The organism is Peterkaempfera bronchialis (genome assembly GCF_003258605.2).
GTDB classification, from domain to species: Bacteria; Actinomycetota; Actinomycetes; order Streptomycetales; family Streptomycetaceae; genus Peterkaempfera; species Peterkaempfera bronchialis.
Map to the genome: position 1 here is coordinate 5,296,069 of NZ_CP031264.1, position 57,671 is coordinate 5,353,739.

General features: G+C 71.0%; 42 protein-coding genes and 3 pseudogenes (1 of these 45 running past the window's edge). 28 read left to right on the forward strand and 17 right to left on the reverse strand.

The window, feature by feature from the left end; all coding sequences use genetic code 11:
* From C7M71_RS30795 to C7M71_RS23470, 6 genes are all read left to right on the forward strand, one after another.
* Positions 1-932, forward strand: the 3' portion of a protein-coding gene (locus tag C7M71_RS30795) for a hypothetical protein (RefSeq protein WP_162824338.1). The gene continues 454 nt to the left of window position 1, outside the view; only the last 932 of its 1,386 coding nucleotides appear in the window; its start codon lies off the left edge, out of view; it ends in the stop codon at positions 930-932.
* Between the two features lie 231 nt (positions 933-1,163).
* The gene (gene gap / locus C7M71_RS23450; protein ID WP_111490280.1) at positions 1,164-2,168 is read left to right on the forward strand and encodes a type I glyceraldehyde-3-phosphate dehydrogenase; all 1,005 of its coding nucleotides are present in this window, start codon (positions 1,164-1,166) and stop codon (positions 2,166-2,168) included.
* A 178-nt stretch (positions 2,169-2,346) separates the two neighbouring features.
* Positions 2,347-3,552: a phosphoglycerate kinase gene (locus tag C7M71_RS23455; RefSeq protein WP_111490281.1), complete on the forward strand. Its 1,206-nt coding sequence runs from the start codon at positions 2,347-2,349 to the stop codon at positions 3,550-3,552.
* Positions 3,553-3,558: 6 nt separating this feature from the next.
* Positions 3,559-4,350: a triose-phosphate isomerase gene (gene tpiA / locus C7M71_RS23460; protein ID WP_111490282.1), complete on the forward strand. Its 792-nt coding sequence runs from the start codon at positions 3,559-3,561 to the stop codon at positions 4,348-4,350.
* A gap of 99 nt (positions 4,351-4,449) precedes the next feature.
* Positions 4,450-4,683 carry a preprotein translocase subunit SecG gene (gene secG, locus C7M71_RS23465; RefSeq protein ID WP_111490283.1) on the forward strand — a complete coding sequence of 78 codons (234 nt, stop codon included), beginning with the start codon at positions 4,450-4,452 and terminating at the stop codon, positions 4,681-4,683.
* Positions 4,684-4,968: 285 nt separating this feature from the next.
* Positions 4,969-5,256, forward strand: coding sequence for an RNA polymerase-binding protein RbpA (locus tag C7M71_RS23470; RefSeq protein WP_229759216.1), 288 nt, complete (start codon positions 4,969-4,971; stop codon positions 5,254-5,256).
* A gap of 122 nt (positions 5,257-5,378) precedes the next feature.
* On the opposite strand, the gene C7M71_RS23475 is transcribed toward C7M71_RS23470, so the two are convergent.
* Positions 5,379-6,674, reverse strand: coding sequence for a pyridoxal phosphate-dependent aminotransferase (locus tag C7M71_RS23475; protein WP_111490284.1), 1,296 nt, complete (start codon positions 6,672-6,674; stop codon positions 5,379-5,381).
* A gap of 337 nt (positions 6,675-7,011) precedes the next feature.
* Between C7M71_RS23475 and pgi the strand changes: the two genes are divergently transcribed.
* Positions 7,012-8,670, forward strand: coding sequence for a glucose-6-phosphate isomerase (gene pgi, locus C7M71_RS23480; RefSeq protein WP_111490285.1), 1,659 nt, complete (start codon positions 7,012-7,014; stop codon positions 8,668-8,670).
* A gap of 78 nt (positions 8,671-8,748) precedes the next feature.
* Here the strand turns inward: pgi and pgl are convergent, their stop codons facing one another.
* The 5 genes from pgl to tkt form a co-directional block, all read right to left on the reverse strand.
* The gene (gene pgl / locus C7M71_RS23485) at positions 8,749-9,534 is read right to left on the reverse strand and encodes a 6-phosphogluconolactonase (RefSeq protein ID WP_111490286.1); all 786 of its coding nucleotides are present in this window, start codon (positions 9,532-9,534) and stop codon (positions 8,749-8,751) included.
* Positions 9,531-10,655: a glucose-6-phosphate dehydrogenase assembly protein OpcA gene (opcA, locus tag C7M71_RS23490; protein ID WP_111490287.1), complete on the reverse strand. Its 1,125-nt coding sequence runs from the start codon at positions 10,653-10,655 to the stop codon at positions 9,531-9,533. The genes pgl and opcA overlap by 4 nt, the downstream gene beginning before the upstream one ends.
* Positions 10,652-12,199 carry a glucose-6-phosphate dehydrogenase gene (zwf, locus tag C7M71_RS23495; RefSeq protein WP_111490288.1) on the reverse strand — a complete coding sequence of 516 codons (1,548 nt, stop codon included), beginning with the start codon at positions 12,197-12,199 and terminating at the stop codon, positions 10,652-10,654. Before zwf ends, opcA begins: the two co-directional genes overlap by 4 nt.
* 66 nt (positions 12,200-12,265) lie before the next feature.
* Complete coding sequence (tal, locus tag C7M71_RS23500) at positions 12,266-13,411, reverse strand: transaldolase (RefSeq protein ID WP_111490289.1); 1,146 nt, start codon at positions 13,409-13,411, stop codon at positions 12,266-12,268.
* Between the two features lie 128 nt (positions 13,412-13,539).
* A complete protein-coding gene (tkt, locus tag C7M71_RS23505; protein ID WP_111490290.1) occupies positions 13,540-15,639 on the reverse strand; it encodes a transketolase in 2,100 nt (699 codons plus the stop codon).
* A gap of 484 nt (positions 15,640-16,123) precedes the next feature.
* On the opposite strand from tkt, the gene C7M71_RS23510 reads away from it, so the two are divergent.
* Positions 16,124-17,071: a heme o synthase gene (locus C7M71_RS23510; protein WP_407675936.1), complete on the forward strand. Its 948-nt coding sequence runs from the start codon at positions 16,124-16,126 to the stop codon at positions 17,069-17,071.
* A gap of 165 nt (positions 17,072-17,236) precedes the next feature.
* Positions 17,237-17,587: a hypothetical protein gene (locus C7M71_RS23515; protein WP_111490291.1), complete on the forward strand. Its 351-nt coding sequence runs from the start codon at positions 17,237-17,239 to the stop codon at positions 17,585-17,587.
* Positions 17,588-17,631: 44 nt separating this feature from the next.
* Here C7M71_RS23515 and C7M71_RS23520 read toward each other — a convergent pair whose 3' ends face one another.
* Both C7M71_RS23520 and C7M71_RS23525 read right to left on the reverse strand, forming a co-directional pair.
* Positions 17,632-18,660: a COX15/CtaA family protein gene (locus C7M71_RS23520; protein ID WP_407675937.1), complete on the reverse strand. Its 1,029-nt coding sequence runs from the start codon at positions 18,658-18,660 to the stop codon at positions 17,632-17,634.
* Between the two features lie 55 nt (positions 18,661-18,715).
* Positions 18,716-20,959: a HelD family protein gene (locus tag C7M71_RS23525; protein ID WP_111490292.1), complete on the reverse strand. Its 2,244-nt coding sequence runs from the start codon at positions 20,957-20,959 to the stop codon at positions 18,716-18,718.
* 268 nt (positions 20,960-21,227) lie between these two features.
* Here C7M71_RS23525 and C7M71_RS23530 point away from each other — a divergent pair, with 268 nt between their 5' ends.
* The gene (locus C7M71_RS23530) at positions 21,228-21,875 is read left to right on the forward strand and encodes an LAETG motif-containing sortase-dependent surface protein (RefSeq protein ID WP_229758872.1); all 648 of its coding nucleotides are present in this window, start codon (positions 21,228-21,230) and stop codon (positions 21,873-21,875) included.
* Positions 21,876-21,960: 85 nt separating this feature from the next.
* On the opposite strand, the gene C7M71_RS23535 is transcribed toward C7M71_RS23530, so the two are convergent.
* From C7M71_RS23535 to C7M71_RS32100, 3 genes and pseudogenes are all read right to left on the reverse strand, one after another.
* Positions 21,961-22,770, reverse strand: a complete 810-nt coding sequence (locus C7M71_RS23535) for an ABC transporter permease (RefSeq protein WP_111490294.1) — start codon at positions 22,768-22,770, stop codon at positions 21,961-21,963.
* Positions 22,767-23,708 carry an ABC transporter ATP-binding protein gene (locus tag C7M71_RS23540; RefSeq protein ID WP_111490295.1) on the reverse strand — a complete coding sequence of 314 codons (942 nt, stop codon included), beginning with the start codon at positions 23,706-23,708 and terminating at the stop codon, positions 22,767-22,769. Before C7M71_RS23540 ends, C7M71_RS23535 begins: the two co-directional genes overlap by 4 nt.
* 224 nt (positions 23,709-23,932) lie before the next feature.
* Positions 23,933-24,259, reverse strand: a pseudogene (locus C7M71_RS32100) (AAC(3) family N-acetyltransferase); the annotation flags it as partial.
* Between the two features lie 170 nt (positions 24,260-24,429).
* On the opposite strand from C7M71_RS32100, the gene C7M71_RS23550 reads away from it, so the two are divergent.
* From C7M71_RS23550 to C7M71_RS23585, 8 genes are all read left to right on the forward strand, one after another.
* A complete protein-coding gene (locus C7M71_RS23550; RefSeq protein ID WP_111490297.1) occupies positions 24,430-25,299 on the forward strand; it encodes a helix-turn-helix transcriptional regulator in 870 nt (289 codons plus the stop codon).
* Positions 25,296-26,708: a Fe-S cluster assembly protein SufB gene (gene sufB, locus C7M71_RS23555; protein ID WP_111490298.1), complete on the forward strand. Its 1,413-nt coding sequence runs from the start codon at positions 25,296-25,298 to the stop codon at positions 26,706-26,708. Before C7M71_RS23550 ends, sufB begins: the two co-directional genes overlap by 4 nt.
* Before the next feature lie 159 nt (positions 26,709-26,867).
* On the forward strand, positions 26,868-28,100 hold the full coding sequence (gene sufD, locus C7M71_RS23560; protein WP_111490299.1) for a Fe-S cluster assembly protein SufD: 1,233 nt from the start codon (positions 26,868-26,870) through the stop codon (positions 28,098-28,100).
* A complete protein-coding gene (locus C7M71_RS23565) occupies positions 28,097-28,444 on the forward strand; it encodes a non-heme iron oxygenase ferredoxin subunit (RefSeq protein ID WP_111490300.1) in 348 nt (115 codons plus the stop codon). Before sufD ends, C7M71_RS23565 begins: the two co-directional genes overlap by 4 nt.
* Positions 28,445-28,450: 6 nt before the next feature.
* Positions 28,451-29,215 (forward strand): Fe-S cluster assembly ATPase SufC, encoded by a 765-nt coding sequence (gene sufC, locus C7M71_RS23570; protein WP_111490301.1) that lies wholly within the window; start codon positions 28,451-28,453, stop codon positions 29,213-29,215.
* A gap of 29 nt (positions 29,216-29,244) precedes the next feature.
* On the forward strand, positions 29,245-30,498 hold the full coding sequence (locus tag C7M71_RS23575) for a cysteine desulfurase (RefSeq protein WP_111490306.1): 1,254 nt from the start codon (positions 29,245-29,247) through the stop codon (positions 30,496-30,498).
* 21 nt (positions 30,499-30,519) lie between these two features.
* A complete protein-coding gene (sufU, locus tag C7M71_RS23580) occupies positions 30,520-30,963 on the forward strand; it encodes a Fe-S cluster assembly sulfur transfer protein SufU (RefSeq protein WP_111490302.1) in 444 nt (147 codons plus the stop codon).
* A gap of 18 nt (positions 30,964-30,981) precedes the next feature.
* On the forward strand, positions 30,982-31,383 hold the full coding sequence (locus C7M71_RS23585) for a metal-sulfur cluster assembly factor (RefSeq protein ID WP_111490303.1): 402 nt from the start codon (positions 30,982-30,984) through the stop codon (positions 31,381-31,383).
* Positions 31,384-31,488: 105 nt separating this feature from the next.
* Here C7M71_RS23585 and C7M71_RS23590 read toward each other — a convergent pair whose 3' ends face one another.
* Positions 31,489-32,775, reverse strand: a complete 1,287-nt coding sequence (locus tag C7M71_RS23590) for an MFS transporter (protein WP_162824339.1) — start codon at positions 32,773-32,775, stop codon at positions 31,489-31,491.
* A gap of 560 nt (positions 32,776-33,335) precedes the next feature.
* Here C7M71_RS23590 and C7M71_RS23595 point away from each other — a divergent pair.
* Both C7M71_RS23595 and C7M71_RS23600 read left to right on the forward strand, forming a co-directional pair.
* Positions 33,336-34,769: an alkaline phosphatase family protein gene (locus C7M71_RS23595; RefSeq protein ID WP_111490630.1), complete on the forward strand. Its 1,434-nt coding sequence runs from the start codon at positions 33,336-33,338 to the stop codon at positions 34,767-34,769.
* A gap of 164 nt (positions 34,770-34,933) precedes the next feature.
* Positions 34,934-36,640 (forward strand): hypothetical protein, encoded by a 1,707-nt coding sequence (locus C7M71_RS23600; protein WP_229758873.1) that lies wholly within the window; start codon positions 34,934-34,936, stop codon positions 36,638-36,640.
* Between the two features lie 197 nt (positions 36,641-36,837).
* On the opposite strand, the gene C7M71_RS23605 is transcribed toward C7M71_RS23600, so the two are convergent.
* Positions 36,838-37,266: a VOC family protein gene (locus tag C7M71_RS23605; protein ID WP_111490631.1), complete on the reverse strand. Its 429-nt coding sequence runs from the start codon at positions 37,264-37,266 to the stop codon at positions 36,838-36,840.
* A gap of 261 nt (positions 37,267-37,527) precedes the next feature.
* Here C7M71_RS23605 and C7M71_RS23610 point away from each other — a divergent pair, with 261 nt between their 5' ends.
* From C7M71_RS23610 to C7M71_RS23635, 6 genes and pseudogenes are all read left to right on the forward strand, one after another.
* Entirely contained in the window at positions 37,528-38,577 is a 1,050-nt protein-coding gene (locus C7M71_RS23610; RefSeq protein WP_111490632.1) for a hypothetical protein, read from the forward strand.
* A gap of 562 nt (positions 38,578-39,139) precedes the next feature.
* On the forward strand, positions 39,140-40,285 hold the full coding sequence (locus tag C7M71_RS23615; RefSeq protein WP_265737702.1) for a DUF4190 domain-containing protein: 1,146 nt from the start codon (positions 39,140-39,142) through the stop codon (positions 40,283-40,285).
* Between the two features lie 381 nt (positions 40,286-40,666).
* Positions 40,667-40,757: pseudogene (locus tag C7M71_RS32985) on the forward strand (hypothetical protein); the annotation flags it as partial.
* 81 nt (positions 40,758-40,838) lie between these two features.
* Positions 40,839-41,375: pseudogene (locus tag C7M71_RS23625) on the forward strand (replication initiator); the annotation flags it as partial.
* Complete coding sequence (locus tag C7M71_RS23630) at positions 41,375-41,602, forward strand: helix-turn-helix domain-containing protein (RefSeq protein ID WP_111490634.1); 228 nt, start codon at positions 41,375-41,377, stop codon at positions 41,600-41,602. The pseudogene C7M71_RS23625 and the gene C7M71_RS23630, both read left to right, overlap by 1 nt.
* A complete protein-coding gene (locus C7M71_RS23635) occupies positions 41,602-42,885 on the forward strand; it encodes a tyrosine-type recombinase/integrase (RefSeq protein WP_111490635.1) in 1,284 nt (427 codons plus the stop codon). Before C7M71_RS23630 ends, C7M71_RS23635 begins: the two co-directional genes overlap by 1 nt.
* An 88-nt stretch (positions 42,886-42,973) precedes the next feature.
* On the opposite strand, the gene C7M71_RS23640 is transcribed toward C7M71_RS23635, so the two are convergent.
* The 3 genes from C7M71_RS23640 to C7M71_RS23650 form a co-directional block, all read right to left on the reverse strand.
* On the reverse strand, positions 42,974-43,468 hold the full coding sequence (locus C7M71_RS23640) for an SMI1/KNR4 family protein (RefSeq protein WP_111490636.1): 495 nt from the start codon (positions 43,466-43,468) through the stop codon (positions 42,974-42,976).
* On the reverse strand, positions 43,465-50,121 hold the full coding sequence (locus tag C7M71_RS32740; protein ID WP_111490637.1) for an HNH/ENDO VII family nuclease: 6,657 nt from the start codon (positions 50,119-50,121) through the stop codon (positions 43,465-43,467). Before C7M71_RS32740 ends, C7M71_RS23640 begins: the two co-directional genes overlap by 4 nt.
* Positions 50,122-50,695: 574 nt before the next feature.
* The gene (locus C7M71_RS23650) at positions 50,696-55,063 is read right to left on the reverse strand and encodes a LamG domain-containing protein (RefSeq protein WP_111490638.1); all 4,368 of its coding nucleotides are present in this window, start codon (positions 55,061-55,063) and stop codon (positions 50,696-50,698) included.
* A gap of 374 nt (positions 55,064-55,437) precedes the next feature.
* Here C7M71_RS23650 and C7M71_RS23655 point away from each other — a divergent pair, with 374 nt between their 5' ends.
* Together C7M71_RS23655 and C7M71_RS23660 are read left to right on the forward strand one after the other, a co-directional pair.
* Positions 55,438-56,046: an ArsR/SmtB family transcription factor gene (locus C7M71_RS23655; protein WP_111490639.1), complete on the forward strand. Its 609-nt coding sequence runs from the start codon at positions 55,438-55,440 to the stop codon at positions 56,044-56,046.
* A complete protein-coding gene (locus tag C7M71_RS23660) occupies positions 56,043-57,347 on the forward strand; it encodes an MFS transporter (protein WP_111490640.1) in 1,305 nt (434 codons plus the stop codon). Before C7M71_RS23655 ends, C7M71_RS23660 begins: the two co-directional genes overlap by 4 nt.
* 60 nt (positions 57,348-57,407) lie before the next feature.
* On the opposite strand, the gene C7M71_RS23665 is transcribed toward C7M71_RS23660, so the two are convergent.
* Positions 57,408-57,626 carry a DUF397 domain-containing protein gene (locus tag C7M71_RS23665; RefSeq protein WP_111490641.1) on the reverse strand — a complete coding sequence of 73 codons (219 nt, stop codon included), beginning with the start codon at positions 57,624-57,626 and terminating at the stop codon, positions 57,408-57,410.
* Positions 57,627-57,671: the final 45 nt, after the last annotated feature.

The window sequence follows — 57,671 nt, forward strand, 5'->3', positions numbered from 1 at the left end:
TCGCAGCGGCGACCTCGGGCGGCCGTACGACGGGCGGCAGCGGCAGTGGCGGCGGAGGCTCCGGGGGCGGCGTGCTGGTCGGCATGGTCGCCGTGCTGGCGGTGGTCGGCGGCGGGCTGCTGCTGGTGCGCCGCACCGCGCGGCGGCAGCAGCGGCGGCGGCAGCAGGCCGAGTTGGAGCAGGTGCGGTCCGCCGTGGACGAGGACATCACCGCCTATGGCGAGAGCCTCGACCGGCTGGACTTCACCCCCACCGGCCCCGACGCCACCCCCGAGGCGCTGGACGACTACCGCAGCGCGCTGGACGCCTATGAGCGCGCCAAGCAGGCCCAGGCGACGGCCGCCCGGCCGGAGGACATGCAGGCGGTGGCCGAGGCACTGGAGGAGGGCCGCTTCGCGCTGGCCCGGCTGGACGCCCGCCGGGCCGGCCGGGCGCTGCCCGAGCGCCGGCCGCCCTGCTTCTTCGACCCCCGGCACGGGCCCTCGGTGCGGGACGCCGAGTGGGCCCCGCCGGGCGGGGCGGTCCGCGCGGTCCCGGTCTGCGCGGCCGACGCCACCCGGCTCGCCGACGGCCTGGAGCCGGCGGTGCGCACCGTCCCCACGGCCGCCGGCCGGGTGCCGTACTGGGACGCGGGTCCGGCCTACGCCCCGTGGACGGTCGGCTACTTCGGCGGCTACGGGTCGATGCTGCTGCCCGGCCTGCTGGTGGGCACCATGCTCGGCAGCAGTCTGGGCCCCTGGGGCTACGGCGGCTGGTACGGGCCCGGCGGCTGGGGCGGCCCCGGCGGCGACGGCTTCTCGGGCGGCTTCGACGACGGCGGCTCGGGTGGCGGCTCGGGTGGCGGCATGGGCGACGGCATGGGTGGCGGTGGCGACTTCGGCGGCGGGTTCGGCGGCGGGTTCGGAGGCGGCGACGGCGGCGGCGGCTTCTGAGCCGCGCCACACCCGGCCGCATACGGTGCGTGCTCGAACGAGCAGCCGGGCAGGGCCCGTACGGCCCCCGGGGAGGCGGGCCCACGGTCCCCGAAGCACTGCCGTACGGGGCCGCCGCGCCGCCCGTGTGTGCTGCCGGACACCCGGGCGAGGTAGGGTCGTACTCGGTCGGGGACATCCCAATCCACCCCGTCGGCTTAGCGTCCGGCGTACCTCAGAGGAGATCGGTTCGTGACGATCCGGGTAGGCATCAACGGGTTCGGCCGCATCGGCCGCAACTTCTTCCGTGCGGCTCTGGCCCAGGGCGCGGACATCGAGATCGTCGGTGTCAACGACCTGACCGACAACGCGACCCTGGCGCACCTGCTCAAGTACGACACCATTCTGGGCCGCCTCAACGCCGAGGTCACCCACTCCGGCGACTCCATCACCGTCGGTGGCAAGACCTTCAAGGCCATCGCCGAGCGCGACCCGGCCGCCCTCCCGTGGGGCGAGCTCGGCGCGGACATCGTGATCGAGTCGACCGGTATCTTCACCAAGGCCGAGGCGGCGAAGAAGCACGTCGCGGCCGGTGCGAAGAAGGTCATCATCTCGGCGCCCGCCTCCGACGAGGACATCACCATCGTGATGGGCGTCAACGAGGACAAGTACGACGCCGCCAAGCACACCATCATCTCCAACGCCTCGTGCACCACCAACTGTGTGGCGCCGATGGCCAAGGTGCTGCTGGAGAACTTCGGCATCGTCAAGGGCCTGATGACCACGGTCCACGCGTACACCAACGACCAGGTCATCCTGGACTTCCCGCACAAGGACCTGCGCCGCGCCCGCGCCGCCGCGCAGAACATCATCCCGACCTCCACCGGTGCCGCCAAGGCGACCGCGCTGGTCATCCCCGAGCTCAAGGGCAAGCTGGACGGCATCGCCATGCGCGTCCCGGTCCCGACCGGCTCGGTCACCGACCTCGTGGTCACCCTGGAGCGCGACGTCACCAAGGACGAGGTCAACGCCGCCTTCCAGAAGGCCGCCGAGGGCCAGCTCAAGGGCATCCTGTCCTACAGCACCGACCCGATCGTCTCCTCGGACATCGTCAACTGGCCGGCGTCGTGCACCTTCGACTCGCCGCTGACGATGGCCCAGGGCAACCAGGTCAAGGTCGTCGGCTGGTACGACAACGAGTGGGGCTACTCCAACCGCCTCGTCGACCTGACCACCTTCATCGGTGGCCGGCTCTGACGCTCGCGGGCTGACGTGATGTGAGGGACAGGGTCCGGACGGGTGCGCTGATGCGCCGGTCCGGACCCTGTCCCCTGTCCCGCCCGTGCCGCGCGCGGGCGCACCCTCAGCGCGTTGCCCACCCGGCGGCCCGCCGCAGCGCCGCCGACCCGCTCCACCGTCATCAGGAGACCCCACCGTGAAGACCATCGACGACCTGGACGTCGCCGGCCAGCGGGTGTTCGTCCGCGCCGACCTCAACGTCCCGCTCTCCGGTGCGACCATCACCGACGACGGCCGCATCCGCGCGGTCGCCCCGACCATCGCCAAGCTGGCGCAGTCCGGCGCCAAGGTGATCGTCGCCTCCCACCTGGGCCGCCCCAAGGGCGCCCCGGACCCGCAGTTCTCGCTCGCCCCCGTCGCCCGCCGGCTCGCCGAGATCCTCGGCCGCGATGTCGCCTTCGCCGCGGACACCGTGGGCGAGGACGCGCAGGCCACCGTCGCCGCACTGGGCGACGGCCAGGTCGCGCTGCTGGAGAACCTGCGCTTCAACCCGGGCGAGACCAGCAAGGACGACGCCGAGCGCGGCGCCTTCGCCGACGCCCTGGCCGCGCTGGCCGACCTGTACGTCGGCGACGGCTTCGGCGCGGTGCACCGCAAGCACGCCTCGGTCTACGACCTCCCGGCCCGGCTGCCGCACGCGGCCGGCCAGCTGATCGCCACCGAGGTCGGTGTGCTCAAGCGGCTCACCGAGGACGTCGCCCGCCCGTACGCGGTGGTCCTCGGCGGCTCCAAGGTCTCCGACAAGCTCGGCGTGATCGAGAACCTGCTGGGCAAGGCCGACCGCATCCTGATCGGCGGCGGCATGGTCTTCACCTTCCTCAAGGCCAAGGGCTACGAGGTGGGCTCCAGCCTGCTCCAGGAGGACCAGATCCCGGTCGTCCAGGACTACCTGGAGCGGGCCGAGAAGGCCGGTGTGGAGTTTGTGCTCCCGGTGGACGTCGCCGTCTCCGGGTCCTTCCCGGACGTCAAGACCGGCGCCCCGGTCGAGGACTTCGAGGTCGTCGCCGCCGACGCCATGCCGGACGGCAAGCTGGGCCTGGACATCGGCCCGGAGAGCGGCCGGCTCTTCGCCGCCAAGCTCGCCGACGCCGCCACCGTCTTCTGGAACGGGCCGATGGGCGTCTTCGAGCACCCGGCCTTCGCCGAGGGCACCAAGGCGGTGGCGCAGGGCCTGCTGGACAGCTCCGCCTTCACCGTGGTCGGCGGCGGCGACTCCGCAGCTGCCGTCCGCACCCTGGGCTTCGACGAGGCGAAGTTCGGACACATTTCGACGGGTGGCGGCGCCTCCCTCGAATACCTTGAGGGCAAGACGCTCCCCGGCCTCGCCGCACTGGAGGACTGAACCGATATGAGCGAGACGACTCGCACCCCGCTGATGGCGGGCAACTGGAAGATGAACCTCAACCACCTTGAGGCCATCGCCCACGTCCAGAAGCTCGCCTTCGCACTCACCGACAAGGACTACGACGCGGTCGAGGTCGCGGTGCTGCCGCCCTTCACCGACCTGCGCTCGGTGCAGACGCTGGTCGACGGCGACAAGCTGCGGATCCGGTACGGCGCGCAGGACATCTCCGCGCATGACTCCGGCGCCTACACCGGCGAGGTCTCCGGACCGATGCTGTCCAAGCTGAAGTGCACCTACACCGCGATCGGCCACTCCGAGCGCCGCCAGTACCACGGCGAGACCGAGGAGATCGTCAACGCCAAGGTCAAGGCCGCCTTCCGCAACGGCATCGTGCCGATCCTCTGCGTCGGCGAGGGCCTGGACGTCCGCAAGGCCGGCAACCAGGTCTCCCACACCCTGGCCCAGGTCGACGGCGCGCTGGCCGAGGTGCCGGCCGCCGACGCCGAGCGCATCGTGATCGCGTACGAGCCGGTGTGGGCCATCGGCACCGGCGAGGTCGCCACCCCGGAGGACGCCCAGGAGGTGTGCGGTGCGATCCGCGCCCGGCTGGCCGAGCTCTACGACGCCGATCTGGCGAGCCGGGTCCGCATCCTCTACGGCGGCTCGGTGAAGTCCTCCAACGCGGCGGGCATCATGGCCAAGCCCGATGTGGACGGTGCGCTGATCGGCGGGGCCGCGCTGGACCCCGAGGAGTTCGTCAAGATCGTGCGCTATCGCGAGCAGGCGGTAGGCTGACGGCCCTCCGCTGTCATACCCTGGCCATGACACTGTGATGGGGCCGGACCGCAGAGGCGGTCCGGCCCCGTCCACCGGAACGAGAGAGTTGGTCCCGCCGTGATCCTCGGGTTCTCGATCGCGCTGATCGTTTTCAGCCTGCTGATGATCCTGCTTGTGCTGCTGCACAAGGGGAAGGGCGGCGGTCTGTCCGACATGTTCGGCGGCGGCATGTCCTCCGCCATCGGCGGCTCCTCGGTCGCCGAACGCAACCTGGACCGCATCACCATCGTGCTGGGCCTCTGCTGGTTCGCCTGCATCGTGGTGCTGTCGCTGCTGCTGAAGTTCAAGTAGCACCCGCGCCGACTCCGGCTGAAAACTGACGGTCCCTCGTCCGGCCGCCTATCCTGGTGGGACGCCTGCTCCCGCCCGGAGGCCCCGAAATCCCCGGAGGCGGTGCGGACGTCCCGCCCGCATCTCCGTACACTGGGACGACTTCACCGCCGTCCGGTGACCGCCCGCTTCGTGTACGGGCCTGTGGTGCGGGGGACGGCCGAGAACGCATCGCACCATCACGCAGGGAGTCAGACCGTGGCAAGTGGCAACGCCATCCGTGGCAGCAGGGTCGGGGCCGGGCCGATGGGTGAGGCGGAGCGCGGCGAGTCCGCCCCGCGCATCCGCATCTCCTTCTGGTGCGCCAACCAGCACGAGACGCGACCCAGCTTCGCCTCCGACGCGGCGGTCCCGGAGACCTGGGACTGCCCCCGCTGCGGCTTCCCCGCCGGCCAGGACCAGGACAACCCCCCGGCTCCGCCGCGCACCGAGCCGTACAAGACCCACCTCGCCTATGTCCGGGAGCGGCGCAGCGACGCCGACGGCGAGGCGATCCTCGCCGAGGCGCTCGCCAAGCTGCGCGGCGAGATCTGAGCAGCAGACCCGCAGCACAGCACAACCCGCAGCACCACAGGCGCCACGGGGGAGCACCGGCCGCATTCCCTCACCATGTGCCCGGTACCTCCCCGTGGCGCCCTGCTCTGTTCCCGGCCCGCTCAGCCGTAGCGGTAGCCGGGCGGCGGCGGCACCGCCCCCATCGGCAGCGGCGGAAGGGCGATCTGCTGCACCGCGATCTGGGGCACCGCGACCTGCGGCACCGCCCCGGGCGGCAGCGCGGGCAGCCCCTGCGGCACCGGCGGCGGCAGCGGCGAGGTCGGCCAGCCCGGGGTCGCGCCCGCGCCGTACAGCACCGCCAGCAGGCCCGACACCAGCCGCTGCTGGTCGTGCACCGGGCGCACCACCAGCCGCAGGAACCGGCTGCTCATCCCCAGCTTGTTGCCGCACTCGCGGATGAAGACGCCGTGGTCGGCGAAGAGCGCATCGCGCAGCAGCGCGCCGTCCACCCCCTCCGGCAGCCTGGTCAGCAGGAAGTTGGCCTGTGACGGCAGTACCCCGAGGCCCGGTACCGCCTGGAGGTTGCGGAACATCTCCTGCCGGTCGCGGGCGACGATCCGCAGGCTCTCGCGGTACTCCGCCAGATGGTCGCGGAGCAGGAAGACCATCGCCTCCGCGAAGGAGTTGAGGTTCCATCGGGGCAGCGCGCCCCGGATCCGCCCGGCCAGCGCGGGGTTGGCCACCAGGTAGCCGAAGCGGACCCCGTGCAGGCCGAAGTTCTTGCCGAGGCTCTTCAGCACCACCACATTGGGCCGCAGCACGGCCTGGTCGGCGACCGAGGGGTCCGGCTCGGCGTCGGTGAAGTCGATGAACGACTCGTCCACCACCACCAGGTCCAGATCGGCCAGGCTGTCCAGCAGCCGCAGCACCTCGCTCTTGGCGAGGTAGTTGCCGTCCGGGTTGTTGGGGTTGCAGAGCACGGCGGCGCGGGAGCCGCGCTGCCGGATGAAGGCGGCATAGGCGTCGACGTCCAGCTTGAAGCCGTCCTCCTCGCGCAGCGGGAACATGTCGACCCGCTTGCCGGTCTCCATCGGCTGGTCGGTCCAGCGGCCGAAGGTGGGGACCGGCACGGCCACGCTCTCCCGCAGCAGCAGATGGTCGATCCAGGTGATCAGCTCGGTGGAGCCGTTGCCCATCGCGACGGTCTGCGGGTTGAGGCCGAGCGCCCCGCATGCCTCGGCGGTGATGGTGGCGCTGTCGCTCGGGTAGTAGGTGAGGATGTCGACCATGCCCTGGCGCAGCTGCTCCAGCATCTCCGGGCTGGGGAAGTAGGGGTTGCACGGGATGCAGAAGTCGACCAGGTCGGCACGCCTGCCGCGCAGCGCGCGTTGCAGCGAGAACCAGGACGGGCTGTGCGCCGGCTGGTGCAGCAGCGAGGTGTCGAGAGCCTGGGCCATGTCCGGGGTTCTCCTCCCGGGTGGGGGCTTCCCGCACCCGTCGGCGGCAACGGCGGGTCCCCGGGACGGGAGCGTGCCCGGAGCCCCGTGGTCTCTACGCGGTGGCCCCGGCGCCGGTTCAGCGGCCTCCGGAGGCGGGCACGGCAGGGCCCGGTTGGGCCACGCCCGGCCGGGCAGGCGGCTCCTGACGGAGCGGGATCGATTACTTTGTTCCTGTAGTCAGCAGGCCCACCGGGCTGACCAGCGACGACGGTGTCGCTGGCCGAGCAGCCCCGGCCCGCGCCCCGCTCCGGCCCGCCCCTGCGCGGTGGAGTCGATGACGAGGAGAAGTGGACGGATGTCCGACAAGCACACGCACGGCGGTACCCGGCTGGACCAGACACCCGAGTGGGCGGCGCTGGCCAAGCACCGCGAGGAGCTGGGGGACGCGCAGCTGCGCGGGCTCTTCGCGGACGACCCCGGGCGAGCCGAGCGGTACACGGTCCAGGTCGGCGACCTGTACCTGGACTACGCCAAGCACCTGGTGACCGACGAGACGCTGCAACTGCTGCGCGAACTCGCCCGGGCGCGCGGGGTGGCCGAGCTGCGGGACGCCATGTTCCGCGGCGAGAAGATCAACAACACCGAGGACCGCGCGGTGCTGCACACCGCGCTGCGCGCCCCCCGCGATGCCGTGATCGAGGTGGACGGCGCGAATGTCGTCCCCGCCGTGCACGCCGTGCTGGACCGGATGGCCGCCTTCGCCGACAGCGTCCGCTCCGGTCTCTGGGCCGGTCAGACCGGACGGCGGATCAGGAACATCGTCAATATCGGCATCGGCGGCTCCGACCTCGGCCCGGCCATGGCCTATGAGGTGCTGCGGCCCTGGACCGACCGCTCCCTGACGTTCCGTTTCGTCTCCAATGTGGACGGCGCCGACCTGCATGAGGCGGTCCGCGACCTGGACCCGGCGGAGACCCTCTTCATCGTCTCCTCCAAGACCTTCACCACCATCGAGACCATCACCAACGCCACCGCCGCCCGCCAGTGGCTGCTGGACGGCCTGGGCGGCGCCGAGTCGGCGGTGGCCAAGCACTTCGTGGCGGTCTCCACCAATGCCGCCGAGGTGGCGAAGTTCGGCATCGACACCACCAATATGTTCGAGTTCTGGGACTGGGTGGGCGGTCGCTACTCCTATGACTCCGCGATCGGCCTCTCCCTGATGATCGCCATCGGCCCGGAGCGGTTCCGCGAGATGCTGGCCGGCTTCCATCTGGTCGACGAGCACTTCCGCACCGCCCCGCCGGAGGCCAACGCGCCGCTGCTGCTGGGCCTGCTGGGCGTCTGGTACGGGCAGTTCTTCGACGCCCAGTCGCACGCCGTGCTGCCGTACAGCCACTATCTCTCCCGCTTCACCGCCTACCTCCAGCAGCTGGACATGGAGTCCAACGGCAAGTCGGTGGACCGCGCGGGCCGCCCGGTGGACTGGCAGACCGGCCCGGTGGTCTGGGGCACCCCCGGCACCAACGGCCAGCACGCCTACTACCAGCTGCTGCACCAGGGCACCAAGACCATCCCGGTGGACTTCATCGGCTTCGCCCGCCCGGTCGCCGAGCTGGGCGACCTGGCCGGGCAGCACGACCTGCTGATGGCCAACCTCTTCGCCCAGGGCCAGGCCCTCGCCTTCGGCAAGACCGCCGAGGAGGTCGCCGCCGAGGGCGTCCCCGCCGAGCAGGTGCCGCACCGCACCTTCCGGGGCAACCACCCCTCCACCACCATCCTGGCCGCCGAGCTGAGCCCGTCCGTCCTGGGCCAGCTGATCGCCCTCTATGAGCACAAGGTGTTCGTCCAGGGCGCGATCTGGGGCATCGACTCCTTCGACCAGTGGGGCGTGGAGCTGGGCAAGGTGCTCGCCCGGCGCATCGAGCCCGCCCTCACCGAGGGCGCCGACGTCCCCGGTCTGGACGCCTCCACCGCCGCCCTGGTGGGCCGCTACCGCACCCTCCGGGGCCGCTGACCCGGCCAGGACACGCCGACGGCCCCGCACCCCCACGCTCGGGGGTGCGGAGCCGTCGGCGCTGTCGCGGTGCCGGGCCTAGGCGGACGCCGGCGGGTACAGCTCCGGCGGGATGTCGGCCGCCGCCGCACGGTCCAGCAGCCACAGGGTGCGGGCCCGCCCGTACGCGCCGGAGGCGGGCGCCTGGAGCTCACCCGGACCGGACAGCGCCAGGGCCACCGCCTCGGCCTTGTCCTCGCCCGCCGCCAGCAGCCAGACCTCGCGCGCCGCCCTGATCGCCGGGAGGGTGAGCGAGATCCGGGTGGGCGGCGGCTTGGGCGAGCCATGCACCCCCACCACGGTCCGCTCGGTCTCCCGCACCGCCGGGTGCTCCGGGAAGAGCGACGCGACGTGGGTGTCCGGGCCGAGGCCCAGCAGCAGCACATCGAACGAGGGGACCTCGGCGTGGTCCTCCGGCCCGGCGGCCTTGGCCAGCTCCACCGCGTACTGCTCCGCCGCAGCCTCGGCATCGGCCCCGGCGGGCCCGTCCGAGGCCGGCATGGCATGCACCCGGGACGGGTCCACCGGCACCCGGTCCAGCAGCGCCTCCCGAGCCTGGACGACATTGCGCTCGGGGTCGCCCTCCGGCAGGAACCGCTCGTCGCCCCACCACAGGTCCAGCCGCGCCCAGTCCACCGCGTCCCGCGCCGGGGAGGCGGCGATGGCGGCGAGCAGCGCATTGCCGTTGCGACCGCCGGTCAGCACCACCGAGGCGGTGGACCGGGCGGACTGCACATCCACGATCCGGGTGATCAGCCGGGCCGCCGCGGCCTCGGCCATCAGCTCCTTGTCCCGGTGCACCACGATCTGCGGCGGCAGGGTCATGACCCGCTCCGCTTCTCCGGACGGGTGGTGCGCTTGGCGGAGGCCGTCTTCCCGGCCGTGCCGGGCACCTTGGCGGTCACCCGGCGGCGGGAGGCGGTCTCGGCGGCGCTGGTGCCCGCCTTGGACTCCTTGGCCGTCTTGGCCGCCTTGGCCGGAGCGCCTGCGTCCTCCGCCTCCGCCGCCGCCGAAGTCCCGGGCACCACCAGCTTGTCCACGCCGGTGCGCACCGCGGAGGCGTAGATGTCGTCCGGGTCCAGCCGGCGCAGCTCCTCCGCGATCAGGTCGGCGGTCTCCCGCCGCTTGAGCGCGACCTGCCGGTCCGGCTGGTTCGGCATCGACAGGGTGGCCATCAGCCCGTCGGCGCGGTCCAGCACCACATCGCCACCGTCGGTGCGCAGCCGAACGGCGGTGAGGCCGGGGCCGTTGCTGACCACCCGCTCCACCGGGATCTTCAGCCGGTTGGCGAGCCACATCCCCAGCAGCTCCACGCTGGGGTTGTAGGACTCGCCCTCCACCACCGCGAAGGTGATCCACGCCCGGCGCTGGTCCAGCGCGGCGGCCAGCATGCTGCGCCAGGGGGTGATCCGGGTCCAGGCCAGGTCGGTGTCGCCGGGGGTGTACGAGGAGGCGCGCACGCCGAGCGCCTCCACCGGGGACTCGGCGGTGAGGGCGTCGGTGATCCGGCGCTGCGCCAGGGCGCCCAGCGGGTCCTCCGCCGGGCTCTCCGGTGCGTTCTCCGGCCACCAGACCACCACCGGGGCGTCCGGCAGCAGCAGCGGCAGCACCACGGACTGGGGCTGGTTGGCCAGCTCGCCGTGCAGCCGCAGCACCACGATCTCCCCGGTGCCGGCCTCGGAGCCGACCCGGATCTCGGCGTCCAGCCGCGCCTCGGCGCGGGCCCGGGGCGAGCGGCCGGGCCGCTTGATGACGGCCAGGATCCGGGAGGGGTGCTCCCGGCTGGCCTCACTGGCGGCCTTGAGCGCGTCGTAGGCGCTGCCCTCGTCGGTCACGATCACCAGCGTGAGGACCATGCCGATGGCGGCTGCCCCGATGGAGTGGCGGGCGTCCGTCAGGGCCGTGATGATCTTGCTTGAGGTGGTGTCCGTCAGGTCGGTGTTCATGGCCGCCGCCAGCTCCGTCCGTCTCGTGCGAGCATCTCGTCCGCCTCGGCCGGGCCCCAGGTACCCGACTGGTAGCGGGCCGGCTTGCCGTGCTTCTCCCAGTAGTCCTCGATCGGGTCGAGGATCTTCCAGGAGAGCTCGACCTCCTGGGTACGGGGGAAGAGGTTGGCGTCGCCGAGCAGCACATCCAGGATCAGCCGCTCGTACGCCTCGGGGCTGGACTCGGTGAAGGACTCGCCGTAGGCGAAGTCCATGGTGACGTCCCGGACCTCCATCGCGGTGCCGGGCACCTTGGAGCCGAACCGCACCGTGACGCCCTCGTCCGGCTGCACCCGGATGACCAGGGCGTTCTCGCCCAGTTCCTCGGTGGCATAGGAGTCGAACGGCAGATAGGGGGCGCGCTGGAAGACCACCGCGATCTCGGTGACCCGGCGGCCCAGCCGCTTGCCGGTGCGCAGATAGAACGGCACCCCGGCCCAGCGGCGGGTGGTGACCTCCAGCTTGACCGCGGCGTAGGTGTCGGTGGTGGACGCGGGGTCGATGCCCTCCTCCTCCAGGTAGCCGATCACCTCCTCGCCGCCCTGCCAGCCGTGCGTGTACTGCCCGCGCACGGTGTGCCTGCCCAGGTCGTCGGGGATCTTGACCGCGCCCAGGACCTTGATCTTCTCCGCCACCAGGGCGTCCGCGTCGAAGGAGCCGGGCTCCTCCATGGCGGTCAGCGCCAGCAGTTGGAGCAGGTGGTTCTGGATGACGTCGCGGGCGGAGCCGATGCCGTCGTAGTACCCGGCCCGGCCGCCGATACCGATGTCCTCGGCCATGGTGATCTGCACATGGTCGACATACGACCGGTTCCAGATCGGCTCGAACATGGTGTTGGCGAACCGCAGCGCCAGGATGTTCTGGACCGTCTCCTTGCCCAGGTAGTGGTCGATCCGGAAGACCTCGTTGGGCTGGAAGACCCCGTGCACGATCCGGTTGAGCTCCTGGGCGCTGGCCAGGTCGTGGCCGAAGGGCTTCTCGATCACCGCCCGGCGCCAGGCGCCCTCCGGCGGGTCGGCCAGCCCGTGCTTCTTCAGCTGCTCCACCACATTGGGGAAGAACTTCGGCGGCACCGAGAGGTAGAAGGCGAAGTTGCCCCCGGTGCCCTGCACCTTGTCGAGGTCTTCGATGGTCTTGCGCAGCGTGTCGAACGCCTGGTCGTCATGGAACTCGCCGGGGACGAACCGCATCCCCTTGGCGAGCTGCTGCCAGACCTCCTCCCGGAACGGCGTCCGGGCGTGCTGCTTGACGGCGTCATGGACGACGGCGGCGAAGTCCTCGTCCGCCCAGTCGCGGCGGGCGAAGCCCACCAGCGAGAAGCCCGGCGGCAGCAGACCCCGGTTTGCGAGGTCGTACACGGCCGGCATCAGCTTCTTGCGCGACAGGTCGCCCGTGACGCCGAAGATCACCAGACCGGACGGCCCCGCGATGCGGGGCAGCCGCCGGTCTGCGGGATCCCGCAGCGGGTTGTGCTGCGGGGGCGAAGCTTTCTCTGACTTGCTCACTGGTGGCCCCGATTCGTCAGACGGCAGTGGTCGATCAGACGGCAGTGCTCGACTGGCCGCGACCGGTCACTTGCCCGTCTTCTGCGCGAAGTCCTGGAGGGAAGCGGTGACGGTGTCGAGCAGCTCGATCCAGGACGCCTCGAACTTCTCCACGCCCTCGTCCTCCAGCACCTGGACGACGTCGTCGTAGTCGACCCCGGCCGCGGCGATGGCATCCATGTCGGCCTGGGCCTGGGCGTAGCCGCCGGTGATGGTGTCACCGGTGATCTCGCCGTGGTCGCCGACCGCGTCCAGGGTGGCCTCGGGCATGGTGTTCACGGTGCCGGGGGCGACCAGCTCGGTGACGTACAGGGTGTCCGGCAGGGCCGGGTCCTTGACGCCGGTGGAGGCCCACAGCGGGCGCTGCGGCTTGGCGCCGGCGGCCTCCAGGGCCTTCCAGCGGTCCGACGGCTCGCGTCGGCCGTCGGCGGAGCCGAAGACCTCCTCGTACGCCTGGTAGGCGAGGCGGGCGTTGGCCAGGGCGGCCTTGCTGCGCAGCGCCTTGGCGTCGCCGCCGATCTTGTCCAGCCGCTTGTCGATCTCGGTGTCGACCCGGGAGACGAAGAAGGAGGCCACCGACTCGATGGTGGAGAGGTCGCGGCCGGCCGCCTTGGCCTTCTCCAGACCGGTGAGGAAGGCGTCCATGACGGCCCGGTAGCGCTCCAGCGAGAAGATCAGCGTGACATTGACGCTGACGCCCTCGCCCAGGGTGGCGGCGATGGCGGGCAGCCCGGCCTTGGTGGCCGGGATCTTGATGAAGACGTTGGGGCGGTCCACCAGCCACCACAGCTGGCGGGCCTCGGCGAAGGTGGCCTCGGTCTGGTGGGCCAGCCGGGGGTCGACCTCGATGGAGACCCGGCCGTCGCGGCCGTTGCTGGCGTCGTAGACCGGGCGCAGCACATCGGCGGCCTCGCGGACATCCGCGGTGGTGATCATGCGGATGGCCTCCTCCGTGGTGACGCCGCGCACCGCGAGGTCGCGGAGCTGCTCGTCGTAGGAGTCGTCCTTGCCGCCGATGGCCTTCTGGAAGATGGTCGGGTTGGTGGTGACGCCCACCACGTGCTTGTCGCGCACCAGCTCGGCCAGGTTGCCGGTCTTCAGCCGCTTGCGGCTGAGGTCGTCCAGCCAGATGGCCACGCCTTCGTCGCTGAGGCGCTTGAGTGCGTCGGTCATGATCCTCGTCTTCTTCCTTCGTCGTCTCGCGAGGGGGGTCGCCTCGCGGGATGGGTCGTCTCGGTGGGGCCGGGGCCCGGGCCGCGTACCGGAGATGCGGGCGGGTACGCGGCCCGGGACCCTGCGGTTCAGCGGGTCGCTGCGGTGATCGAGTCGTGGGCGGCGGCGATCACGGCCTCCGCCGTGATGCCGAACTGCTCGAACAGGATCTGGTAGTCGGCAGAGGCGCCGAAGTGCTCCAGCGACACCGTGCGGCCGCTGTCGCCGACGATCTCCCGCCAGCCCAGGGCGATCCCGGCCTCCACCGAGACCCGGGCCTTGATGTCCGGCGGGAGCACCGAGTCGCGGTAGGACTCGTCCTGCTCGTGGAACCACTCGATCGACGGCAGCGAGACCACCCGGGTCGGGATGCCGTCGGCCTCCAGCGCGGCGCGGGCCTTGACGGCCAGCTGGAGCTCGGAGCCGGTGCCGATCAGGATCACCTGGGGTCGGCCGGAGGAGGCGTCCTGGAGGACGTACCCGCCCTTGGCCGCGCCCTCGGCGGAGGCGAACTCGCCGCCCTCCCGGTCGAAGGTCGGCACATTCTGCCGGGTCAGCGCCAGTCCGGTCGGGCCGGGCTTGGAGGCATGGCGCTCCAGCACGGTCCGCCACACCACGGCGGTCTCATTGGCGTCGCCCGGCCGGACCACCGAGAGGCCCGGGATGGCCCGCAGCGCGGCCAGGTGCTCGACCGGCTGGTGGGTGGGGCCGTCCTCGCCCAGGCCGATGGAGTCATGCGTCCACACATAGGTGACCGGCAGCTTCATCAGCGCGGCCAGCCGCACGGCGGGGCGCATGTAGTCGGAGAAGACCAGGAAGGTGCCGCCGAAGATCCGGGTGTTGCCGTGCAGCGCGATGCCGTTCATGGTCGATCCCATGGCGTGCTCGCGGATGCCCCAGTGGATGGTGCGGCCGTACGGGGAGGCGCCGGGCAGCGGGTTGCCCTCGGGGAGGAAGGAGGAGCCCTCCTCGATGGTGGTGAGGTTGGACTCCGCCAGGTCGGCCGAGCCGCCCCACAGCTCCGGCACCACCGGGCCGAGCGCCTTGAGGACGTCGCCGGACGCCTTGCGGGTGGCGACGCCCTTCTCGCTCGCCGGGAAGGACGGGATCGCCTTGTCCCAGCCCTCGGGGAGCCGGCCGGCCTCGATCCGGTCGAACTCGGCGGCGCGCACCGGGTCGCCCTCGCGCCAGGCGGAGAACTGCGCCTCCCACTCGGCGCGCAGCTTGCGGCCCCGGTCCACCACCTCGCGGGAGTGGGCCAGTACGTCGTCGGCGACCTCGAAGTCCTTGGACGGGTCGAAGCCCAGCACCCTCTTGGTGGCGGCGACCTCCTCGGCGCCCAGCGCCGAGCCGTGCGCCTTGCCGGTGTTCTGCGCGTGCGGGGCGGGCCAGGCGATGATGGTCCGCATCGCGATCATCGACGGGCGGCCGGTCTCCTCCTTGGCCGCCTTGAGCGCGTCATGCAGCGCCTGGACGTCGATGTCGCCGTCCTCCTTGGGCTGCACGCGCTGGACGTGCCACCCGTACGCCTCGTAGCGGCGCAGCACATCCTCGGAGAAGGCGGTCTCGGTGTCGCCCTCGATGGAGATGTGGTTGTCGTCGTAGAGCGCCACCAGGTTGCCCAGCTTCTGGTGGCCCGCCAGCGAGGAGACCTCGGCGGAGATGCCCTCCTCCAGGTCGCCGTCGGAGACGATCGCCCAGATGGTGTGGTCGAACGGCGAGGCGCCGGCCGGGGCCTCCGGGTCGAAGAGGCCGCGCTCGTAGCGGGCGGCCATCGCCATGCCCACTGCGTTGCCGATGCCCTGGCCCAGCGGGCCGGTGGTGGTCTCCACCCCGGCGGTGTGGCCGTGCTCGGGGTGCCCGGGGGTCTTGCTGCCCCACTTGCGGAACGACTTCAGGTCCTCCAGGGTCAGGCCGTAGCCGGACAGGAAGAGCTGCGCGTAGAGCGTCAGGCTGGTGTGCCCGGGGGAGAGGACGAAGCGGTCGCGGCCGGTCCACGCCGGGTCGGACGGGTCATGGCGCAGGAAGCGCTGGAAGATCAGGTACGCGGCGGGGGCCAGGCTCATCGCCGTGCCCGGGTGCCCGTTGCCGACCTTCTGCACCGCGTCCATGGCGAGGACCCGTACTGTGTCCACCGCCCGCCTGTCCAGATCGGTCCACTCGAATGCGCTAGTCGGCTTGGTGCTCACCCTGGTTCAGGGCTCCTTCCGTATTTCACTCGACCCGTGATGAGGACCTCGCCGGCCAGTCGCTGCGCTGCGGGTCTGACGTCGCGGCGGTCTGTGTCACGGAGGGCTCATCCCGCTTCTGACTTCGAGCCTACCGTTCGGGCTCCTGCCCACCTCCCGCGCTCGCAGAACCGGGGGTGGGACACATCCATTCCCCATCAACTCCTTTTCCCAGCCTCACCCGGATGCCGCACCCGTCGCCCGCCGGACACCCGGAACCGGGGACACCCGCAGACGGTGACCGGCGGGGAGGGGGAGGGGGAGACGGCGGAGGACGGCGGAGGACGGTGGAGGACGGCGCACCGGGTCGCGGCGGGGAGCGCGCACCCGGACAACACGGGTACCCCCGGCGCGGGCGGTGACTCCGCAGCGTCTAAAGTGGCGTGGTACGCGCACGGCGACCGGGTCTCGAAGTCCGGCGCCGGCGAAGTTTCATAGACCAGGGGTGTCCGTGACCGCCGTCGAATCCCGCCCTGCCGGGGTCGTCGGGGCGACCCCCGGGCACCGGCCGTTCGGGGCCCGTGTCGGGGCCTTTGTCGCGCTGACCAAGCCACGCATCATCGAACTGCTGCTGATCTCCACGGTCCCGGTGATGTTCCTGGCCGAGGGTGGCGTTCCCGACCTGCTGAAGGTGGTGCACGTCGTGTTCGGCGGCTTCCTCTCCGCAGGCGGCGCCAACACGCTCAACATGTACTTCGACCGGGACATCGACGCCCGGATGCACCGCACCGAGCGGCGCCCGCTGGTCACCGGGATGGTCTCGCCGGGCGAGGCCCTGGTGTTCGGCATCGCGCTGGCCATCGTCTCCACCCTCTGGCTGGGCTACTTCGTCAACTGGCTCTCCTCGGGCCTGGCACTGGGCGCCCTGCTCTTCTATGTCTTCGGCTACACGCTGGGCCTGAAGCGCCGCACCTCGCAGAACATCGTCTGGGGCGGCATCGCCGGCTGCATGCCGGTCTTCATCGGCTGGGCGGCGGTGACGGGCAGCCTCTCCTGGGCGGCCGTGGTGCTCTTCCTGGTGATCTTCTTCTGGACGCCGCCGCACTACTGGCCGCTCTCGATGAAGGTCAAGGAGGACTACGCCGCCGTCGGGGTGCCGATGCTCCCGGTGGTCGCCTCCAACGCCGTGGTGGCCAAGCAGATCGTCATCTACTCCTGGGTGATGGTCGCGGTCTCGCTGGCGCTCTGGCCGCTCGGGCACACCGGCTGGCTCTACCCGACCGCCGCGCTGCTGCTGGGCGCCTTCTGGCTGAAGGAGGCGCACGGCCTGTACAACCGGGCCAAGGCGGGCGTGGTGGGTGCCAAGCTCAAGGAGATGCGCCTCTTCCACTGGTCCATCACCTATCTGACGCTGCTCTTCGTCGCGGTCGCGGTGGACCCCTTCCTGCACTGACCGCCTCTCCTGGCGCCTGTACGCGGGCCCTCTCCTGAGACGCACCGGCCCCGCAGTCCGTTCGACGTTCGACGGGCGGCGGGGCCGGATCATGTCCGGGAGCTGTGGGCTGCCGCACACCCGGCGGCCGTCGCCACATCCTCTACCGCTGGGTAGCATGCGGCCATGAGCAGCGAAGAGATCACGGCGGCCCGTGCCGCCTCCCGCGACCAGCGCCGTGCCCGGCGGATCGCCAAGAACATCAGCTCCTTCGCCGGTCGGCACGGCGGCAGCGCCGAGGGCGTGGTGCAGTACGTCGGCCGCAACTCCACCCGCATCGTGCTGGTGGGTGCCGACGGCGCCTGGGGCGACCAGGTGGCCCCCCGCTACGAGGTCGCGCAGCGCGCGGCCGAGCTGGCCGGGCTGAAGCTGCACGACTCCTTCGAGGGCGAGTGGGTCGCCAAGCTGCGGACCTCCTCCTATGAGTGGTCCCGGATGGCGGGTATCCAGCTCGGCGGTGACCGCGCGGCCTCCTGAGGCCGCGACGGGGGACGGCCGCCACGCCCGGCCGCGCGGACCGCTCAGGCGGTGGCGACCAGGCCGGAGGAGCCCTCGGAACCCTCGGTGTCGGGGGTGTCGGGGGTGCCCTCGGTGTCGGGGGCGGGAGCCGTGCCAGCGTACGCGGAGTCCGGCAGCTGCGGGCGGACCCGCAGCGCCAACGGGATGCGCAGCGCCGCGATCCACACCAGTGCGGAGCCCAGCAGATGCGCCCCCACCAGGATCTCCGGGGACCCCGCGAAGAACTGCACAAAGCCGACCACGCCCTGCGCCAGCAGTACCACCAGCAGATCCCGGGCCCGGGCCCGCGCCGCAGTGGGAGCCTTCACCGCCCGCAGCACAAAGACCATCGCCAGCGCCAGCCCCACCGCGATGAAGGCGAAGTCCGCGTGGAACTGGCTCACCCGGTCGTAGTCCAGCGGAATCCTCGGCACCTCGCTGGAGTCACCGGAGTGCTTGCCCGCGCCGGTCACCACGGTGCCGGCCACCACCAGGCAGCCGACCACCGCGACCAGCAGGTACGAGAGCTGGGCGAGCGGCCGGGAGACGGCCGGCTCGGGTGCGCCGTCGCCCTCCCCGGACCGCTCCCACATCACCAGCGCCACCCAGATCAGCGCCATCGAGGAGAGCAGGTGCACGGCCACCGTGTACGGGTTCAGCCCGGTGAGGACGGTGATGCCGCCGATCACCGCGTTGCTCATCACGATCCAGAACTGCGCCCAGCCCAGCCGGGTCAGGCTGCGCCGCCAGGGCCGTGCGCAGCGGGCGGCGATGATCGCCGCGCCCACGGCCGCGCAGAGCACATAGGTCAGCATCCGGTTGCCGAACTCGATCACCCCGTGGATGCCCATCGCCTTCGTCGGCGCCAGGGTGTCCGCGGTGCACCTCGGCCAGGTCGGGCAGCCCAGCCCGGACGAGGTCAGTCGGACGGCGGCGCCGGTCACCACGATGACCACGCTCATCACCAGGGCCGCGAGGCAGGCCACGCGCACGGCCTTCGCCGAGGGCGCCAGCCGCTCGGCGAGGTAGGACAAGGGGGTACGCACCCCCACATCGTAGGTCGGCCCGCCGACGCCCCCGACCCCGGGGGGCGGGGGCCGGGCGCGCTCACCGGACCAGCCGCCCCAGCAGCTCCGGCAGCGGCCCCGGATGCACCACGGTCAGCCGCCGGGTCGCCCTGGTGAGCGCCACATAGAGGTCCTGGCCGCCCTTGGGCGACCCGGCGAGGATGCCCGCCGGGTCCACCACGACCACCGCGTCGAACTCCAGGCCCTTGGCCTCGGCGGTGGAGAGCACCACGGCGGGGGAGTCCAGCGCCTCCGGGGACGCCCCGCGCGCCGCGTCCGGCAGCGCCGCATGGACCGCCTCCCGGCAGCCGGCGGAGACCACCACGCCCAGCCGCCCCTCACCGATCGCGGCCAGCTCCTCCCGTACCAGCGCGGCCAGCCCGGCGCCCGGGTCGTCCTCCGGCACCCGTACCGCCCTCGGCGGATCGCCGCCGTCCCGCACCGGCTCCGGCGGCTGCTGGTCCGGCGCCACCGCGCGCAGCACATCGGCGGCCACCGCCATGATCGACGCCGGGGTGCGGTAGTTCACCAGCAGCCGGGCCTCCCGCCAGCGGCCCCCGACATAGCGGTCGAGCATCTCGCCCCAGGAGCGCGCCCCGGCGGCGCTGCCGGTCTGCGCCAGGTCGCCCACCACCGTCATGGAGCGGGTGGGCACCCGCCGCATCACCGTCCGCCACGCCATCGCCGACAGCTCCTGCGCCTCGTCCACGATCACATGCCCATAGACCCACTCCCGGTCGCGGGCCGCCCGCTGCGCGGTGGAGACGGCCGGCCCGTCCGCCCGGTAGCGGTCCGCCAGCGCCGCCGCGTCCACGGTGCCCTGCTCGGCCAGACCGGTCACCTGGAGCACCCCCTGCGCATAGCGCTCCTCCTCGCGGCGCTCCCGCTCGGCCGCGCGCCGCCGCGCACGCTCCTGGGCGCCGTCGTCGCCCAGCAGCTCCGCCGCCTCGTCCAGCAGCGGCGCGTCGGCGGTGGTCCAGGGGCTGCCCGGCGGACGGGCCAGCAGCTGCCACTCGCCGTCGGTGAACTCGGCCCGGGCGGCTGCCCGGCGCAGCGCGGCCGGGTCCGCGTACAGCTCACCGAGCAGCCGCTGCGGGGTGAGCGGCGGCCAGAGCGCGTCCAGCGCCGCCCGGACGGCGGGTTCGCCCCACAGCTCGCCGGGGCCGAACCGCTCCTCCTCGGCGTCCAGCGGGCGCCCCAGCCGGGCGGCCTGCTCGCGCACCAACTCCACCAGCAGGGCGCGGAGGAACCCGGGTCGGGCAGCGTTGTGCGGGCGGCCCTGCGCGCGGGCCCGGTCGCGGGCGCGTACACAGCTCTCCCGGCTCAGCCGCAGCTCGGCGCCGTCCAGCCCGACGACCAGGTCGCCGTCGGGGACGCGCTGCCGGTCGGCCACCGCGGCGGCCAGCAGCGCGGCCATCCGCAGGTCGCCCTTGACCACCTCGGCCCCGGGCTGCTCCGGCGCGCCGGCCCGCACCCCGGGGTACAGCTCGCCGACGGAGGCCAGCACCACCTCGGTCTCCCCGAGGGCGGGCAGCACCTGCTCGATATAGCGCAGAAAGGTCGCATTGGGGCCGACGACCAGCACCCCGCGCCGCTCCAGCACATCGCGGTGCATATAGAGGAGGTACGCGGCCCGGTGCAGCGCCGCCACCGTCTTGCCGGTGCCGGGGCCGCCCTGGACCACCAGCACGCCCGGCAGCCCGGCCCGGATCACCTGGTCCTGCTCCTGCTGGATGGTGGCCACGATGTCGCCCATCCTGCCGGTGCGACCCCGCCGCACCGCCGTGAGCAGCGCCGCCTCGCCGACCAGGGTGGAGTGGTCGGCGTCGGCCATGGCGTCCGGGTCGAAGACCTCGTCGTCCAGGCCGGTCAGGGTGCGCAGCCGGGTGTACAGGTGGCGGCGGCGCAGCAGCGGGCCGGGGGAGCCGGGGGTGGCGGTGTAGAAGGGGCGGGCGGCGGGCGCCCGCCAGTCGACCAGCAGCGGTTCGAGGTCGTGGTCGCGCAGCCCGATCCGGCCGATGTGCAGGGTGGTGCCGTCGCGGTCGTCGATGCGGCCGAAGCAGAGGCCGTGCTCCACGGCGGAGAGCCGGGCGAGCCGGCGGGCCAACTCGGCGGCGGTGACCTCGCGTTCCACGCGGGCCTGGTGGGTACGGCCGCCGTCCTGCCGCTGGGCCTCGCGCAGCGCTGCGGCTGTCTGCTCCCGGGCGGCGTCCAGCAGGGTGTAGAGGCAGGTGAGGTGGCGCTGCTCGGCGTCCCGGCTGAAGCATCCTTGACTGGAGTCCATTTATCCGATACACTTTCAGTGTCGGGGAATTTCTTGCCAATTGACTGAGAATGGGCAAGTGTAGCGCGCGTAGGCGGCCCCGACCCACCCCCTGGCTCTGTGAGTTGTCAGGCACCTGTAGAGTCGCCCGACATATCCCTGCGTATACGGCATCAGCGCAACGCAGGGGCCATGAACGCTCGGAGGGAAAGAACCAATGACGCGTCAGGGGCGGGTCCGGGGCGGGGTCATAGCCACGGCCGCAGCAACTGCACTTCTCGGATCGGGTGTGCTGGCGGGATCCGCCTCCGCGCACACTCCCGACTGGACGGTCGACTGCTCGACCGTCCACATCAACCTCACTCAGTACAACCAGCGGGTCACCAACACGGTCACCGTCAAGGTCGACGGCGAGGCCGTGCTGGGCCCGGCCAACTTCGGCAAGGACTTCCTTCAGGACCTGAAGCTCGCCGAGCACAGCAAGGAACTCGACGTCGAGCTGATCGTGGTGGCCGGCGACGGCAAGCAGTTCTCCAAGGACGAGCACAAGACCGCTCCGGTCTGCCCGGGCCACGAGACGCCGCCGCCCACGAGCCCCGAGCCCTCCAGCCCGGCGCCGTCCAGCCCGGAGGAGTCCTCCCCGGCGCCGAGCAGCCCCGAGGAGACCTCCCCGGCGCCGTCGTCGCCCGGTGAGGTCTCCCCGACCACCGGCAGCCCGGTCCCGAGCAGCCCGGAGTCGGACAGCCCGGAGCCCTCCGTCTCGGACGCCTCCAGCGCGCCCGCCGTGCTGCCCACGGCGTCGCCGTCGTCCCCCGGCCTGGCCGAGACCGGTGCCTCCAGCTCCACCCCGATCATCGCCGGGGTGGCCGCCGTCGTGGTGGCCGCCGGCGGTGCGCTGCTCTTCATGTCGCGCCGGCGCCGGGGTACCCGGAGCTGACGTAGCGACTCAGCAGTACGCGAAGGGGCCCAGAACCGACTGGTTCCGGGCCCCTTCCCGCGTTGACGCCGCCGCGCGCGGCGGGCTACTCCCAGCGGAAGAAGCGGGCCGCCGCGGCCAGCCCCAGCACCGCCCAGACCGCCAGGACCCCCAGGTCGCCCCAGGGCAGTGCGGCACCGTGCTGGAGCACGGCACGCAGCCCGTCCGAGAGCGCGCTGATCGGCAGCAGCTCCAGCACCCCGCGCACGGCGGACGGAAACTTCTCCAGCGGCACCACCACACCGCCGCCCAGCAGCAGCAGGATGAAGACCAGGTTGGCCCCGGCCAGAGTGGCCTCGGCCCGCAGCGTCCCGGCCATCAGCAGACCCAGCCCGGAGAAGGCCGCCGTACCCAGCACCAGCAGCGCCGCCACCGAGAACGGGTCGCCGTGCGGCGACCAGCCCAGCGCCAGCGCGATCACCGACAGCAGCGCCACCTGGAGCACCTCGGTCACCAGCACACAGCCGGTCTTGGCGGCGAGCAGCGCCCAGCGCGGCAGCGGGGAGGCGCCCAGCCGCTTGAGTACGCCGTAGCGGCGTTCAAAGCCGGTGGCGATGGCCTGCCCGGTGAAGGCGGTCGACATCACGGCCAGCGCCAGCAGGCCCGGCGCCAGGAAGTCCACCCGCTTGCCGGGCCCGCTGGTCGCCACCACGTCCACGGCGCTGAAGAGCACCAGCAGCACGGTCGGGATCACCACGGTGAGCAGCAGCTGCTCGCCGTTGCGCAGCAGCATCCGGGTCTCCAGCACGGTCTGCGCCAGCAGCATCCGGCCGACCGGGGCGGCCCCGGGCGCGGGGGCGTAGCGGCCCGCCGAGGTACCGGCGGGCGAGGTCTCGGGCGCGGAGGAGGTGGTCATGAACGCAGGTCCCGTCCGGTCAGGTCGAGGAAGACGTCTTCGAGGGTCCGCCGCTCCACGGCCAGCCGGTCCGGCAGCACCCCGACCTGGGCGCACCAGGCGGCGACGGTGGCCAGCAGCTGCGGGTCCAGCGGGCCCTGCACCCGGTACTCGCCCGGCGCGAGCTCGGCGGCGGCGGTGCCGTCCGGCAGCACCTTGAGCAGCGCGCCCAGGTCCAGCCCCGGGCGCCCGCCGAACCGCAGCGCCTCCTGCCGGGGCTGCTGCTCCGCGCCGCCCCGGCGGAGCTGCTCGGGGCTGCCCTGGGCGATGACCCGGCCGCCGTCCACGATCGCCACGTCGTCGGCCAGCTCCTCGGCCTCGTCCATGGCGTGGGTGGTGAGGACCACGGTGACGCCGTCGGCGCGCAGATCGCGGACCAGGTCCCAGGTGGCGCGGCGGGCCTGCGGGTCCAGACCGGCGGTCGGCTCGTCCAGGAAGACCAGTTCCGGGCGGCCCACCACGGCCATGGCCAGCGCCAGGCGCTGCTGCTGGCCGCCGGAGAGCCGCCGGTAGCCGGTCCGGCCGCAGGAGCCGAGGCCCAGCCGCTCCACCAGGGCGTCCACCTCCAGCGGGTGGGCGTGCAGGCTGGCGGTGTGCCGCAGCATCTCCACCGCGCGGGCCCCGGCGTACACGCCCCCCGACTGCAACATCACGCCGACCCTTGGGCGCAGCCGGGTGGCGTCGGCCCACGGGTCCAGGCCGAGGACGCGCACCGTACCGGCGTCCGGGCGGCGGTAGCCCTCGCAGGTCTCGATGGTGGTGGTCTTGCCGGCCCCGTTGGGACCGAGGACGGCGGTGACGGTGTTCCGGCCGACGGTGAGGTCCAGGCCGTCCACCGCGGTCTTCGGGCCGTACCGCTTCACCAGACCGGCCACCCGGACCGCGGGTTCTGCTTCCATGCCGTCGAGTCTATGGACCCGCTCGCACCAGCCACCCCCGGGTGCCCGCCCGGCCCGCCGGGGGCGGTAGTCGGCGGGCGGTGGGGTCCGAGCACTGGCCTGTGCAGCCTGGGGTCCTGGCGCCCGGCCGTGCTCGGGGGGTCAGCTGCCGGGGAGGGTGCTGACCTCTCCGTGTCCCTGGGTGCCCGATCGGCCCTCCGGGGGCGGCAGCGGGCGGCGGTGTCGCCCATCCCCAGTGTGGGGCTGGTCCGGGGGTCGTAGGCGGGCATGGTGTCGCGGATCGGCTGCCACCACTCCTCGGGCACCGGCGGATTCCGCCACTGCGCCGGGTCGGAGTTGCCGCCGGTGTGGGTGGGGACCACCAGGGTTCCGGCCGCGCCGACCACATCGAGCAGCGCTTCCAGCACGGCGACCGCGCCGCCGCAGACCCAGCCGAGGCTGCTGAGCGAGGAGTGGACCAGCACGGTCTCGCCGGGGAGTACACCGAGAGTCCGCAGGTCGGCGGCGAGTGAGTGGCGGGTGCAGAGGGGGCCGGAGGGGGGCTCGGTCATGGCCGGGAGTATGCCGGGACCATGCCGGGAGGGGGTCGGAGCCACCGTCGGTTTTCGGCCGTCCGTGCAGGTCAGGCAAGGCTTACCTGAGTGATCGAGGCCACCTGTTCGCCGACCGCACCGGGTTGTCGCAGCGGAATGAATTACGCAACAATGGCGTTGTGAAAAACATGCGCGCGTACCCGGAGCAGCAGGAGGCGGCCGAGCCGACCGCCGCTGCCGGTGTGCCCGCGCCCGGCGGCGAGGTCGCGCTCCAGGGGGGCCATCAGGCCACCCGGGACCGGGTCGCCCGCTCCATTCTGGACCATGGCCCGTCCACCGCCGCCGACCTGGCCGAGCGACTGGGGCTGACCACCGCCGCAGTCCGCCGCCACCTGGACGCGCTGGCCGCCACCGGCCTGGTCGAGTCCCGCGAGCAGCGGGTCTACGGCCACCGTGGCCGGGGCCGTCCGGCCAAGGTCTTCGCGCTCACCGACTGCGGCCGCGATGTCTTCTACCAGGCGTACGACCAGTTGGCCGCAGACGCGCTGCGCTGGATCGCGGAGTGCGCCGGCGGCGGCGAGGCCGGCGCCGAGGCGGTCGCCGCCTTCGCCCGCGCCCGGCTGGACCGCGACGCCGAGCGCTATGGCGCGGTCGTCGGCCAGGTCGCGGCCGAGCAGCGGACCGAGGCTCTCGCCCGTGCGCTGAGCGCGGACGGGTACGCTGCCACGGTGCGGCGTGTGTCCTCCGCTGCGAAGGCCGCCGCCGGTGAGCAGCTCTGCCAGCACCACTGCCCGGTGGCGCACATCGCCGAGCAGTTCCCCCAGCTGTGCGAGGCGGAGACCGAGGTCTTCTCCCGTCTGCTGGGCACCCATGTGCAGCGGCTGGCCACCATCGCCCACGGCGACGGGGTCTGCACCACCCATGTGCCGGCAGCCGGTGCCGCACCGTCCCCCGCTTCCCGCAAGCGGACGTCCGGTGCAGCGCCGACCGCCGGTACCGCACGCCGAACACCCACCCCTACCACGACAGAGACTGTCTCCGGGAGGAACCCCGTATGACCACGACCGCTCACCCGGAGCTTGAGGGTCTGGGCACCTACGAGTACGGCTGGGCCGACCCCGACGCCGCCGGCGCCGCCGCCAAGCGCGGCCTGAGCGAAGAGGTCGTCCGCGACATCTCCGCGAAGAAGTCGGAGCCGGAGTGGATGCTCAAGCTGAGGCTCAAGGGCCTGCGGCTGTTCGACAAGAAGCCGATGCCGACCTGGGGCTCGGACCTCTCCGGGATCGACTTCGACAACATCAAGTACTTTGTGCGGTCCACCGAGAAGCAGGCCGCGTCCTGGGACGAGCTGCCCGCCGACATCAAGAACACCTACGACAAGCTGGGCATCCCGGAGGCGGAGAAGCAGCGCCTGGTCGCCGGTGTCGCCGCCCAGTACGAGTCCGAGGTGGTCTACCACCAGATCCGCGAGGACCTGGAGCAGCAGGGCGTCATCTTCCTGGACACCGACACCGCGCTCAAGGAGCACCCCGAGCTCTTCCAGGAGTACTTCGGCACCGTGATCCCGGCCGGCGACAACAAGTTCGCCGCGCTGAACACGGCGGTCTGGTCCGGCGGCTCCTTCATCTACGTGCCGAAGGGCGTGCACGTGGAGATCCCGCTCCAGGCGTACTTCCGGATCAACACCGAGAACATGGGCCAGTTCGAGCGGACCCTGATCATCGTCGACGAGGACGCCTACGTCCACTACGTCGAGGGCTGCACCGCGCCGATCTACAAGTCGGACTCGCTGCACTCCGCGGTCGTCGAGATCATCGTCAAGAAGGGCGCCCGCTGCCGTTACACGACCATCCAGAACTGGTCGAACAACGTCTACAACCTGGTGACCAAGCGCGCCGTCGCCTACGAGGGCGCCACCATGGAGTGGGTCGACGGCAACATCGGCTCCAAGGTGACCATGAAGTACCCGGCCGTCTACCTGATGGGCGAGCACGCCAAGGGCGAGACGCTCTCCATCGCCTTCGCGGGCGAGGGCCAGCACCAGGACGCCGGCGCCAAGATGGTCCACATGGCTCCGAACACCTCCTCCTCCATCGTCTCCAAGTCGGTGGCCCGGGGTGGCGGCCGGACCTCCTACCGCGGCCTGATCGAGATCGGCGAGGGCGCCGAGGGCTCCAAGTCCAATGTGCTCTGCGACGCGCTGCTGGTGGACACCATCTCCCGCTCGGACACCTACCCCTATGTGGACGTCCGCGAGGACGACGTGTCCATGGGCCACGAGGCGACCGTCTCCAAGGTCAGCGAGGACCAGCTCTTCTACCTGATGAGCCGGGGCATGTCGGAGAACGAGGCCATGGCGATGATCGTGCGCGGCTTTGTGGAGCCGATCGCCCGGGAGCTGCCGATGGAGTACGCGCTGGAGCTCAACCGGCTGATCGAGCTCCAGATGGAAGGCGCCGTCGGCTGACGGCCCTCCTCTCCTGGCCCCGGCCAGGATCCCAGGCCAGGAACGCGGCGTGAGCGCGCCGAAGGGCACGCGGCTGTCGGAGGCGATGAGCGACCGGCAGCCGCGCAAGGCGCCCCGAGGCGAGCGCACCCCAGAATGAGGAAGTGAGTAACGACAGCGATGGCTGACGTTCAGAACAGCACCGGCTCCACCACGGCCGGGTCCATCGAGGTCGGTACGGCGGGCGCCGGCGCCCAGCTGGCCGGCCCCGGCACCGGCCGCGAGACCGCCGTCAGCCAGCCGGTCGACGCCCGGGTGGAGACGGTCGCGTCGTACGACGTGGCCGACTTCCCGGTGCCCACCGGGCGCGAGGAGAACTGGCGGTTCACCCCGCTGCACCGGCTGCGCGGCCTGCACGACGGCAGCGCCGAGGCCGACGGCGGCATCCGGGTGGAGACCACCGTCCCGGACGGCGCCGTCCAGGAGACCGTGGACCGCGCGGACCCCCGGATCGGCCGGGCCGGCAAGCCGGTGGACCGGATCGCCGCCCAGGCGTTCTCCGCCTTCGAGAAGGCGTCCGTGGTCTCGGTCCCCAAGGACACCGTGCTCAGCGAGCCGATCCGGATCGCCGTGCACGGCCAGGGCGGCACCGCCTACGCCCACCAGGTGGTCGAGCTCGGCGCCTTCGCCGAGGCCGTGGTGGTCATCGAGCACACCGGGGACGCGGTGCTGGCCGCCAATGTCGAGTACCTGATCGGCGACGGCGCCAAGCTCACCGTGGTCTCCGTACAGGACTGGGACGCCACCGCCGTCCACGCCGGCCAGCACACCGCGCTGATCGGCCGCGACGCCTCCTTCAAGTCGGTGATCGTCACCTTCGGCGGCGACCTGGTCCGCCTGCACCCCCGGGTGGTGTACGGCGCCCCCGGCGGCGAGGCCGAGCTGTACGGCCTCTACTTCGCCGACGCCGGCCAGCACCTGGAGCACCGCCTCTTCATCGACCACGACACCCCGCACTGCCGCTCCAACGTCGCCTACAAGGGCGCGCTCCAGGGCGAGGAGTCGCATGCGGTCTGGATCGGCGATGTGCTGATCCGCGCCGAGGCCGAGGGCACCGACACCTACGAGCTCAACCGCAACCTGGTGCTCACCGACGGCGCCCGGGTCGACTCGGTCCCCAACCTGGAGATCGAGACCGGCGAGATCGTCGGTGCCGGGCACGCCTCCGCCACCGGCCGCTTCGACGACGAGCAGCTCTTCTACCTCCAGGCGCGGGGCATCCCCGCCGACGAGGCCCGCCGCCTGGTGGTGCGCGGCTTCTTCGCCGAACTGGTCCACCAGATCGGCCTGCCGGATGTGCAGGAGAGGCTGCTGGAGAAGATCGACGCGGAGCTGGAGGCGACCCTCGCATGACCGCCGCCGCACCCGAAGGCTTTCTGCGCGCCTGCGCGCTGGCCGACCTCGAAGAGGACGTCCCCAAGCGCGTCGAACTCGACGGCGTGCCGGTCTCGGTCGTCCGCACCGAGGGCGAGGTGTTCGCGATCAACGACATCTGCTCGCACGCCAACGTCTCGCTCTCCGAGGGCGAGGTCGAGGACTGCCAGATCGAGTGCTGGCTGCACGGTTCCAGCTTCGACCTGCGCACCGGCAAGCCGTCCGGGCCGCCCGCCGTGCGGCCCGTCCCCGTGTACCCCGTCAAGATCGAAGGAGACGGCGAAGCAGCGGCTGTCTTCGTCTCCGTCACCCAGGAGTCCTGAGTCCCCATGGCCACGCTTGAAATCCGCGACCTGCACGTCTCCGTCGAGGCCGAGAACGGCCCCCGCGAGATCCTGCGCGGTGTCGACCTCACCGTGAAGCAGGGCGAGACCCACGCCATCATGGGCCCCAACGGCTCCGGCAAGTCCACCCTGGCCTACTCCCTCGCCGGCCACCCCAAGTACACCGTCACCGGTGGCTCGGTGACGCTGGACGGCGAGGACGTCCTCGCCATGTCGGTGGACGAGCGCGCCCGCGCCGGAGTCTTCCTCGCCATGCAGTACCCGGTCGAGGTGCCCGGCGTCTCGGTCTCCAACTTCCTGCGCACCGCCGCCACCGCCATCCGCGGCGAGGCCCCCAAGCTGCGCACCTGGGTGAAGGAGGTCAAGGAGGCCATGGCGGCGCTCCAGATGGACCCCGCCTTCGCCGAGCGCAATGTCAACGAGGGCTTCTCCGGCGGTGAGAAGAAGCGCCACGAGATCCTTCAGCTGGAGCTGCTCAAGCCGCGCATCGCGATCCTGGACGAGACCGACTCCGGTCTGGACGTCGACGCGCTGCGGGTCGTCTCCGAGGGCATCAACCGGGTCCGCGAGGGCGGCGAGGTGGGCACCCTGCTGGTCACCCACTACACGCGCATCCTGCGCTACATCAAGCCCGACTACGTCCATGTCTTCGCCAACGGCCGCATCGTCGAGTCCGGCGGCGCCGAGCTGGCCGACAAGCTGGAGGACGAGGGCTACGAGGCATATGTGAAGGGGGGCGCTTCCGAGTGACCACTCGCTCCGGCTCGGCGCACCATGGGCTGACCGGCCTGCTCGACACCGACGCGATCCGCAAGGACTTCCCGGTCCTCCAGCGCCTGCTGCACGACGGACAGCCGCTGGTCTACCTGGACAACGCGGCGACCTCGCAGAAGCCGCAGCAGGTGCTCGATGCGCTGAACACCTACTACGAGCAGCACAACGCCAACGTCCACCGCGGCATCCACGTCCTCGCCGAGGAGGCCACGGCGCTGTACGAGGGCGCCCGCGACAAGGTCGCGGCGTTCATCAACGCGCCGAGCCGGGACGAGGTGATCTTCACCAAGAACGCCTCGGAGTCCCTCAACCTGGTGGCCAACATGCTCGGCTGGGCCGAGGAGCCCTACCGGGTGGACCACGAGGCCGAGGTCGTCATCACGGAGATGGAGCACCACTCCAACATCGTCCCGTGGCAGCTGCTGTCGCAGCGCACCGGAGCGAAGCTGAAGTGGTTCGGCCTCACCGACGACGGCCGACTGGACCTCTCGGACATCGACCGACTGATCACCGAGAAGACCAAGGTGGTCTCCTTCACCCTGGTCTCCAACATCCTCGGCACGATCAACCCGGTGGAGGCCATCGTCCGCCGCGCCCAGGACGTCGGCGCGATGGTGGTGGTCGACGCCTCGCAGGCCGCCCCGCACATGGTGCTGGACGTCCAGGCGCTCGGCGCCGACTTCGTCGCCTTCACCGGCCACAAGATGCTCGGCCCGACCGGCATCGGGGTGCTCTGGGGCCGCCATGAGCTGCTGGAGGACCTGCCGCCCTTCCTCGGCGGCGGCGAGATGATCGAGACCGTCTCGATGTCCTCCTCCACCTATGCGCCGGCGCCGCACAAGTTCGAGGCCGGTACCCCGCCGATCGCCCAGGCGATCGGCCTCGGCGCCGCCATCGACTACCTCGGTGCCATCGGCATGGACGCCATCGCCGCGCATGAGCACGCCCTCACCGGCTATGCCGTGGAGCGGCTGCTGGAGGTGCCCGACCTGCGGATCATCGGCCCGCGTACGGCCGAGTCCCGGGGCGCCGCGATCTCCTTCACGCTCGGCGACATCCACCCGCACGACGTGGGGCAGGTACTGGACGAGCAGGGCATCGCCGTCCGGGTCGGCCACCACTGCGCGCGGCCGGTCTGCCTGCGGTACGGAATTCCTGCGACCACGCGGGCGTCGTTCTACCTGTACTCGACGCCGGCCGAGGTCGATGCCCTGATCAAGGGGCTGCACCAGGTGCGCAGCTTCTTCGGTGAGGGCTGACGGGTAGGAGGACCCGCAACCGTGAAGCTCGATTCCATGTACCAGGAGATCATCCTGGACCACTACCGCCACCCCCACGGCAAGGGGCTGCGGGAGGGCGACGCCGAGGTGCACCACGTCAACCCGACGTGCGGCGACGAGATCACCCTGCGGGTGAAGCTCGACGGGCCGGTGGTCACCGATGTGTCGTACGAGTCGCAGGGCTGTTCCATCAGCCAGGCCAGCGCCTCGGTCCTGAACGATCTGCTGGTCGGCAAGAGCATCGGCGACGCCCAGAAGGTCCAGGAGGCGTTTCTGGAGCTGATGCAGAGCAAGGGCCAGTCCGACGGCGACGAGGACCTGCTGGAGGACGCGGTGGCGTTCGCCGGTGTCTCCAAGTACCCCGCCCGGGTCAAGTGCGCCCTGCTGAGCTGGATGGCCTGGAAGGACGCCACCGCCCAGGCCCTGGCCCAGCACCCCGAGTAGTCCGAAGGAGGACGCACCATGAGCGATACCGAGTCCACCTCGGTGGCGGCCTCCCCGGCCGCCGGCACCGAGGAGACCACCCCGACCGGCATCGTCGGCACCACCGCCGGCACCGTCTCGGTGGAGGACCTGACCGAGGCCCTGATGGACGTCGTCGACCCCGAGCTGGGCATCGACGTGGTCAACCTGGGTCTGATCTACGGCGTCCACATCGACGAGTCCGATGTGGCCACCATCGACATGACCCTGACGTCGGCGGCCTGCCCGCTCACCGACGTCATCGAGGACCAGGCGCGCAGCGCCACCGACGGCCTTGTCCAGGATCTGCGGATCAACTGGGTCTGGATGCCGCCGTGGGGTCCCGACAAGATCACCGACGATGGCCGCGAGCAGCTTCGCGCGCTCGGCTTCAACGTCTGATCGGCACCGCCCTTACACCGCTGCCGTGCAGCCCCGCATCGGGGTCGCACGGCAGCGGCGTCTTCTGCGGTGTCTTCTGCGGAGGGGGCTTCTCCGGCGGGGGCTTCAGCGGCGGCGCAGCGCTGCGCCGGCCAGCGCCAGGCAGGCCGCGCAGGCCACGGCGGCGAAGCCGCTGAAGGCCGGCAGCAGGCCGACCCGCTGGGCGACGGCGCCCACCACCACGATCGGCAGTGCGCTGCCCAGGTAGACGATCACCCAGAAGGCGCTCAGCTGGCTGCCCCGGCGCTCCGCGTCCATCGCGGCGCAGGCGGCCGTGAAGAGGGTCCGGAAGGCCAGCCCCTGGCAGGCGCCGCCCAGCACGCTGCCCGCGATCAGCAGCGCGGGCGCATGGATGTACCCCGCCGCCACCACCGCCCCCAGCCCGACCGCCAGGCCCGCCATGCCCAGCACCGGCACCAGCCGGCCGGCCACCGTCGGCGCGATCAGCTGGGTGGCGGCCGAGGCGCCCAGCAGCAGCGCGGCCACCGCCGCACCGGTCATCCGGGAGTCGGTGTGCAGCAGCGCCGCGCTGTACCCGGGCGCCAGGCTCAGATAGACGCCGAAGACCGCATAGCTGACAAAGCCGGTGCAGGCTGCGAGCAGGAAGTCCCGCCGCCCGGCGGACGGCAGGCCCAGCGCCCGGGGCCGCAGCACGGCCCGGCCCGCCCGCCGCCGGGTGACGCTCGGCTGGTGCCCGGGGCTGCGCGGGTGCAGCAGCGCCAGCGGTACGCAGAGCGCCAGCAGCGCCACCGCATGCACCAGGAACGGCACCTGCACCGGCTGCCCGCCCCTGGCCAGCGCCGCGCCGATCAGCGGACCGGACGCCACACCCCCGGCCGAGGCGGCCAGGGTGAGCTTGGCGGCCAGCGCCGGGCGGTCGGGCAGCAGGTCGGTGAGCGCCGCCCCGGCAGCGCCGGTGGCCATGCCCACCGCGATGCCCTGTACGGCGCGGCCCGCCGCCAGCTGGGCGAAGCCGTCGGCGGAGGCGAAGAGGGCGTCCCCGGCGGCGGAGAGCGCCACCGCGGGCAGCAGCAGCGCCCGGCGGCCCAGGTGGTCGGACCAGTGGCCGACCGCCGCCAGTACGGGCACCAGCGCAAAGACATACACCGTGAAGAGCACGGTGGTGTCCAGCGGGGTCAGCGCGAGCCGCCGCTGGATCAGCGGATAGAGCGGAGTGGCCAGGTTGGCGCCGGTGAGCAGGGCCAGCAGTACGGCGGCCGACAGGCCGACGCGGATGCCGCGCAGCGCGTTCCAGCGGCTCACCGCCGAGAGGCGCAGCACATCGCGCGGGGCGAGTTCGCGGGGCAGCAGGGATTCGGTCAGCCGGGTCTCGGCCGACCTGAGGTCCACCACGGTCGTGGGTCTCCTGTGGTACGAGGCCCCGAGGCCGGGTCGGCGGGGTGTGCCGACGCGCCCGCGCGGCGGCGCCGTGGGTGTGGGGCCGCCGTACGGGCATCCGGGCGGGGCCGGGTTGCGGGTTGCGGGTGGGGCTCCAGCCTCGCGCGGGCCGAGGGGCGCGGCGCCTGCGGCGGAGCGGCAGACGGGGGGCGGAGCACCGGAGCGGGCCCCTGCTGCCCGAGAGGGGGCGAGGGGAGGGTGCCGCACCGGGTCCGAGCGCCCGGAGGTGCGAATAGGGAGCAGCCCCGGATGCCTGACGCGGTGCGTACAGGACCGACCGAAGGATACGTCCTCGGGCGGTATCGGCCGAAAAGGGGGGTGGGGTCCGGTCGGCGGCCGTTGCCCCGTCCGGAGCAGTGACGTCCCCCGTGTCCCTGAAACCGCCCGTGCGTCGCCCGCCGCCTGCGCCGTCCGGCGGGGGGCGTCGGACAGAGTCGAGTCCGGCCCGTCCGGCCGTACCCCCCTCGACCGCTGCCGGCGACACCTCCCGGCACCCTGGTGGAAAGGCACGCCCCATGCCCGGGATGACCCGACGGAGACTGCTCGGCTCGGCAGCCGCGACGGCGGCCGGAACGGCGGCGGCACTGCTGCCCCCGAATGTGCGGCGGGCGGTGGCGGCCGGGAGCCGGCGCGGTTCGCTGAGCGATGTGGAGCATGTGGTCCTGCTGATGCAGGAGAATCGTTCCTTCGATCACTATTTCGGCACCCTCGCCGGGGTGCGCGGCTTCGGCGACCCCGACGCCGTGCGGCTGCGCGACGGCCGCGACGTCTTCCACCAGCCCGACCCGGTCAACCCCGACGGCTATCTGCTCCCCTTCCACCTCGACACCCACCGCACCAGCGCCCAGGCCATCCCCTCCACCAGCCACGCCTGGGACGTCCAGCACGAGTCCTGGAACTACGGCCGGATGGACCGCTGGGTACGCGCCCACCGCGCCGCCGACGGCGCCAAGGGCCCGTTCACCATGGGCTACTACACCCGTGACGACATCCCGTTCCACTACGCGCTGGCCGAGTCCTTCACCGTCTGCGACAACTACTTCTGCTCGGTGATGGGCCCGACCTGGCCCAACCGCCTCTACTGGATGAGCGGCACCATCGACCCCGGCGGCAGGCGCGGCGGCCCGGTGATCACCAACGCCGCGCCCACGCCCTACCGCTGGACCACCTACCCGGAGCGGCTCCAGGAGGCCGGGGTCAGCTGGCAGGTCTACCAGGAGGAGGACAACTACGGCTGCAACATGCTGGTCTCCTTCGAGAAGTTCCGCCGGGCCCGCCGCCGCGACCCGCTGCACCAGCGCGGCCTGACCGCCAGTCCGGCCGGGACCTTCGAGGACGACGCCCGCAACAACCGGCTGCCGACGGTCTCCTGGATCATCCCCACCAGCTACCAGTGCGAGCACCCCGACTACCTGCCCGCCGCCGGCGCCGACTACATCGCCTCCAAGATCGAGGCCATCGCGGCCAACCCCGAGGTCTGGGCCAAGACCGTCTTCATCCTGGTCTACGACGAGAACGACGGCCTCTTCGACCACGTCCCGCCGCCCGTGCCGCGCCCCGGCACGCCCGGCGAGGTGGTCGGCGGGCTGCCCATCGGCGCCGGCTTCCGGGTGCCCTGCATCATCGTCTCGCCCTGGACGGTCGGCGGCTGGGTGGCCCGCGAACCCTTCGACCACACCTCGCAGTTGCAGTTCCTGGAGCGGATCACCGGCGTCCGGGAGACCAACATCACCGCCTGGCGCCGGGCCGCCTTCGGCGACCTCACCTCCGCCTTCCAGTTCGCCGACGGACCGCGCCGACCGCCCCGGCTGCCGGACACCGAGGTGTACCTGGAGGCGGCCGAGGTCGGCGTGGAGAACCTGCCCAGACCGACCTTCCCGGACGGCCACCAGCACCCCCCGCGCCAGGAGCGCGGCCCGCTCCGCCGGATGCCGCCATGGCCGCTCTGACCGGTCCGACCGCCGCGCGGCACACCCCCGGCCCCGGCCGCCGGTGGCGGCCCGGCCCGGCGCGGGGCGGCTAGGCTGGCCTTGGAACCGGTACCCGTGCGCCCGCACCGGCGCCGGACGCACCCCACCCCTCACCCGTGCCAGTCCGAGGAGAACGTGCCACCATGGCCGGACGACGCCGCAACACCCCTGACAGCCCGTCGGCGACCGGCCCGGGCGCGGACCAGGGCGGAAAGCTCCCCGCCGACCTGGCTGTCGAGGAGCTGTACGGCACCTATCGCGCGGCCGGGCTCGACGACGAGGCCGACCCGGACGACACCCCCGTGATGGTCCCCCCGGTGCGGCTGCTGCCCGAGGCCGAACTCGCCGCCGCCGCGCTGCGGATCCCGCTGCTGGAGCGCGCCGTACGGCTCGCCCGCTGGATCGCGCCGTACCGCCCGGTCGACGAGTTCGGCGAGCCCGGCGCGGAGCTGGAGACCGAGGCCGCCGCGGCGCTCGGCCTGGCCCCGGCCGACGGTGGCCCGCGTGAGGAGGGCGGCGAGGACGAGGGCGGGAATGGCACGGGCGCGGTGATGCAGGCATGGTCGCTGGCGGTGGACCTGGAGCTGATCACCCTCGGCGAGGCCGCCCCCGGGGAGGGCGAGGGCCAGGTCGCCCGCCCCGGCCCGGAGTTGGAGGCCGTCGAGTCCGGTGACCCGGAGGCCGTCCTGGAGGCATGGCTGAGCGCCGCCGACGTGGTGATGGACACCGCCGTCGAGGCCGACGCGGCCTTCCCCGAGCCCGGCGAGCTGGCCGTCGGGGACGCCGACGAACTGGACGAGGAGTCCACGGCGTCCTCCCTGGAGGAGTTCGAGGCCGCCCGCGAGGAGGCGCAGGACCTCCTCGACCAGGCCCTCCAGGTGCTCTACGAGTCCACCGCCTTCGCCGAGGAGGGCGCCGAGACCGTGCCGCTGGGCGTGCTCGCCGCGCTGCTGGTCGTCCCGGACGGGCAGGACCCCACCGAGGAGATGCTCGGCGAGATCACCGCCGTGATGGTCGCCCTCGACCCGATGCTGGCCGACCTCGCGGAGATCGGCCTGGTGGAGTACCGCCCCATCGACCCGGACCTCTTCGAGGAGCCCGAGGACGGCGAGGGCGAGCTGGAGGCCCAGGCCGCCGCCGCGCCGGTCCACCCCGACACACCGGTCGACGACGAGGAGGCCGCGCGGTTCGGCCTGGTCAGGCTCACCCCGCTCGGCCAGTACGGCGTACGGCAGTGGCTGCTGGAGGAGGGCTTCGACGCGCCGCTGGTCGGCGAGTACGCCAAGGGCGACGCGGCCGCACTGCTGAGCGGCGTCTCCGAGGCCGTGAACGTACTGCCCGAGGAGGAGATCCGGGAGTGGGTGCACGGCCGGGAGCCGCTGCCCGCCGCCCGCGAACTGCTGGCCGCCGCCCGGGGCGGCGACGCCCTCGGCCCGGCCCGCCGGATGCTCTGCCAGCTGGCCCTCACCGAACTGGGCGCCGACGCCGAACCCGCCCTGCGCGAGGTCCTGGACGACCCCGAGCTGGGCGGCTTCTCCCGCGCCTGGCTGGTCCAGCGCGGCGCCACCGACGTACCCGAGCCGGGCCGCACCATGGCCCTCTGGACCACGGTGGACACCCTGGCCGCCCAGCTGATGGACCCCGACGTCGACGCCGAGCTGCTCGCCGAACTGGTCGGCGGCCTGCCGCTGGCGCCCGACCCGGCGGCCTTCCTGGCCGAGATGTGGCGCGTCGACCATGCGTACACGGCCGAGGTGCTGGAGGCGATCGGCCAGTTCCACGGGGACAAGCAGGTCGCCAAGGAGGCCCGCAAGGCCGCCTACAAGGCCCGCTCCCGCCGCCCGGCCTGAAGCCCGCCCCGGGGGACCGCCTCGGGACCGCCTCGCCGAGTCGCCCGACCCGGCGGCCTTCCTGGCCGAGAGGTGGCGCGTCGACCACGCGTACCCGGCTTCGAGGTGCCGGAGGCTCGACCGGCCCGCTCCCGCCGCCCGGCCTGAGCCCGCCTCGGGGGACCGCCTCGGGACCTCCTCGTGCTGGAGGCCCGGCGCTACCCCCGCTCGGGGTAGTGCCGGGCCTCCACCACATTCCCGTCCGGATCGCGGAAGTAGCAGGACCGCACGGCCGCACCACGCGCCCCGAAGGACCCCTCGGAGACGGCCGAGGCGGGTGTGCCATGGTCGGCCAGCCGCTTGCGCAGACCGTCGAAGCCGGCCGCGTCCATCGCCAGGCAGACATGGTTCACCGGGTGCCCCGCGCTGCCCGGGGCGTCCGCCAGCCGGTCCGCGCCCGCCGCGTTCCCCCGCGCCATCAGGTCCAGCAGCGCCCCCTCCGAGACCCGCACGCTCGGAAATGGGACCGCACCCGCCCGGAACTCCGCCACCCGCACCCCGGGCAGGCCCACCACCTCCTCGAAGAAGGCCAGCGACCGCAGCGGATCCTCGACCCACAGCACCACATGGTCCAGACTGAAGCCCATCCCCTGCCCCCTTCCCGCACGTCCGCACACGGGCTGTCCCGTACTCCCAGCATCGCCCCCCGGGCCGGTGCGGGGTGCGCCCATCGGCAAAAGGGGCGCTCACGGATTAGTACCAACGTATCGTGAGGGGCGGGGGTGCAACGGCGGACCGACGGAGGCAGGGGGCGCGGCGGCGTGCAGAGCGGCGGCAGGAACGGATCGGGGCCGGCCGGAGAGCGGCGCGGATGGCAGCGGCTCGCCGAGGAGGCTGAGAGAGCGCTGGTGTCCTGGCGGCGGGCGGGGCGGTTGCCGTATGCGCCGGGTGCCGACCTGCCGGGGCTGCGGGTGCTCGCCGAGTGGCACAGCGTCAATGGGAGGGTCGTCTCCTTCACCCTGCTCGCGGGTGAGCCACGCGACCCGGCGGGCCCGTTTGTCTCCGTACGCACCGCGCTGACCGGCGACGATCTGCGCGGCGAGGTACTGAGCGGCCTCGATGAGGTGATCGAGGACGAACGGGACCGCATCTTCGACCTCACCGGCCTGGACGAGGGCGACGGCCCGCGCCAGGTGCGCACCACCGAGCGGACACTGCTGGTCGACGGTGTGCCGGTGCCCGCCCGGGTACGGGTGGAGCGGCCCCGCGAGGGCGGCGGGGTGGTGCTCTGGGCGGCGCAGCTGACGCTCGGCAGCGAGCGCGCCCCGGTCGAGCTGACCGTGGTCGTACGGGGCCTGCCGGTGGGGGAGCCCGCCCTGGTCGCGACCGGTGACCTCGGCCCGTACCTGGCCGGGCGGGCGTGGCTGCTGGACGAGGTGACGAGCCGTCAGGCCCAGGCGGACGGCTCCGAGCCGCCGGTACCCGCCGTCCCGGTGGGGCTGGAGGCGCATCGGCGGCTGGCACTGGGCGCCATGGAGCGGTCTCGGATCCTGGCCGAGCAACTGAGCGCGGGCCGCGCACCGCGCACCCCGAGGCGGCTGCGCACCGAGGACGAGGGCGACCTCTGGGAGGAGGCGGTGCAGCAGCAGATGCGGCTCGCCTCGGAGAGCCGCCAGGAGGCCGACGAGGCCGTGACCTCCATGGTCACCCAGCTCGGCTGGCTGGCGGAGCGGGCCGACTGGGCGGTGGGCACCGAGGAGGGGCGGCAGGCGGTGGAGGAGACGGTCCGGTACACGGTCTTCGGCAGCGAGGTCCCCAGCCTGCGCGCCCATCGGGCCTGGCACGCCGTATGGAGCACCCGCCCATCCGGCCCGTCCCCCCGCGACCGCCACGAGACAGCCCTGCGCGAATGGCTCGCAGCCTGGGAAAGCTGGCGCCGCCGACGCCGCCACCACTGACCTGCCCCAGCCCGCCGGTCCCGGCCTCCTGGCGTCCGGCCGGTCCCCGGAAGGGGGGCCTGGCCGGACCACGGCGGCCCGGCCAGGCTGGGGTTGCGGGGGTCAGCCCAGGGAAGCGAAGCCGGTGAAGCCGCTGCCGACGTTGCTGCGTGTCCCGAATCCTGAGGTCGGTGAAGTCGTGGCCGCCGCCCAGCGAGGTCCCGTCGGCCTCCCGCTCCTGGGCCTGCTGGGTGCGGTGCGAGCGCAGTGAGGTGATGCAGGGGGTGGGGCGGGCGATGCGGCGTTCGGGCTGAGGGTCTTGGTCGGCAGGGTGGTCCGGCCGCAGGTGGTGGCTGGATCGGCGGCCGCCCCATGGTGCGGTCGCTGCCTGGGTGGACAACCAGGTGGATCAGAGCCTCGCAGGGTGGGGCCTGCCGTCAACGGCCGGTGGCACCGCATCAAGCACCACCCGGACCGCCGGAGGTGCCGAGGTGGTTCGAACAGGTGGGCGCAATTGCTGTGGAGCCGTTGTCGCCGGGCCGATAGGTTTCCGGGCGGAAGCCGGATGAGCCGTAGGGGAGCCATGTCTGCTGTCGCAGGTCAGAGTAGTGGGGGCGGTGAGGCGGTCACCGCCTCGTCAGGGGAAGGTGCCGTGCCTGGGGCGGCGTCAGATCGGGAACATTCGGCGGCTTTTGCGTCCTTTCTCCGGGGGCCGGTCGATGACGACTCGCTCGACCCCCCTCGGTGGAGCCGCCTGGCCATTGCCTCGCTGGTGCCCGGGGTCACGGGGTTCCTGTGGCCGGTGGGTGTGCTGCTGGGCGTCGTGGCTCTGGTGCGGATCAGGCGGACGGGGCGGAGGGGCCGTTGGCTCGCCGTCGCCGGCCTGGTGATGTGCCTGGTCTGGGCCGTCGGCGGGACGTCAGTGTTCGGGCCCTACGTCGGGAAGTCGGACGGCGACCGCGCCGGGACCGTCAGTGTCTTCGACCTCAAGGCCGGTGACTGTATGGCTCGACTGCCGCCGAAGAGCCAGGAGTCGGTCAGTGAGGTGGCGGTGGTGCCGTGCTCCCAGCTGCACCAGGGCGAGGTGTTCGCCTCTGCGGACCTGGGTGATGCGTTTTTCGGGAGCGAGTCGGAGGTCACGGAGCGGGCCGAGGAGGTCTGCTCCTCGCTGATCGGGGGCTATGTCATGGATGGCTGGGCGATCCCGGACTCGGTGAGCCTCGGCTACTTCTACCCGCACGGTCATTCCTTGACCAACGTCAAGCACCGGGACGCGACCTGCTTCTTTCGGGACGGGGGCACCGGTTGGAGGGGCACCCTGCGCCGGGATGCGACCAACCTGACGGCTGCCCAGATGCGCTATCTGAAATCGGTGAAGCCGGCCAACGACGCATGGGACGCCGAGCCGGAGTTGACCCCCGCCGAGAACCCCGCCGTCAACCGCGAGTGGGCAGGCACCCTGGCCAAGGGGATCGAGGCGGAGATCACACTGCTGGAAGAGCCCGGCTGGCCCGCCGCCGCACAACCGGCGGTCACCGCGCTGATCGCGGATCTCAGGTCCGCTGTTCCCCACCTGAAGGCGGCCCATGAGTCCACGGACAACCGGACTCTTCAGCGGGAGCTTGCGCTCGCGGATGAGCACACGGGCCACCGGCAGGCGATGAAGGCGCGGGCAGCGCTCGGCCTCGCCTCGGACCAGGGACACCCGACGGTCACGGGCGGCGTCTGATCAGCCGCTTCGGGGCCGGGCCCGGAACCGGGCCCGGCCACCAAGCGGCGAGGCGGGACGGCGACGCCGTCACAGCCCGAGCCGCTCCAGCAGATCGTCGAGCAGGGTCTCGACCGTGAAGTCCTCCTGCCGAAGATGCTGAGCAAGGCGCTGTAGGCAGTGTCAAGACAGGCCCGGCCGTAGCGTCCGATCAGCAGCGGTTCGGCGGTGTTCAAGGCGAGGGTGAGCAGGCCGCACAGGTGCAACAGCCGGGTACCGGCCCGCAGCTCCGCCTTGGACACGCGCAGGGCGAGGAAGCGTAGTGCGACCAGCGCCCGACGACGGACAGGTCCACCATGGGGGCGATCAGCGGCGCGATCGGGCGAGGAACATCGAGCTGCAGTGCAGATCGAACACCTCGGCGGCTGCACCGAACCCGTACGCCTGCCCGGCCACACCGCCACCGTCGACGCCACGACCGGCAAGGTGCTGTGCTCCTACGCCTCGTCCGACGAGCCCACGGGCAGTCTGCTCACCACCTGGGGCAACCGCCGCGCCTCATGCTGCCCGACCTGCTTCCGCCGTGGCGAAGTACGCCACCAAGTCCGCCGACGCCTCCGGCACCCTCGACAGTGCCCTGTACTGCCGCCCCTGCCAGGGACGCGGCGCCACCCTCCTGCCTCACGGGACCCCGCTCCCGTGCACCGCCTGCGACGGCACCGGTCAGGCCCGGTCGTTGCCCCGGCTTGCTGTGGCACGTCACGTGCGGCAGATGATCCGCACCTGCTGGGAGCTGGGCAAGCTGCCGGAGTTCGCCGATCTGAAGCTCTGGAAGTGGGCACACATGCTCGGCTTCCGGGGCCACTTCTCCACCAAGTCCCGCTCCTACTCCACCACGCTCGGCGCGCTGCGCGCCGCCCGCCGCACTTGGCGCACCGAACAGGCCCGCGCCTACGCCGGCCTGCCCGAGCCCGACCCGGACACCACGCTCGTCGTCGGCCAGTGGGAATTCCTCGGCTCGGGCTACAGCCCCGGCGGCGCGCTCCTCGCCGCCCACGTCTGGCACCGCAGGGAACTGGAACGGCAGTTCACGGCCGAAGGGGGCTGCTGATGGCCTCGCCCCCGACCACCGCCCCCTGTACGAAGGCGGCACCGGCACTGGATCTGCTCACGGTCCCCCAGGTGATGGCCCGCCTCCAACTCGGCCGCTCCGCCGTCTACGACCTACTCCGCTCCGGCCAGCTCGCCTCGATCACCCTCGGCCGCGCCCGCCGCATCCCCGCTCACGCGCTCACCGACTTCATCCGCACCCGCCTCGAACAGGAAGCCGCCGCCTGATGACCACGCCCCGACCTGCTCCGTTCCGCCGCTCCCGCGCCCGCGCCAACGGGGACGGCACCGTCTACCAGCGCAAGGACAGCCGCTGGGAAGCCGCCGGATACGTCCTCGCACCCGGCAACACCCGCAAGCGCATCCGCGTCTACGGCACCACCCGCAAAGAAGCCCTGGCCAAGCTCACCGAGAAGATCGCCGCCAGCAACCGCGGCCTCCCCATCGCTGCGGCCGACAGCACCGTCGGCGACTACCTCACGTACTGGCTCAACAACGTCGCCGTACACCAGCTCCGCGAGAACACCCACACCCGTTACGCGGCCTGCGTCCGCCTCCACCTCAGCCCCGGCCTCGGCAAGAAGAAGCTCGCGCGGCTCACCGCACGCGACGTACGCGCCTTCCTCGATGGGCTCCGCACCACCTGCCAGTGCTGCATCCAGGAACGGGACACGTCCCGGCGGTCGTGCTGCGCCGTCGGTCAGTGCTGCGGCAAGACGCTGTCGCCGCTGACCGTGACGTACGTCCACTCCGTCCTCAAGTCAGCCCTGGAACACGCCGTCCGCGAGGACGAACTGCCGAGCAACGTCGCCCGGAACGTCAAGACCACCGCACCCCGCCCGAGACGCTTCCAGCCCCTTACGGCGGCCGAGGCCCGGCAGTCCCTCCAGGCAGCCAGCGGTGACCGGCTGCACGCGCTGTACGAACTCGCCCTGCGCACCGGCCTTCGCAAGGGCGAACTCCTCGGCCTGCGCTGGGAAGACCTCGACCTCGACGGCGGCACGGCCAGCATCCACCGGTCCCTCCAGCGCACCCGCACCAGCGGCCTGACCACCCTGCACACCAAGACCCGCGCTTCCGAACGCCGCATCGCCCTCCCCACCGAATGCGTCCACTCCCTCAAGACGCACCGGGAACACCAGCAGGAAGAGCGCCAGGCCGCAGGAACGGGCTGGACGGACAGCGGACTCGTCTTCACCACCTCGACGGGCAACCCCCTCGACCCCGCCAACCTGACCCGGCGCTTCGGCCGACTCCTCAGCCGGGCAGGGCTTCGCCGTATCCGCTTTCACGACCTCAGGCACTCGACCGCCACCCTGCTCCTGGAACAGGGTGTCGACCTCGTCGTCATCAAGGAACTCCTCGGCCACGCCCACATCGGCGTCACCGCCGGCGTCTACGCCCACGTCCGCCTCCGACTCCAACGCCAAGCCATCGACACCTTGGGCCACGCCCTCGACCAGACCGACGACGGCCCTGACACCCCACCCGCCACAGCCGCCGTCCGCTGACGTTGCCGTCACCGTTGCCGTCAAGAACCGCAGAAGCCTCGCCAGGAACACCTGGCGAGGCTTCTCGCTTTTCTCCCGATTTTCAGCTTCAGCCGGACTCTCGCCAGCGCGTCACAGCACGCTGGCACAGCGCGAACGCGAAGGACCCGAAATCATCCCCGAGCCTCTCCATGCTCTCGCGGTCCACAACTCCGGGGTCCCAAACGAGGACGGGATACTCGCCTTCCTGATTCACTTGAGAAGAATCAAGGACGACCAGCCCACCCATTCCGTCAAACATTGCAACAATCAGATCGGATGGTATTCCGTACTGGCTGCGAGCATCCAGGGTTTCCGTTACGGAACCCAACAGTTTCTGCCCCATGGCGGGCGTCTGATATACGCCAAGAAATTCTTCACCAGCGATATCCCAGGTTCCGAACTCTTCGACCAGACGGCGGTACGAGGGAGGGAAAGCCACACCCAGATCACTCTCGGCGGCGGCCATCGTCCCTGCATCACAGCCGTCGGCGTGGTTCGCGATGTCATCGTTCCCGCGAACCAGCTCGATCAGTCGCTCACTCGCCTCGACAGCGTTCATCATCCACCAAATCCTGCCGCTCGGTCCTTCCAGTACTGCGATTTCCAGGCGTTGAAGGCATCTCGATCGATTCCACTGGGGATCTTGGTGCCCGCCTTCCAGTGCAGCTGATTGTAGTTCCCGAAGTGCATAGAGTGTGTCACCTCGGCTATCGGCCCGTCCTGCGTCTGGAGCATGTGATGAAGGTTCAGCGGCTTGCCGTCCGGACCCATCGGGGCCAGCCCCTGCTGCATTCTCTTGAGATTACTTCGACCGTACTTGTCCGCAGGCGAAAAGTAGTCCGGATTCACGAGATCATCCCGCTGATAAATGCGCTGACCGTTGTAGTCGGTCGGCGACCAGAATTGGCAGTTTGAGTTGTGAACCAGGACCGGAGTGGCCCCCGCCAGCACATAGTACGTGTGCAGGTCGTCGACGGTGAGGTTGTATGCGGCTTGGAGCCGGTGGTAGCGCTTGACGTGGGTGACGGTGACGGTCTTGCCGTCGGCGGTGCGGAGGGTCAGACCTGGCTTGAGGTCACCGGCGTCGATCCAGGCGTGCGCGCTTGGGGACCAGAAGGGGTGGTGCCACGTAGCGGTTATTTCCGGGCTGGAGCCTCCGGTTTTGACGGCTATATCAGCGAATTTGGTATCGTTGGGGTTGTAGATGGTGCTTGTGACGGTTCGGGATTCGGTGCGTCCGGTGTCGGGGTCGGTGGCAATGACCTCGTCACCGATTTCGATCCGGTTGATGTCCTTGTGGCTTCCGTCGGCCATCAGGACGGCGGTGTCGGACGTAAAGCTGTTGCACTCCTTGCTGCCGATCTTTCCCAGCAGCATCCTAAGCCCTGTGGCCTCGGCAGCTGCACCTCCCCCGACAACGAAATCGACCCCTAGGAGGAGACTTCCTCCCGCGGCGGCATCGGCCGAACCGATCGTCAGGGCAGTTGCGATAGTGGCTGCGCACTCCACTACCCCGGGAATGCATGCCATGCCGACCACGGCACTGCCGACCCCTACGAGAGCAATCCCCGCAGCTTCGGCCTCGTGAGCATCATAAATATCCTTGTTGCCAGTGAACGGATTGCTCTTGCAGTCCTCCACTGAATTTCCTGCCAGTTGGCAGACCGAGTTCCAGCCGTTGTCATCCTGGGCCGCCCACTTCGCCGCGTCACCCCAGGTGAATTCCTGAGATCCGTGGTATCCCTGGGCTTGGTAGAGTTCGTACTGCTTGTCGCTGAGTGTGTGGCCCAGGAAGGGACTATCGGTGGGGTCCGATTTTCCCGGGGGGCCGCTGTTCATCGTGGGGTTTTGTCCGTACCCATCACAGAGGTCGCGAGGGCAGAGTCCGGTGGGGTCGCTGAGGGTGGTGGGACTGTTGTTGGCGTAGGCGTAGCCGTTGAGGGATTGGGGGTCGGCGGCCGTGAGGAGTGGGTCGACGCTGATGAAGCGGCCGGTGGTGGGGTCGTATTCGCGGGCGCCGAGGTGGGTGAGGCCGGTGGGGTCGAGGGTGCCGCCGACGAAGCCCTTGGTGCCGGCCCAGGTGGCGGGTGCGGTGCCTCGGGGGTTGCCGAAGGGGTCGGTGCGGCGGGTGGTGGCGGCACCGTTGGCGGTGTCGATGTTGAGGGTGCCGGTGTCGTGGTGGTCGCTGATCTGGAGGGCGACCTTGTTGTCGTCGGTGCGGACGGCGGTGGCGGCGCCCAGGTCGTAGTAGCGGGTGGCGGTGGGCTTGCTGATGCCCTTGGTGAGGGTGAGTTCGGTGCTGCCGAGGTAGAGGACGGTGTTCTCGGCTGAGGGGTTGGCGGTATCGAGGGTGTGGGCGGTGAGTCGGTTGCCGCCGGCGTCGTAGACGTAGTCGGTGGTCTGGACGGTGGTCGTGACCGTGGTACCGGCGGTGGTCTTGCGGGTGTCGACGATCTTGGCCAGGCGGCCTTCGGTGTCCCAGGTCAGGACCTGGTCGTCGGTCTGACCGGCGGCCGGCTTGAGGTGGCGTTCGGCGGTGTGACCGGCCTTGTCGTAGGCGTAGGTCTCTTCCACAGGGGCGCCGAGGGATCCGGTGACGGCGCGGGTGGCGGCGAGGCTGTGCGGACCGCCGGTGGCGGCCGGGTAGGTGTAGTCGCGGACGGTGTTCTGGGCGCCCGGAGTGGTGTCGTACCGGGTCTCGGTCTTGCGGGTGCCGTCGGGGTTGTAGGTATAGGCGATGCGGTAGGGAGCGACGGTGCCGGGTGCGGCGGGGTCCGGCTGCTGTCCGCAGACGGTGGTGTTGGTGGTCCATGCCTCGGTAAGGCGCGCGAGGCCGTCGTAGGTGAAGCACTGGGCGTCGGTACCGGTCCGGGAGGCGTCGACCAGCGCGGTGACGTTGCCGGCGTCGTCGTAGGTGTAGGCGGCGGCGCGGGCTGCCCCGGTGACGCCTTCCTGCTGGGTGACGCTGCTGGCCAGGCGCTGGGTGCCCCACTGGTAGCCGTTGGTGACCCAGGTGGTCTTGCTGGTGTTGGTCTTGAGCGTGGATTGCAGCGGCTTGCCGGTGAGGCTGTAGGACTGGTCGGCGAGGTAGGTGGAGAGGTTGCTGCCGATGCTGACGGGCCGGTGCTGGGCGTCGTAGGTATAGGCGACGGATTCGGCTGCCAGGTTGCCGACGGCGGGGTACGCAACGGACTTGATGCTGCCGTCGAGGTTGTAGGTGGTGCCGAAGACGTAGCTGCCTTGAAGGCCCTCTTGCCCCGGTACCGAGGGGATGGTGACGGTGGTGCGGCCCGGGCGGTAGAGCGCGTCGTAGTTGCCGGGTGTGGATTCGTACTTGTAGGTGGTGCTGCCGATGGTGACATGGCGGGTGGAGGTGCCCGGCATGCCCTTGTTGTCCTGGGGGTCCCACGCCTGAGAGGTCAGCAGGGGCCCGGTCGCGGAGCCGTCACGGGTCTCGGTCAGGCGGGAGAGGTTGTCGTAGAGGCTGGCGACGACTTTGCCCCGGCTGTCGGTGGTGGTGGCGAGTTCGCCGCGGTCGTTGTAGGTGTTGCGGGTGGTACCGGTGTCGGGGTCGTCGGCCCTGGTCTGGCGGCCGAGTTGGTCGTACAGCCAGCTCCAGGTGGTGCCGGCGTGCGTGAGGAGGGTGAGGTTGCCCGCAGGGTCGTATCCGTACCGAGTGATGTCGGTGGGACCGGTGGCGGTGCCGGAGCCGTCGGTGTACTCGATCAGCTGGGTCGTCCGGCCGATGGCGTCGAAGACTGTCGTGGTGGGCGTGGCACCCTTGGGCGGGATGACCGTGGTGCGGTCGCCGCCGTAGATCGTGGTGGAGCTGGACAGGGGGGTGCCGACGCCGTTTCCGGCGAGCAGGGTGGTCCTGGTGGGGCGGCCGAGTCCGTCGAAGACGGTGGCGGTCTGGGTTTCGACCCCGGTGGCGTCCTCGACCTTGAACAGGATGGTGGTCGGGGCGCCGGTGGCGTAGTAGGGGGCGTAGGTGAGGGCGGCCTGGCCGCGCTCGTCGTAGAAGGTGTCGGTGAGGATGCGTCCGCCGCCCCCGCCGGGAGCCTGGGTCTCGCGAACACGGCCGAAGCCGTCGTAGAGGGTGTAGGTGGTGTCCTGCGAACCGTCGTTGTTGAGCGTCTTGGCTGCGACTGAGGCGATGGCGTCGTCGGCGACGTTGTAGGCGAACTCGTAGTTGGGGCTCTGCCCGCTGGCTTTGGTCCGGTTGGGAAGCCAGACCTTCAGGGTGCGGCCGAGTGCGTCGTAGAGCAGGTCGGTGCGGAGGCTGTTGGCGTCGATGGTGTCGACGGGCATGCCGCGCAGCAGGTCGTAGTCGGTGGTGGTGGTCTGCGTGCTGCTGGGGACGCTGGTATTGGCGGGCGGGGTGGTGACGGTGGACTTGGTCGGGCGGCCGGTGGCGGGGGTGTAGACGGTCTTGGTGGTGCGAGGGCTGGCTCCCGGCGTGGTGGTCGGGACCTTGGCGTCGTTGGTGGGGTCGAAGACTGTGGTGGAGGCGAGTTCGGTGATGGTCAGGGTGCGGCCGTAGGAGTCGTAGGTGGCCGTACTGTCGAGATAGGTGGCATTGGTGCCGCTGCGAGTTTTGAGCGTCTCGGTGAGGGTGGCGTGGCCCTTGGTGGGGGCGACCCCCCACGCCTGGCCGTCGTAGCGGATACGGGTGTCGGTGAGAACGGCGGAGGTGCCGTCAGGCCGGGTGTCGCGGTTGACGTCGACACTGCACTTTGCGGCCACCGTCTCGGTGCGGATGACGCCGGTGAGGATCCAGTCGGCAGCGTTGTCCGCATAGGTCGTTCGGGTGCAGGTGTCGTCGTCCGTAACAGCTGCCGAGGCGTCGCCGAGGTTCTCGATCCGGGTGCTGCGGCCGAGGTCGTCGTGCGTGGTGTTGACACGGGTCTCACGCCAGGCGGCACCTGCGCCGTTGTCGAGCGAGGTGAAGGAGCGGGAGACCTGGGTGCTGGTGAGGTTGGCGGTGGCGGTGCCCCAGTCGCGGACCCGCTTGGCGGTCTCCTTCTTCCACGGGGTGCTCACGGACTTGGCCAGAATCGTGCCGCCCGGTCGGCTGTAGGTCTCGGTGCGGTACTCGTAGCCGGCCCATGCCTGGTCGTCGGTGAGCGTGGCACCTTCGCCGTCGGGGACGGTGACCGAACGGGTCTTGGTCTTGTTGGCGGGGTCGGTGCGGTCGCCGTCCATGCCACGCAGGTAGTAGTGGTCGGCCTGGGTGGACATGGCCAGAGCGCTGCCGGTCTGTACCCGGACGTGCTCGTAGCCGCGCCACTGGGACCAGCTCTTGAGCTTCTCCTTGGTCAGGCCGTCGTCATCGTCGAAGTGCCAGGCGGCGCCGCCGAGGTAGCTGTAACGGGTCTCGGAGTCAGGGGCCTTGCCGGTGCGGTCGGTGGCGGTGACCACGTTGACGACGTACTTGTTGAACCACTCCGTGGTGACCGGCGCCTCGTTGCTGGGCTGGTAGGGCTGCGGGTAGCAGCGGGTGGTGTTGGTCTGCGGGGTCGGCAGGGAAGCCCAGTTGCACGCCGGGGCGGAGTAGGTGACGTCGGTCTGGCCGCCGAGTTCGTCCGCGATGGTGCTGAGGCGTTCCTTGATGAAGGGGGCGCGGCCGTCCCCGGTCTTGTCCAAGCGGTTGGCCAGCTGGGTGTAGCCGAGAGTGGTCTTCGGCAGGGTGATCGGAGTGGCGCCCGCGTGGCCGGTGTGCTGGATGGACTCCAGCAGCAGCTGGTAGTCGGCGTCCGAGGTGCCCCAGCGGTAGGCCAGCGACCAGGAGTCGATGTCCTTGTAGGTGCCGTCCGCCTGGAGCGTCTGGGTCGTGATCTTGCTCAGGCGGGTGCGGGTGAAGAAGGCGGGCGAGTAGCGGCCGGCGTCGCAGTCGGTGCCGGCGTTGCAGTTCAGATCCCAAGGGGTGTCGTACCAGTAGCGCCGGTTGGCGTCGATGGTGGCAGGGTCGCAGGTGATGCCGGTAGCGGGCAGGCAGCGCTCGGCGGTGCCGAAGACGACCTTGGCTATCGGCTTGACGGTGGCCGAGTAGATGTCGCTCTTCTGCTGGCCGTACTCGATGTGGTCCAGGGTGCCGCCGCGCACATAGGGGGTGCGGTTGCTTGCCTTGAGGTTGCGGCCGTAGTAATTGGTCTCCTGCTTGTACCAGTAGGTGATGTCGTTGCCGTCGGTGTCGGTGACCAGGTCGAGGTTCCAGCGCCACCCCTGCTGGCACCAGGAGGTGTCGAAGGTGCTGCCATGGCACTCTTCGTCCGGGTCGTTGCCGAACACCGGCACGGTGAACACGGACTTGGTCTCCGGCTTGCCGGCTGCCCAGTTGGACAGGCGGTTGTAGCCGAAGTAGTACGTGGTCCCGTCGTCGGTGGTGGCGACGAAGTACTCGCCGTTGTTGTCGCCATTGCCACGGTTGGCGTCGCGCTTCCGGACGACCTTGGTGGCATCGTCGCCCTTGATCCGCCACTCGTCCTTGGAGACGGGGATCAGCTCGCCGGAGTGGCCGTTGAAGCTGATGGTGGCGTTGTCGTAGGCCCAGCAGAGGTCGCCCGGCTCGATGCCGCCGGTCTTGACGCCCTCGTCCCCGCACGGCTTGTATCTGCGCTCCACGAAGCCCGGCGCCAGGTCGAAGCCGTCACCGGCCCAGGATGCCTGGTTGTTGCTGTTGACGGTCCGGCCGTCGACGGACGCGGAGGAGTAGGACAGCGCCACGCGGGGGGCCAGGTCTCCAGGGACCGAAGGAGTCGGCATGTCGTAGGACCACGCGAATGAGCCGGTGTTGAGCGCGGTACTCCACGTGGAGGCAGCCGACAGCGGGGTCGCCTTATAGTCACCCGACAGACCGGATGCCTCTGAGGTGGCAGCCAGCACCACCACACCGGAGCTCTTGGAAAGGGATTGCTCACCTGCGGGCAGCGGGACCGCCGCCGCAGTCACGGTCTGCGCTTCGGTGTCGTTGCTGCCGGTCAGCGGCAGGGCGGTACGGCACTCCGGCTGGTTCGGCGTGGTCAGCACACAGGCCGGCAACTGGACCAATCGCAGACGCGATCCGTAGTCGGCGCCGGCTGCCTGGGCGAAGCCGCTGTAGTCCACGCCGACCTGAACGTGGCCACCGGCGCTGTCGCCAGGAGTACCCGAGACGGTCAGCAGGACTCCGTCGATGCCTGCCTTCTGCGCCGCGTCACGGTCCAGGACCTCCACCGTAGCCTGCCGCGGTCCCGGTGTGGCCGCCTGTGCCGTCCGGGTTCTGTCGCTGCTGCCGGGTCCGATGTCGCTGCTCGCTACGGACAGCGTGACAGGCAGGCCGCCGGGCTTGGCGGTGGCGCGTGAGGGCGCTGTACCCGCAGGAGTGCGGAGCGCCAAGGTGGCTCGCCCGGCGGCGGGCCAGGTGGCCTTTGGTGCAGGTGGCTGCTTCCCTGGACGGGTGCCACGGGGCTTGACGGTGTCCGGATGTCCCTTGACCGGCCGCTCCGATGCGGGGACAGGCGGCTTTGCGGGGGCCGCGTTCCCCGTGCTCATCGCGATCGGCAGCGTTTGAAGGAGCGAGGCGACCATGACGCCTGCCACAACGGTGGCCAGACGGGACGGAGTTCGACGTGGTCCAGGTGGAGTGGGCATGTATGGATTTCCTTCACAGCGCGTCCGGGGGGATGCGATGGCGGCGGGACGGGCCGCAGGCAGCGGACCGGAGATCAGGGGAACGGAGCAGCAGGCGAGTGGAGGGAACGGGCCGGCCCTGCAAGGGCCGGCCGCCTCCACGTGCTGGTGTTCTGTCTCAGGACGGTGTCGGGATCTCGACGTTGGGGTCGCTCAGGGCGATGACCTGGGCCGGGGTGAGTACCCCCTGGTAGGCCCAGAGGTCATCGATCTGGCCGGAGAAGTACTCCGTCCATGCACCGCCGGACCGGTTGCGGCCGAATTGAAGATTGCCGGTGGCTTTGAAAGGCTGTTCCGCGACTGCCCAGGACACGTGGTCGGTGCAGGTACCGGAGGTGTCCTCGTCGTCGCAGACCTGGTTCTCCAGTTGGCCGTTGACGTACAGCGACAGCTGATTGGAGAACGCGTCATAGGTCAGCGCGAGGTGGTTCCAGCCGATGCGCATACTGGCGTCGAAGGTGTGGGCCACGGTGGTGCGGGTCGCGCCTGCCTTGTCCTGGTCGGCAACCTCGACCCGCCACTCTCCCAAGTCGTAGCCGTCGAGGGTCTTGAGGTAGTGCCAGCGGACGGTTGCGGCGCTTCCGGTGGTCCCGGCGAGCGACAGCACCGTCATGTCCCGGGTTGCGGTGCCTGCGGTCTGGGCCCAGCCGACCAGGGTGAAGCTCTGTCCGGTGTCGACGGGGGTGGCCGTGGTGGCGGCGTAGTCGTCGATGCCGTCCAGCTGAAGGCTGCCGGCGGTCGGCAGGGGGGAGTCGGAGCCGATCGACGCCTGGTTTCCGAGCACGGCCGGGTGCTTGCCAGGGGATTCGTCCGGTGAGGAGAGCGGTGTTCCCGAAGCGGAGTTGAACTTCCACCGGCCCGCCAGTACGGGGTGCTGCTGAAATGTCTCACGGATATCGGTGGTGGAGAGCACTCGGTCGAACAGGCGCACGTCGTCGATGGTGCCGCCGAAGAACTCGTCCAGGGCTCCCGCTCGGGAGACGGCCCCGATCTGTACGCTGCCGGGGGCGGACCAGGGTGTCTTCTGGGCGTAGGAGGACTCACCTGTCAGGTTTCCGTTGACGTACAGGCGCAGCTTCCCGGCTGTGGCATCCGAGACGCCGACCAGGTAGGTCCACTCATTGCCGGTGGGGCCGGCGCAGTACATGCCTGAGGTGGTGGTGTGTGGTGCGCAGCCGTCGGACTCGGCGGCGCGGACGAGAGTGTCGGCGGCAGCGTCCTCCTTGTAACGACCGAAGATCCACTTCTTGGATGCGGCGGAGTAGTAGAGCGAGAACTCGTAGTTTTGGGTGCCGTTCTGAGTAACCGCCACTTTGGCCTTGGTGTCTCCGGAGGCCGGGGTCGGCAGCTTCACCCACGCGGCCACGGAGAAGCTTCCGGTGCCGTCGATCTGCGGGCGGGTGGTACGGGCGTACTGGTTGGTTCCGTTGAACTTCACGGCCTTGTCGACCATCCCGGGCTGGCCGGTGGCGGGGTTGTTGTAGAGGGTGAGTGAGTCGGCCTCGCCGGTACCGGTCGCGACGGTGGAGGAGCCCTCGTTGAACGTCCACGCTGCCTTGGCAGGCCGACCGCTGGTCAGTTCCTTGTCCTGGGCCACATTCGCGGCCTCGCTTGCGGACAGTGCGCGGTCCCATGCCCTGACTTCGTCCACCGAGCCGAACCAGGGATCGGCTTGGGTGCCACGCCACCAGTAACTGCCGATCTGGAAGGGACCGTGGCCGTCCCACATAGCCGGTACCGAGGTGGCGGGGGCTGCGGTGCCGTTGACGTAGAGAGTGATCGTTTTGCTGCTGGAGTTGTAGACGCCGGTCAGGTGGGTCCACTGCCCGACGGTTACCGGAGCGCTGGACTTGGAGCCGTAGTAGGAGTAACCGGCGCCATCGGTCGATGCGAAGGTGAAGGCCCAGACACCTTCGCGGATGCCGAGGTGGAAGGCTCCCATGTACGAGCCGTTCTGGCTCACGGCCGCACGGTAGTTGCTGACCGTCGCGGCTGGGTTGACCCAGGCGGAGACGGTGAAGCTGCGTGAGGTGTCGAGGATGGCTGCGTCGGTTGCGGCGTATCCGTCGGAAGTGCCGTCGAGGGCCAGGGCGGCGCCTCTGTGTCCGTCCGGCTTCGGTGTGGCGCCGGTGCCGAGGGTTGCGGGGAAGGCTCCGCCGGTGCCGGTCAGAACGGCCCCCGAGGTCTCGTCCATACCCCACCCTGCGCGCTGCGGGTGGCCGTTGAGGACGTTGAAGTAGTACGGCATCGGTTCGGAGGCGTTGTTCACCGCGTCGATGGCCTGGACGGTGATGTGGCGTGGCCCCTGTTTGTCCGGCATGACATTGATAGTGCGGGCGGCGCCTCCCGTGGTCGCAACGTCATGGAGCACCGTCGGGGAGGTGTCCAGGCTCCAGCGGTACTTCACCACGTCGGTGGAGGAGGTGGAGACGGTGAAGCTGCCATAGCGGCCCACCCCGTCCACCCATGCCAACGGGTCCAGGGGGTTCTGCGACCCCGGGTACGAGGCCGAAGCGACCTTGGGGCCGGCGGGGATGGTCGTATCGACCAGGAAATAGCAGTTGGTCGCTTTGTCGCCTGCCGCACTCCAGGGACCCCACTCTGCGCCGTCCCAGGCCCGGACTTCCCAGCCGACCTTCTTGTTCAGGGGTATGGCGGAGGGCAGGAGGACGCTGAACTGCGAACCGGAAGCCTTCAAGGTCGTGGGAACGGTGCTTTCGGCACCCGTGGACCACCAGCGGCGGTGCTGCCCGGTACCGTCTCCGGTGTCCCAACCCGCCGCGAACTGGATACCCACGGTGTCGCCGTCGGGGTCGGAGACTCGGGCGGTGACCGTCGGCCGCTTGCTGATCCCCACGGTGGTGCTGGAGCACACCGAGCCCGGCGACATCGAGAGATCGCTCATCGGCGCCTGGCGCGGCGGGAGATTGTAGTAGACGTGCAGGTCGGCGTCGTCCCTGAAGCGTTTCCAGCCGTTGGCATCGGACTCGCTTCCGGCCCGCAACCCGAACGTGATCGCGGTGGCGCCGCTGTCGGCGCCCTTCTGGATCAGATCCCTGACCGCGCCCGTCTTGCCGCCGAACTCCAGCCGGCTGGCGGGACACGACGAACTCCAGCCGTGGGCCACGTTCAGCGTTTGCAGATCCTGCCGCCAGAAGCCCGAGGCCTGCGACTTGTTCCAGTCCGTGTTCTTGTCGAAGTTGTTCGTCCACCACAGGTGGACCGGGGAGGCCGTGCAGCTGTAGGAGAAGGATTCGGTCACCCGGAACTCCGCTTCCAGGATGTGCTTGCCCGCCCACGCCGAGGTCGGGATCCGGTACAGGACCCGCTTGACGTCCTCCGGCGAGCAGTTCGCGGACACGCAGTAGCCCGTGCCGAAATCCGCCACATAGCTGCTGTTGTAGCTGAAGTGCCAGTAGGGCTGGGAGGGGTTCGCACGGGACACACCAGCCCAGTCGGCGGCCTTGGGTGTCTCCCACCTGGGGTCGATCAGGACGGGGAAGACCGTGTGCGGACCTCTGAGCAACTGCTGGTCCGGTGTCAGCGTCAGGGATCGCCCCGAGTCGGATACCTCCACCCCCAGCGAGGCCGCGTGTGCCTGGTCGGTGCCGTCAGCGGGCGACTGCGCGGACAGCGTCCGGGCGAGCGTCTGGACGAGGGCGGTGCCGGGGCCCTGCTCGGCTTCCTCCGACGAGTCGTACATCATCGGCTTCGGCGCTTCGAACACGGTGCCGCCGGCGGCGGTGTCCACTGCGGCGAGAGAGCCGTCGCCCTGTTGCTCAACCTTCAGACCGTCACCCGCCAACCCCATGGTCAGCCGGGCAAGCGCAGGATTGCGAGCGGCCTCTGCGGTCCTGACCACCAGGAGCTGGGAGAAACCCGAGTCCGTCGCCGTCAGTTGCAGGTCGACATCGGGGAGGACCGACCGGTACTCGGCCGTGCTGCCGTTCACCACGGGTGCCGGAAGCGGGTCCGGCCACGTGAGCCGCAGCTCCTTGCCCGCGCGGGACAGCCGCACTAGCGGCTGGGCGCCGCCGCCGGAGAACTCGAGGTCCGACAGCACCGCCTTCGGTGCCACCGCGCCGCTCGGCAGGGTGCGCAGCGTGGAGTCCAGCCCCACCCAGGCCCCACCCTTGCGGGTCCGGACGGGCTGTACATGCACCGTCGCTTCCAGCCGCCCGTCGGGATGTGCGACCACCTCGCTGGACTCCGTGCGCAGCGACGGCACATCCACCGCCTTGCCCGTGCGCCGTGCCTCCGCCACCGCGACCGACTCAGGGGTGTCAGCCTGCGAGCCGTCCTCAGCGATACTCGGATCGCTGACCGGTGCAACCTCAGCAGCAGCAGCCTGGGGCAAGCCTCCTGGCACCGGCAAACCTGCGAGTACGCCGCCGACTACCAACCCTGCCAGCACCGTGCGCACTGCTCTGTGCCGAACCCATGCAGCTTCCACGGCAAGCTCCCCCATCATGCACACGTCAGTCATGAACTGCGCAGAGTCAACACGTGGGTAAAGGGAGTGTCAATGATCTTTTCCGACGGTAGGGGTCGGCGGGTCTGGACTTTGCGGACAAGCTGCTCCTGGTATGGGATGAAAGTAACATGTCAAGCGCCCAAGTGTGACGTATGTCATGCCGAAAGGGGGCGGCCCTGGGGTGGAACCCCGGGGTGGGGAGTGCGGGCCGGGGTGGCGGCGGTGGCGGTGGGGGCGTGCTGGGGGTGATGGTGGGGCTCTGCGGTGGGTGGCTGGGGATCGGTACTGAACCGGAGGTCAGCCTGCTGGGGGGTTGATGCAGATTGCAGAGGAGTCTCTGCCGAGGACTCTATGCAGAGGGTCCTCTGCAATGTACGGTGCTGCCCATGGACGACGCATCAGCACGCACCCCTGGGCCGGGCAAGCCGGTCCGCCGGATCGACGCCCGCAGCCTGCGCGGACTGGCGCACCCGCTGCGCATGAGCATCCTGGAACTGCTGAGCCTGGACGGGCCGGCCACCGCCACCGGGCTTTCCGAGCGCCTGGACGAGAAGACCGGCACCGTCAGCTGGCATCTGCGCCACCTCGCCGAGCACGGCTTCATCGAGGAGGAGACCGGCCGAGGCACCAAGCGGGAGCGCTGGTGGCGGGTGGTGAAGAGCAAGCGGGTGCTGAACACTGACGAGTTCCGCGACGCGCCCGAGGCCCGGGGCGCGCTCTCCGTCTATATGCATGAACTGGTCCAGCAGTACTACAGCCGGGTGGTCGACTACCTCAACGACGACTGGGCCGAGGAGTGGCGAGGCGTGGGCACGCTCTCCGACTGGAGCGACCTGCGGCTGACGCCTGACCAGCTGGGCGCGCTGAACCAGGAGTTGATGGCGGTCATCGAGCGGCACACCCCGGCCCCCGACGCCGAGCCCGCGCCGGATGCGCTGCCGGTGATCGTGCAGCTCCAGTCGTTCCCCCGCAAGCCGCGCGGCGGCAGCGAGTGAACGCGGGGATACACGGCGGACTGCTCCGCCGCCACCGCGACTTCCGCCTGCTCTGGTGCGGGGAGACCACCGGAAAGTTCGGGACTGCCGTCACCGGTGTGGCGATGCCGCTGGTCGCCGTCTCCACCCTGCACGCGGGCACCTTCGAGGTCAGCCTGCTGAGCGCGGCCGCCTGGCTGCCCTGGCTGATCATCGGCCTTCCCGTCGGCGCCTGGGTGGACCGGATGCGCCGCCGGCCGATCATGCTCGCCGCCGACGTGGTCTCCCTCCTGCTGTTCGCCAGCGTGCCCGTCGCCTCCTGGTTAGGCTGGCTGAGCATCGGTCAGCTCCTCACCGTCGCGCTGCTGGCGGGGACGGCGGCGGTCTTCTTCCAGACCGCCTACACCGCCTACCTCCCCGGCCTCCTGGAACCCGCCGACCGGCCCGAGGGCAATGCCAAGCTGCACGGCAGCGCCTCCGCCGCGCAGATCGTCGGACTGGGAGCGGGCGGCCTTCTCGCTCAGCTCGCCGGTGCGGTGAGCGCCATCTTCGCCAACGCCGGGACGTTCCTGGTCTCGTTTCTCTGCCTGCTGGGGATGCGGCACCGCGAACCGCGTGCCACCGAGGCCGAGCGCCCGCCGAAGGCGCTGGTCAAGGAGGTCCGCGCGGGTCTGGGACTGGTCGCCCGGGACCCCTGGTTCCGGACGCTGACGCTCTTCGGCGCCTTCTCCAACCTCGCGCTGACCGGGTATCAGTCGATCCAGGTCGTCTTCCTGGTCCGGGAGGTCGGCCTCTCCTCCGGCGCGGTCGGCGGTCTGATCGCGGTCGCCAGCACCGGCGGCGTCGTGGGCGCCTTCGCCGCCCGCCGGGTGGCCGCCCGGATGGGCACCGCCCGCGCGATGCTCCTGTTCCAACTGGGCTTCCCCGTCTTCGCCCTGCTCATCCCGCTCACCACCGGCGGGGCGGGGCTGGCCTTCTATGTGCTCGGCGGGTTGGCGGTCTCCGGTGGGGTGGTGGCCGGCAATGTCATCAAGTCGGGCTTCCAGCAGGCGTACTGCCCGCCGGCGCTGTTCGGCCGACTCGCTGCCAGCAGTGCGTTCCTCAACTACGGCGCCATTCCGCTCGGCGCGATCCTCGGCGGTGTCCTGGGTACGGCGCTGGGGGTGCGCCCGGCGATGTGGATCACCACGGCGGGGGTTCCGTTGGCCGCGCTGATCCTCTACTTCTCGCCGATCCGCCGTTGCCGGGACCTGCCGACCGCCCCCCGGCCGGAGAACGCGTCCCCGGCCCGGGGGAGCGGGGTTGCCCTGAGCCGTTCCTGACTCGCGGCTCTGGCCCGGCGGGCGGCGGAGCACTTGGCTCCGCCGTCCGCCGCTCATTGTTCAGAGGGTTTCGAACTCCCCGCGCTTGACGGCCGTGAGGAAGGCCTTCCATCCGTCTGCGGCGAACAGGTGGGCGGGGCCGGTGGGATTCTTGCTGTCCCGGAGGTAGACCCCACCGTGCCCGGCGGAAGCCACCTCGACGCAGTTGTTGTCCGGTCCGGAGCGCGACGACTTCTTCCACTCCACGGCGAGGACAGAGGAGTCTTCAATGGTGTGCATGGCTTCCCTTCCTGCTTGAGCGCTTCGGCCGCGCGCACAATGCAC

Coding starts and splice junctions, on each gene's coding strand:
- sufB (WP_111490298.1), top strand. CDS start 25,296: ATGACCACGACCGCTCACCCGGAGCTTGAGGGTCTGGGCACCTACGAG.
- C7M71_RS23565 (WP_111490300.1), top strand. CDS start 28,097: ATGACCGCCGCCGCACCCGAAGGCTTTCTGCGCGCCTGCGCGCTGGCC.
- C7M71_RS23640 (WP_111490636.1), bottom strand. CDS start 43,468: ATGATGAACGCTGTCGAGGCGAGTGAGCGACTGATCGAGCTGGTTCGC.
- C7M71_RS23515 (WP_111490291.1), top strand. CDS start 17,237: ATGAGCAGCGAAGAGATCACGGCGGCCCGTGCCGCCTCCCGCGACCAG.
- C7M71_RS23655 (WP_111490639.1), top strand. CDS start 55,438: ATGGACGACGCATCAGCACGCACCCCTGGGCCGGGCAAGCCGGTCCGC.
- C7M71_RS23600 (WP_229758873.1), top strand. CDS start 34,934: ATGGCCGGACGACGCCGCAACACCCCTGACAGCCCGTCGGCGACCGGC.
- C7M71_RS23525 (WP_111490292.1), bottom strand. CDS start 20,959: ATGGACTCCAGTCAAGGATGCTTCAGCCGGGACGCCGAGCAGCGCCAC.
- C7M71_RS23630 (WP_111490634.1), top strand. CDS start 41,375: ATGGCCTCGCCCCCGACCACCGCCCCCTGTACGAAGGCGGCACCGGCA.
- opcA (WP_111490287.1), bottom strand. CDS start 10,655: ATGAACACCGACCTGACGGACACCACCTCAAGCAAGATCATCACGGCC.
- C7M71_RS23535 (WP_111490294.1), bottom strand. CDS start 22,770: ATGACCACCTCCTCCGCGCCCGAGACCTCGCCCGCCGGTACCTCGGCG.
- pgl (WP_111490286.1), bottom strand. CDS start 9,534: ATGACCCTGCCGCCGCAGATCGTGGTGCACCGGGACAAGGAGCTGATG.
- tal (WP_111490289.1), bottom strand. CDS start 13,411: ATGACCGACGCACTCAAGCGCCTCAGCGACGAAGGCGTGGCCATCTGG.
- tpiA (WP_111490282.1), top strand. CDS start 3,559: ATGAGCGAGACGACTCGCACCCCGCTGATGGCGGGCAACTGGAAGATG.
- C7M71_RS23595 (WP_111490630.1), top strand. CDS start 33,336: ATGCCCGGGATGACCCGACGGAGACTGCTCGGCTCGGCAGCCGCGACG.
- C7M71_RS23470 (WP_229759216.1), top strand. CDS start 4,969: ATGGGTGAGGCGGAGCGCGGCGAGTCCGCCCCGCGCATCCGCATCTCC.
- C7M71_RS23615 (WP_265737702.1), top strand. CDS start 39,140: ATGTCTGCTGTCGCAGGTCAGAGTAGTGGGGGCGGTGAGGCGGTCACC.
- C7M71_RS23550 (WP_111490297.1), top strand. CDS start 24,430: ATGCGCGCGTACCCGGAGCAGCAGGAGGCGGCCGAGCCGACCGCCGCT.
- sufD (WP_111490299.1), top strand. CDS start 26,868: ATGGCTGACGTTCAGAACAGCACCGGCTCCACCACGGCCGGGTCCATC.
- C7M71_RS23635 (WP_111490635.1), top strand. CDS start 41,602: ATGACCACGCCCCGACCTGCTCCGTTCCGCCGCTCCCGCGCCCGCGCC.
- C7M71_RS23650 (WP_111490638.1), bottom strand. CDS start 55,063: ATGACTGACGTGTGCATGATGGGGGAGCTTGCCGTGGAAGCTGCATGG.
- C7M71_RS23540 (WP_111490295.1), bottom strand. CDS start 23,708: ATGGAAGCAGAACCCGCGGTCCGGGTGGCCGGTCTGGTGAAGCGGTAC.
- C7M71_RS23605 (WP_111490631.1), bottom strand. CDS start 37,266: ATGGGCTTCAGTCTGGACCATGTGGTGCTGTGGGTCGAGGATCCGCTG.
- C7M71_RS23475 (WP_111490284.1), bottom strand. CDS start 6,674: ATGGCCCAGGCTCTCGACACCTCGCTGCTGCACCAGCCGGCGCACAGC.
- C7M71_RS23585 (WP_111490303.1), top strand. CDS start 30,982: ATGAGCGATACCGAGTCCACCTCGGTGGCGGCCTCCCCGGCCGCCGGC.
- sufC (WP_111490301.1), top strand. CDS start 28,451: ATGGCCACGCTTGAAATCCGCGACCTGCACGTCTCCGTCGAGGCCGAG.
- C7M71_RS23665 (WP_111490641.1), bottom strand. CDS start 57,626: ATGCACACCATTGAAGACTCCTCTGTCCTCGCCGTGGAGTGGAAGAAG.
- pgi (WP_111490285.1), top strand. CDS start 7,012: ATGTCCGACAAGCACACGCACGGCGGTACCCGGCTGGACCAGACACCC.